General features: G+C 66.4%; 55 protein-coding genes and 1 tRNA gene (2 of these 56 running past the window's edge). 37 read left to right on the plus strand and 19 right to left on the minus strand.

Features of this window, described 5'->3' with window-relative positions; all coding sequences use genetic code 11:
• On the plus strand, positions 1-676 hold the 3' portion of the coding sequence (locus ACS5PN_RS02830; RefSeq protein ID WP_439462424.1) for a GGDEF domain-containing protein. The gene continues 332 nt to the left of window position 1, outside the view; 676 of the gene's 1,008 nt are visible here — the last part of the coding sequence; the start codon falls outside the window, past its left edge; it ends in the stop codon at positions 674-676.
• On the opposite strand, the gene ACS5PN_RS02835 is transcribed toward ACS5PN_RS02830, so the two are convergent.
• The 8 genes from ACS5PN_RS02835 to ACS5PN_RS02870 all read right to left on the minus strand — a co-directional run bounded on the left by ACS5PN_RS02835 (position 673) and on the right by ACS5PN_RS02870 (position 6,645).
• On the minus strand, positions 673-1,485 hold the full coding sequence (locus ACS5PN_RS02835) for a sulfite exporter TauE/SafE family protein (protein ID WP_439462425.1): 813 nt from the start codon (positions 1,483-1,485) through the stop codon (positions 673-675). The genes ACS5PN_RS02830 and ACS5PN_RS02835 overlap by 4 nt on opposite strands.
• Positions 1,482-1,940 (minus strand): EVE domain-containing protein, encoded by a 459-nt coding sequence (locus ACS5PN_RS02840; RefSeq protein ID WP_439462426.1) that lies wholly within the window; start codon positions 1,938-1,940, stop codon positions 1,482-1,484. Before ACS5PN_RS02840 ends, ACS5PN_RS02835 begins: the two co-directional genes overlap by 4 nt.
• A 229-nt stretch (positions 1,941-2,169) precedes the next feature.
• Entirely contained in the window at positions 2,170-2,469 is a 300-nt protein-coding gene (locus tag ACS5PN_RS02845) for a cell division protein ZapA (RefSeq protein WP_439462427.1), read from the minus strand.
• A complete protein-coding gene (locus ACS5PN_RS02850) occupies positions 2,466-2,681 on the minus strand; it encodes a DUF904 domain-containing protein (RefSeq protein ID WP_439462428.1) in 216 nt (71 codons plus the stop codon). Before ACS5PN_RS02850 ends, ACS5PN_RS02845 begins: the two co-directional genes overlap by 4 nt.
• A gap of 13 nt (positions 2,682-2,694) precedes the next feature.
• Positions 2,695-3,342 carry an endonuclease III gene (gene nth / locus ACS5PN_RS02855; RefSeq protein ID WP_439462429.1) on the minus strand — a complete coding sequence of 216 codons (648 nt, stop codon included), beginning with the start codon at positions 3,340-3,342 and terminating at the stop codon, positions 2,695-2,697.
• Between the two features lie 10 nt (positions 3,343-3,352).
• Positions 3,353-3,997 carry an electron transport complex subunit RsxB gene (gene rsxB / locus ACS5PN_RS02860; RefSeq protein WP_439462430.1) on the minus strand — a complete coding sequence of 215 codons (645 nt, stop codon included), beginning with the start codon at positions 3,995-3,997 and terminating at the stop codon, positions 3,353-3,355.
• Positions 3,994-5,322: a polyhydroxyalkanoate depolymerase gene (locus ACS5PN_RS02865; protein ID WP_439462431.1), complete on the minus strand. Its 1,329-nt coding sequence runs from the start codon at positions 5,320-5,322 to the stop codon at positions 3,994-3,996. The genes rsxB and ACS5PN_RS02865 overlap by 4 nt, the downstream gene beginning before the upstream one ends.
• Positions 5,323-5,457: 135 nt before the next feature.
• On the minus strand, positions 5,458-6,645 hold the full coding sequence (locus tag ACS5PN_RS02870) for an amino acid aminotransferase (RefSeq protein ID WP_439462432.1): 1,188 nt from the start codon (positions 6,643-6,645) through the stop codon (positions 5,458-5,460).
• A 128-nt stretch (positions 6,646-6,773) separates the two neighbouring features.
• Between ACS5PN_RS02870 and uvrB the strand changes: the two genes are divergently transcribed.
• The 9 genes from uvrB to tsaD all read left to right on the plus strand — a co-directional run bounded on the left by uvrB (position 6,774) and on the right by tsaD (position 15,435).
• Positions 6,774-8,903 (plus strand): excinuclease ABC subunit UvrB, encoded by a 2,130-nt coding sequence (gene uvrB / locus ACS5PN_RS02875; RefSeq protein ID WP_439462433.1) that lies wholly within the window; start codon positions 6,774-6,776, stop codon positions 8,901-8,903.
• 187 nt (positions 8,904-9,090) lie between these two features.
• The gene (gene iscR / locus ACS5PN_RS02880) at positions 9,091-9,624 is read left to right on the plus strand and encodes a Fe-S cluster assembly transcriptional regulator IscR (RefSeq protein ID WP_439462434.1); all 534 of its coding nucleotides are present in this window, start codon (positions 9,091-9,093) and stop codon (positions 9,622-9,624) included.
• Positions 9,625-9,648: 24 nt separating this feature from the next.
• Positions 9,649-10,869, plus strand: a complete 1,221-nt coding sequence (locus ACS5PN_RS02885; RefSeq protein ID WP_439462435.1) for an IscS subfamily cysteine desulfurase — start codon at positions 9,649-9,651, stop codon at positions 10,867-10,869.
• A 32-nt stretch (positions 10,870-10,901) separates the two neighbouring features.
• The gene (gene iscU / locus ACS5PN_RS02890) at positions 10,902-11,294 is read left to right on the plus strand and encodes a Fe-S cluster assembly scaffold IscU (RefSeq protein WP_439462436.1); all 393 of its coding nucleotides are present in this window, start codon (positions 10,902-10,904) and stop codon (positions 11,292-11,294) included.
• 3 nt (positions 11,295-11,297) lie between these two features.
• Positions 11,298-11,621, plus strand: coding sequence for an iron-sulfur cluster assembly protein IscA (gene iscA, locus ACS5PN_RS02895; protein ID WP_057299626.1), 324 nt, complete (start codon positions 11,298-11,300; stop codon positions 11,619-11,621).
• 60 nt (positions 11,622-11,681) lie between these two features.
• Positions 11,682-12,200, plus strand: coding sequence for a Fe-S protein assembly co-chaperone HscB (gene hscB, locus ACS5PN_RS02900; RefSeq protein ID WP_439462437.1), 519 nt, complete (start codon positions 11,682-11,684; stop codon positions 12,198-12,200).
• 2 nt (positions 12,201-12,202) lie between these two features.
• The gene (gene hscA / locus ACS5PN_RS02905; RefSeq protein WP_439462438.1) at positions 12,203-14,047 is read left to right on the plus strand and encodes a Fe-S protein assembly chaperone HscA; all 1,845 of its coding nucleotides are present in this window, start codon (positions 12,203-12,205) and stop codon (positions 14,045-14,047) included.
• A gap of 12 nt (positions 14,048-14,059) precedes the next feature.
• Positions 14,060-14,398, plus strand: coding sequence for an ISC system 2Fe-2S type ferredoxin (gene fdx, locus ACS5PN_RS02910; RefSeq protein WP_439462439.1), 339 nt, complete (start codon positions 14,060-14,062; stop codon positions 14,396-14,398).
• Between the two features lie 5 nt (positions 14,399-14,403).
• Positions 14,404-15,435 carry a tRNA (adenosine(37)-N6)-threonylcarbamoyltransferase complex transferase subunit TsaD gene (gene tsaD / locus ACS5PN_RS02915; protein ID WP_439462440.1) on the plus strand — a complete coding sequence of 344 codons (1,032 nt, stop codon included), beginning with the start codon at positions 14,404-14,406 and terminating at the stop codon, positions 15,433-15,435.
• 25 nt (positions 15,436-15,460) lie between these two features.
• On the opposite strand, the gene ACS5PN_RS02920 is transcribed toward tsaD, so the two are convergent.
• Entirely contained in the window at positions 15,461-15,850 is a 390-nt protein-coding gene (locus ACS5PN_RS02920) for an Hsp20/alpha crystallin family protein (RefSeq protein WP_439462441.1), read from the minus strand.
• A gap of 385 nt (positions 15,851-16,235) precedes the next feature.
• Here ACS5PN_RS02920 and rpsO point away from each other — a divergent pair, with 385 nt between their 5' ends.
• From rpsO to ACS5PN_RS03040, 24 genes are all read left to right on the plus strand, one after another.
• Positions 16,236-16,502 carry a 30S ribosomal protein S15 gene (gene rpsO, locus ACS5PN_RS02925; protein WP_057299620.1) on the plus strand — a complete coding sequence of 89 codons (267 nt, stop codon included), beginning with the start codon at positions 16,236-16,238 and terminating at the stop codon, positions 16,500-16,502.
• Positions 16,503-16,705: 203 nt separating this feature from the next.
• Positions 16,706-18,862: a polyribonucleotide nucleotidyltransferase gene (gene pnp / locus ACS5PN_RS02930; RefSeq protein WP_439462442.1), complete on the plus strand. Its 2,157-nt coding sequence runs from the start codon at positions 16,706-16,708 to the stop codon at positions 18,860-18,862.
• 11 nt (positions 18,863-18,873) lie between these two features.
• Positions 18,874-19,860, plus strand: a complete 987-nt coding sequence (locus tag ACS5PN_RS02935; RefSeq protein WP_439462443.1) for an NAD(P)H-quinone oxidoreductase — start codon at positions 18,874-18,876, stop codon at positions 19,858-19,860.
• Positions 19,861-19,869: 9 nt separating this feature from the next.
• Complete coding sequence (gene tpiA, locus ACS5PN_RS02940; protein WP_439462444.1) at positions 19,870-20,613, plus strand: triose-phosphate isomerase; 744 nt, start codon at positions 19,870-19,872, stop codon at positions 20,611-20,613.
• A 61-nt stretch (positions 20,614-20,674) separates the two neighbouring features.
• Complete coding sequence (secG, locus tag ACS5PN_RS02945; protein ID WP_439462445.1) at positions 20,675-21,055, plus strand: preprotein translocase subunit SecG; 381 nt, start codon at positions 20,675-20,677, stop codon at positions 21,053-21,055.
• Between the two features lie 113 nt (positions 21,056-21,168).
• Positions 21,169-21,253 (plus strand) — tRNA-Leu (locus ACS5PN_RS02950).
• 218 nt (positions 21,254-21,471) lie between these two features.
• Positions 21,472-21,831: an NADH-quinone oxidoreductase subunit A gene (locus ACS5PN_RS02955; protein WP_310270349.1), complete on the plus strand. Its 360-nt coding sequence runs from the start codon at positions 21,472-21,474 to the stop codon at positions 21,829-21,831.
• A 33-nt stretch (positions 21,832-21,864) separates the two neighbouring features.
• A complete protein-coding gene (locus tag ACS5PN_RS02960; RefSeq protein WP_046113908.1) occupies positions 21,865-22,341 on the plus strand; it encodes a NuoB/complex I 20 kDa subunit family protein in 477 nt (158 codons plus the stop codon).
• A gap of 10 nt (positions 22,342-22,351) precedes the next feature.
• On the plus strand, positions 22,352-22,948 hold the full coding sequence (locus ACS5PN_RS02965; protein WP_439462446.1) for an NADH-quinone oxidoreductase subunit C: 597 nt from the start codon (positions 22,352-22,354) through the stop codon (positions 22,946-22,948).
• Positions 22,949-22,951: 3 nt separating this feature from the next.
• Positions 22,952-24,208, plus strand: coding sequence for an NADH-quinone oxidoreductase subunit D (locus tag ACS5PN_RS02970; RefSeq protein WP_439462447.1), 1,257 nt, complete (start codon positions 22,952-22,954; stop codon positions 24,206-24,208).
• Positions 24,205-24,708 (plus strand): NADH-quinone oxidoreductase subunit NuoE family protein, encoded by a 504-nt coding sequence (locus tag ACS5PN_RS02975; protein ID WP_439462448.1) that lies wholly within the window; start codon positions 24,205-24,207, stop codon positions 24,706-24,708. Before ACS5PN_RS02970 ends, ACS5PN_RS02975 begins: the two co-directional genes overlap by 4 nt.
• Positions 24,709-24,716: 8 nt before the next feature.
• The gene (gene nuoF / locus ACS5PN_RS02980; protein WP_439462449.1) at positions 24,717-26,057 is read left to right on the plus strand and encodes an NADH-quinone oxidoreductase subunit NuoF; all 1,341 of its coding nucleotides are present in this window, start codon (positions 24,717-24,719) and stop codon (positions 26,055-26,057) included.
• Positions 26,058-26,077: 20 nt separating this feature from the next.
• Positions 26,078-28,396: an NADH-quinone oxidoreductase subunit NuoG gene (gene nuoG / locus ACS5PN_RS02985; RefSeq protein WP_439462450.1), complete on the plus strand. Its 2,319-nt coding sequence runs from the start codon at positions 26,078-26,080 to the stop codon at positions 28,394-28,396.
• Between the two features lie 14 nt (positions 28,397-28,410).
• Positions 28,411-29,508 (plus strand): NADH-quinone oxidoreductase subunit NuoH, encoded by a 1,098-nt coding sequence (nuoH, locus tag ACS5PN_RS02990; protein WP_439462451.1) that lies wholly within the window; start codon positions 28,411-28,413, stop codon positions 29,506-29,508.
• A 10-nt stretch (positions 29,509-29,518) separates the two neighbouring features.
• Positions 29,519-30,007, plus strand: coding sequence for an NADH-quinone oxidoreductase subunit NuoI (gene nuoI, locus ACS5PN_RS02995; RefSeq protein WP_119046407.1), 489 nt, complete (start codon positions 29,519-29,521; stop codon positions 30,005-30,007).
• Between the two features lie 147 nt (positions 30,008-30,154).
• A complete protein-coding gene (locus tag ACS5PN_RS03000; RefSeq protein WP_439462452.1) occupies positions 30,155-30,799 on the plus strand; it encodes an NADH-quinone oxidoreductase subunit J in 645 nt (214 codons plus the stop codon).
• Positions 30,796-31,128: an NADH-quinone oxidoreductase subunit NuoK gene (gene nuoK / locus ACS5PN_RS03005; protein WP_394488036.1), complete on the plus strand. Its 333-nt coding sequence runs from the start codon at positions 30,796-30,798 to the stop codon at positions 31,126-31,128. Before ACS5PN_RS03000 ends, nuoK begins: the two co-directional genes overlap by 4 nt.
• A gap of 10 nt (positions 31,129-31,138) precedes the next feature.
• Positions 31,139-33,193, plus strand: a complete 2,055-nt coding sequence (gene nuoL, locus ACS5PN_RS03010) for an NADH-quinone oxidoreductase subunit L (protein ID WP_439462453.1) — start codon at positions 31,139-31,141, stop codon at positions 33,191-33,193.
• Between the two features lie 21 nt (positions 33,194-33,214).
• Entirely contained in the window at positions 33,215-34,687 is a 1,473-nt protein-coding gene (locus ACS5PN_RS03015) for an NADH-quinone oxidoreductase subunit M (RefSeq protein ID WP_439462454.1), read from the plus strand.
• 21 nt (positions 34,688-34,708) lie between these two features.
• On the plus strand, positions 34,709-36,196 hold the full coding sequence (gene nuoN, locus ACS5PN_RS03020; RefSeq protein WP_439462455.1) for an NADH-quinone oxidoreductase subunit NuoN: 1,488 nt from the start codon (positions 34,709-34,711) through the stop codon (positions 36,194-36,196).
• Between the two features lie 9 nt (positions 36,197-36,205).
• A complete protein-coding gene (locus ACS5PN_RS03025; protein WP_439462456.1) occupies positions 36,206-36,508 on the plus strand; it encodes a DUF2818 family protein in 303 nt (100 codons plus the stop codon).
• Positions 36,495-37,076, plus strand: coding sequence for an NUDIX domain-containing protein (locus ACS5PN_RS03030; protein WP_439462457.1), 582 nt, complete (start codon positions 36,495-36,497; stop codon positions 37,074-37,076). The genes ACS5PN_RS03025 and ACS5PN_RS03030 overlap by 14 nt, the downstream gene beginning before the upstream one ends.
• A 109-nt stretch (positions 37,077-37,185) precedes the next feature.
• The gene (locus ACS5PN_RS03035) at positions 37,186-38,352 is read left to right on the plus strand and encodes an efflux RND transporter periplasmic adaptor subunit (RefSeq protein ID WP_439462458.1); all 1,167 of its coding nucleotides are present in this window, start codon (positions 37,186-37,188) and stop codon (positions 38,350-38,352) included.
• Positions 38,353-38,367: 15 nt separating this feature from the next.
• Complete coding sequence (locus ACS5PN_RS03040) at positions 38,368-41,583, plus strand: efflux RND transporter permease subunit (protein ID WP_439462459.1); 3,216 nt, start codon at positions 38,368-38,370, stop codon at positions 41,581-41,583.
• On the opposite strand, the gene ACS5PN_RS03045 is transcribed toward ACS5PN_RS03040, so the two are convergent.
• Positions 41,561-42,964, minus strand: coding sequence for an FAD-binding oxidoreductase (locus ACS5PN_RS03045; RefSeq protein WP_439462460.1), 1,404 nt, complete (start codon positions 42,962-42,964; stop codon positions 41,561-41,563). The genes ACS5PN_RS03040 and ACS5PN_RS03045 overlap by 23 nt on opposite strands.
• The gene (locus ACS5PN_RS03050; protein WP_439462461.1) at positions 42,961-43,341 is read right to left on the minus strand and encodes a DUF2069 domain-containing protein; all 381 of its coding nucleotides are present in this window, start codon (positions 43,339-43,341) and stop codon (positions 42,961-42,963) included. Before ACS5PN_RS03050 ends, ACS5PN_RS03045 begins: the two co-directional genes overlap by 4 nt.
• Positions 43,342-43,362: 21 nt before the next feature.
• Here ACS5PN_RS03050 and ACS5PN_RS03055 point away from each other — a divergent pair, with 21 nt between their 5' ends.
• The gene (locus tag ACS5PN_RS03055) at positions 43,363-44,661 is read left to right on the plus strand and encodes a YihY family inner membrane protein (RefSeq protein ID WP_439462462.1); all 1,299 of its coding nucleotides are present in this window, start codon (positions 43,363-43,365) and stop codon (positions 44,659-44,661) included.
• Here ACS5PN_RS03055 and ACS5PN_RS03060 read toward each other — a convergent pair.
• Together ACS5PN_RS03060 and ACS5PN_RS03065 are read right to left on the minus strand one after the other, a co-directional pair.
• The gene (locus ACS5PN_RS03060; protein ID WP_439462463.1) at positions 44,633-45,592 is read right to left on the minus strand and encodes a Bug family tripartite tricarboxylate transporter substrate binding protein; all 960 of its coding nucleotides are present in this window, start codon (positions 45,590-45,592) and stop codon (positions 44,633-44,635) included. The genes ACS5PN_RS03055 and ACS5PN_RS03060 overlap by 29 nt on opposite strands.
• Positions 45,593-45,620: 28 nt before the next feature.
• Complete coding sequence (locus tag ACS5PN_RS03065; protein WP_439462464.1) at positions 45,621-46,181, minus strand: helix-turn-helix domain-containing protein; 561 nt, start codon at positions 46,179-46,181, stop codon at positions 45,621-45,623.
• A gap of 99 nt (positions 46,182-46,280) precedes the next feature.
• Here ACS5PN_RS03065 and kbl point away from each other — a divergent pair, with 99 nt between their 5' ends.
• A complete protein-coding gene (gene kbl / locus ACS5PN_RS03070; protein WP_439462465.1) occupies positions 46,281-47,477 on the plus strand; it encodes a glycine C-acetyltransferase in 1,197 nt (398 codons plus the stop codon).
• The gene (locus tag ACS5PN_RS03075; RefSeq protein ID WP_439462466.1) at positions 47,474-48,427 is read left to right on the plus strand and encodes an NAD-dependent epimerase/dehydratase family protein; all 954 of its coding nucleotides are present in this window, start codon (positions 47,474-47,476) and stop codon (positions 48,425-48,427) included. The genes kbl and ACS5PN_RS03075 overlap by 4 nt, the downstream gene beginning before the upstream one ends.
• Here the strand turns inward: ACS5PN_RS03075 and ACS5PN_RS03080 are convergent.
• The 6 genes in view from ACS5PN_RS03080 to ACS5PN_RS03105 are tightly spaced (at most 42 nt apart) and all read right to left on the minus strand, a layout consistent with a single transcriptional unit that may run on beyond the window.
• Positions 48,417-49,433, minus strand: coding sequence for a DUF4438 domain-containing protein (locus ACS5PN_RS03080; RefSeq protein WP_439462467.1), 1,017 nt, complete (start codon positions 49,431-49,433; stop codon positions 48,417-48,419). The genes ACS5PN_RS03075 and ACS5PN_RS03080 overlap by 11 nt on opposite strands.
• An 18-nt stretch (positions 49,434-49,451) precedes the next feature.
• Complete coding sequence (locus tag ACS5PN_RS03085) at positions 49,452-50,216, minus strand: hypothetical protein (protein ID WP_439462468.1); 765 nt, start codon at positions 50,214-50,216, stop codon at positions 49,452-49,454.
• 2 nt (positions 50,217-50,218) lie between these two features.
• The gene (locus ACS5PN_RS03090; protein WP_439462469.1) at positions 50,219-50,722 is read right to left on the minus strand and encodes a hypothetical protein; all 504 of its coding nucleotides are present in this window, start codon (positions 50,720-50,722) and stop codon (positions 50,219-50,221) included.
• A 12-nt stretch (positions 50,723-50,734) separates the two neighbouring features.
• The gene (locus tag ACS5PN_RS03095) at positions 50,735-51,820 is read right to left on the minus strand and encodes a hypothetical protein (protein ID WP_439462470.1); all 1,086 of its coding nucleotides are present in this window, start codon (positions 51,818-51,820) and stop codon (positions 50,735-50,737) included.
• A 42-nt stretch (positions 51,821-51,862) separates the two neighbouring features.
• Complete coding sequence (locus tag ACS5PN_RS03100) at positions 51,863-52,531, minus strand: hypothetical protein (RefSeq protein WP_439462471.1); 669 nt, start codon at positions 52,529-52,531, stop codon at positions 51,863-51,865.
• Positions 52,532-52,561: 30 nt separating this feature from the next.
• Positions 52,562-54,502, minus strand: partial view of a hypothetical protein gene (locus ACS5PN_RS03105; RefSeq protein ID WP_439462472.1) — the 3' portion only. 24 nt of this gene lie beyond the right edge of the window; the window shows 1,941 of its 1,965 coding nt (coding positions 25-1,965); its start codon lies off the right edge, out of view — the gene reads right to left on this strand; the stop codon is at positions 52,562-52,564.

Raw genomic sequence — 54,502 nt, forward strand, 5'->3', positions numbered from 1 at the left:
CCGCCGTCGCGAGTTCAGCGTGACCCGCCTGGCCCTCAGCTCCGATTTCCTGCTGTCGGTCTGGCACGAGCGCACCGAGGAGCGCCACCGCGAGGCCCATCTGCAGCGCGCCCTGGCCCAGATCGAGCAGCAGCAATCCTCGATCGAGCAGATCCGCCGCGAGTTGCAGCAGGGCTCGGGCCGCGACGACGTCTCGGGCCTCTACATGCGCGCCCAGTTCGACGACCAGCTGCTGCGCGAGATCGACCTGTCCTCGCGCGAGCATCGCGAGTTCGCCCTGGTCATCATTGCGCTGGACGCTTCGTCTGCCATCGCCGGCCTGGGCGACGATGCCCAGCAGCGCCTGCTCGAAGGCATAGGCCGCATGCTGCGCGCCAACACGCGTGCGATGGACTCGGCCTGCCGCATCGGCCCGCAGCGCTTTGCCGTGCTGCTGTCCGGCGTCGGCTTGGCGACGGCCCATGCGCGCATGGAGCAGTTGCGCCGCCAATGCGCAGCCCAGATCGTCGTGCTGAACGGCCAGGATCTGGGCCTGTCCATCTCCATGGGCGTGTCCAGTTTCCCGCACACGGCCTCGCGTCAGGATGAGCTGATGGCGGCCAGCGAGGCCGCCGTTCACGAGGCCCAGCGCCGCGGCGGCAATCAGGTGGTGCTGGCGTCCATCGCCTTCGGCTAGAGCTCGCTCAGGCCTTTGTAGAGCATGTAGGCCGCGAGCGCGAACAGCAGCATCGCGAAGACCTTCTTCAGCTGCGCCACATCCATGGCATGGGCCGCACGCGCGCCCAGTGGCGCCATCGTCACGCTGGCCGTGGCGATCAGGGCCAGGGCGGGCAGATAGAGATAGCCGAAGCTGCCCGGCAGCGCGGGCTCGAGCCCCCAGCCGCCGACGAGATAACCCACGGTGTTGGCGACGGCGATGGGGAAGCCCAATGCCGCGCTGGTGGCCACCGCAAAGTGCACCGGCACATTGCACCAGACCATGAAGGGCACGCTGACAAAGCCGCCGCCAGCGCCCACCAGGCCGGACAGCGTGCCGATGCCCGCACCTGCACCGAACTGGCCGGCCGCGCCGGGCATCTGGCGGCTGGGCGCCGGCCGTCTGTTGCGCAGCATCTGCCAGCCCGAGAAGCTGACGAAGGCGCCAAAGACCAGGGCCAGCCAGGCCCCTTTCAGCAGGGCGAACAACCCAGCGCCCGAGAGCAGGCCGCCGGCAAGGATGCCCGGCGCCAGGCCCTTGACGAGGTCCCAGCGCACGGCGCCCCGCTGGTGGTGGGCGCGCACGCTGGACAGCGAAGTGAACATGATGGTCGCCATCGAGGTGGCAATGGCCATCTTGACCGCCAGGCCCGGCTCGACGCCACGCTGGTTCAGGATGAAGGTCAGGATGGGCACCATCAGCATGCCGCCGCCGATGCCGAGCAGGCCCGCCAGGAAGCCGGCTGCCAGGCCCAGGGCCAGCAGCTCGGCGACGAGGCCGGCCGTCATTTCGTGTGCAGCCGCTTCAGCACCGCCTGCCACTCGGCCGGCGTGACCGGCGTGATCGACAGCCGGCTGCCGCGCTCCAGCACGCGCATCGACGCGAGTTCGGGCGCATCGCGCATTTCCTTGAGGCTCAGCAGCCTCGTCGTCTCGCGCCAACGCACGTCGACATGCACCCAGCGCGGTGCTTCACGCTTGGACTTGGCGTCGTAGTAATGGCTTTCGGGATCGAACTGCGTGGCATCCGGATAGGCCCCGCTGCAGACCTCTGCTAGGCCGGCGATGCCGGGTTCTGGGCAGGACGAGTGATAGAAAAGCACCCCGTCGCCCAGCTGCATGTCGTCGCGCATGAAGTTGCGCGCCTGGTAGTTGCGCACGCCCGTCCAGGGCAGGGTGCCGGAGCGCTGCAGATCGAGGATGGAAGCCTCGTCGGGCTCGGACTTCATCAGCCAGTAGTTCATGGGCCGATGCTAAGGGAGGGGCGCGGAAAAGAGGTGTCCACCGCAATCCTGGGGGCCGAGATCCTGAACACCCAGGGGTAATCAGGTGGGCGAGGTCAACCGGACTTCGGGTTCATCTGACGCGAGACGATCACGCCCGTCCGGCATTTTCCAAGCCCTTGCTCATAGAGCATCGGATGAAGGAAATAAAGCCCCAGAGGAAAGCGATGGACGGAACGGATTCTACGACTCAGAGCAGTTGCCCATCGTGTCCAAGCGCCTCATCCAGTCTCTTGATGAGGGTATCCATGTCGGGACTTGCAAGCGATGTTGCCGACGGTGCGTCGCGTGGCACTTCGGCGAGCTGATAGGCCAGGTTCAGAGCAGCCAGCACGGCAATGCGCTCGCGTGCCTTGACCTTGCCGGCGTCGCGGATGGCGCTCATCTCGCGGTCCACCTGGGCGACGGCCGAGCTCAGCGCGGCCTCGCCGCCTTCGGGGCAGCCGAGCAGATAGCTCTGGCCCATGATGGTCACTTCCATCTGCTTCATGGCTGCTGTTCTTCTTTCGAGGCTTCGACGGGCAGGCGTTCGAGCAGCGCGTCAACGCGTGCGCGTGCGGCGTTCAGCCGCGAGCGCAGGCTGTCGCGCTCCTGCATGATGGCGGTCAGTTGAACCTGCAGCAGCAGATTCGTGCGAAGGATTTCGTCGTGGCGCAGCAGCAGGCGCTCCACGCGTTCGGTCAAGTCGTTCAGGCTGGCCATGGATGGGCTCGAATCAGGCGGCGGCCGCAGATTTTAGTTGGCGACCGTAGTCGCACTCGTTGATGACGGCACAAACATTGCAAAGCGGCTTGCGCGCCTGGCAGACATAGCGGCCGTGCAGGATCAGCCAGTGATGGGCATCGACGCTGTAGGCCGGCGGCACGCGCTTGAGCAGGCCGAGCTCGACGGCCAGTGGCGTCTTGCCCGGCGCCAGGCCGGTGCGGTTGCTGACGCGAAAGATATGCGTGTCGACGGCCATGGTCGGCTCGCCGAAGGCGACGTTGAGCACGACATTGGCCGTCTTGCGGCCGACACCGGGCAGGGCTTCCAGCGCCTCGCGCGTGCGTGGCACTTCACCGCCATGCAGGTCGATCAGCATCTGGCAGGTCTGCAGCAGGTGCTTGGCCTTGCTGCGGTACAGGCCGATGGTCTTGATGTGGCTCTCCAGCCCTTCGGTGCCCAGGGCCAGGATCTGGGCCGGCGTGTTGGCGACGGCGAACAGGCGCTTGGTGGCCTTGTTGACGCCGACGTCAGTGGCCTGGGCCGACAGCAGCACGGCCGTCAACAGCTCGAAGACGCTGGAGAACTCCAGTTCCGTCTGGGGGGCCGGATTGGCGGCTTTCAGCGTGGCGAAGAAGCGTTCGATCTGCGCGGCGTTCATGCCGGCATTGTCATGTGCGTTTGGCTCGCGCCCGCGCAAGGGCTGCCTCGATGGCGGCGCGTTTGCGATCAAGCTGGGCGGGATCCGTGATGCTTGACGCCGCCGGCAGGTCAGCCAGCTTGGCCTCGACCTTGGCCGCCAGTCGAGCGTCGTTCTCCTCGGCCTCGCGATGGCGGCGCAAGCGCTTGAAACCATAGCGTTCGCGGGCTTCGTCGGCCTGGGGCTGACTCCAGGCGGCCCAGCCGGTGGCCGTGGTGACCTCCGGCATGGAGATGCAGTCCACCGGGCAGGCCGGCACGCAGAGTTCGCAGCCGGTGCATTGAGCGGCAACGACGACATGCATGGCCTTGGGTGCCCCGACGATGCAGTCCGCCGGGCAGGCCTTGATGCACAGCGTGCAGCCGATGCACCAGGCCTCGTCGATGACAGCCACGCCGCGTGTGGCTTCGATGCCGTTGGCCGGGTTCAACGCCAGGGCAGGGCGGCCCGTGATGGTCGCGAGCCTGGCGACGCCCTCAGCGCCGCCAGGCGGGCATTGGTTGATGTCGGCCTCACCCGCGGCGACGGCGTCGGCATAGCTGCGGCAATCCGGATAGCCGCAGCGGGTGCATTGGGTCTGCGGCAGCGCGGCGTCAATGAGCTCCGCGAGGCTCACGCTTTGGTGCTGCGGGTCCGCTTGGCGGCAGGCTTGGCAGTGGCCTTGACCGGCGTGGCCTTGGCCGTCTTCTTCAGCGGCGCCGCTTCGTACTTGGCGATGAAGTCGCGCACTTCCGGGTAGACCTTCTCGCGCCAGCGGCGGCCCGAGAAGATGCCGTAGTGACCGGCGCCGATGGCGTCGTAGTGGTACTGGTGCTGCTTGGCCACGCCCGAGCACAGGTCGTGGGCGGCCTTGGTCTGGCCGGCGCCGGAGATGTCGTCCAGTTCGCCTTCCACCGTCAGCAGGGCCGTCGTCTTGATGTCCTGCGGGCGCACGAAGGCGCCATCCACCTGCCAGGTGCCATTGACCAGGGCGAAGTCCTGGAAGACGGTCTTGATGGTGTCCAGGTAGTACTCGGCCGGCATGTCCAGCACGGCGTTGTACTCGTCGTAGAACTTGCGATGCGCCTCGGCGCTGTCGTCATCACCGCGCACCAGATCCAGGAAATAGTCGTAGTGCGAGGACAGGTGGCGGTCCGGGTTCATCGCGACGAAGCCGGTGTGCTGCAGAAAGCCCGGGTAGACCTCCCGGCCGGCACCGGGGAAGTTGGTCGGCACGCGGTAGATGACGTTGTTCTCGAACCAGCTGAAGCTGCGGTTCATGGCCAGGTTGTTGACAGCCGTCGGGCTCTTGCGGGCGTCGATGGGGCCGCCCATCATGGTCATGCTGCGCGGCGTCGCCTCGCCGGCCGAGGCCATCAGCGAGATGGCGGCCAGCACGGGCACGGTGGGCTGGCAGACCGACATCACATGGCAGTCGGCGCCGCCGACGTGGCGGATGAACTCCTGCACGTAGTGGATGTAGTCGTCCAGGTGGAAGGGGCCGACTTCCAGCGGCACCATGCGTGCGTCGGTCCAGTCGGTGATGTAGACCTTGTGGTCCTTCAGCAACTGCTTGACGGTCTCACGCAGCAGCGTGGCGTGGTGGCCGGACAAAGGCGCGACGACGAGGACTGTTGGCTGGGCCTTCATCTTGGCCAGCACGGCCGGCTCATCGGTGTAGCGCTTGAAGCGCAGCAGGCGGCAGAAGGGCTTTTCCAGCGCCACCAGCTCCTGCACGGCGACGTCGGTGCCGTCAACCTCGACCGACTTGATGTCGAATTCCGGCTTCTCGTAGTCCTTGGCCAGGCGGTGCATCAGGTCCAGTCCGGCCGACAGGCGTTGCGCCATGGGCGTGTGCGCAAACGGCGACAGCGGGTGGCTGTAGAGCTTGGCCGATGCGGCCGCGAACTCTGAGAAGGGGCTGAGCAGGGCGCGCTGGGTTTCGAAGAACTGATACAGCATGGGCAAACCTTGGTCGAGCGAAAGGCTAAATGGCCTGGGAATGCCTGGATGGTGCCAGAAAACGGTTTCACGATTGTGCGCCGCAACATCGGATTGGCGGTCAAACCGCCAATCCTGCGCACTTCAATGGGGCATTCAGCCCTTCAGCACGGCGGCCATACCGGCGGCGACGCTGGGCAGATTGCCCTCATTCAGTGCGGCAACGCAGATGCGACCCGAATCGACGCCGTAGACGCCGAATTCATCGCGCAGGCGCTGCATCTGGGCGGCGGTGAGGCCCGAGTAGCTGAACATGCCCAGCTGCTCGGTGACGAAGGACAGGTCCTGGGTCACGCCGGCAGCCTTCAGCGCCGCCACCAGGGCGGAGCGCATGGCCTTGATGCGTACGCGCATGCCGGCCAGTTCTTCCTCCCACAGGCCGCGCAGCTTGTCGTCGGACAGCACGGCGGCCACGACCTGTGCACCATGGGTGGGCGGGTTGGAGTAGTTGGTGCGGATCATGATTTTCAGCTGCGACAGCACGCGCACGGCTTCCTCGTCGCTGCTGCAGACCACGCTCAGCGCGCCGCAGCGCTCGCCGTACAGCGAGAAGCTCTTGGAGAAGCTGGTCGACACGAAGAAGCCGACACCGGCGGCCATGAACTGGCGCACGGTCTCGCCGTCTTCCTTCAGGCCGAAGCCGAAGCCCTGGTAGGCCATGTCCAGGAAGGGCGTCAGGCCCTTGGCCTTGACGGCGGCAACGACCTGGGCCCATTGGGCGGCCGTGATGTCATAGCCGGTCGGGTTGTGGCAGCAGGCGTGCAGCACGACGACGGTGCCGGCGGGAGCGGCATTCAGCGCGGCCAGCATGCCGTCGAAGTTGATGCCCTTGCTGGCCGCGTCGTAGTAGGGGTAGGTCTCGACCGTGAAGCCGGCCTGGGTGAACAGGGCGCGGTGGTTCTCCCAGCTCGGGTCGGAGATCAGCACCTTGGCGCCCGGGTTGAGCTGCTTCAGGAAATCGGCGCCGACCTTCAGCGCGCCGGTGCCGCCGATGGCCTGCACGGTGGCGACGTTCTTCAGCTCGCTGCCGAAGACCAGCTTCTGTACGGCCTTGTCATAGGCGGCGATGCCGTCGATGGGCAGATAGCCGCGCGGCTTGGGGGCGGCGGCCATGGCGGCCTCGGCCTCGCGGACGCATTTCAGCAGCGGCAGCTTGCCGTTTTCGTCGTAGTAGACGCCGACGCCGAGGTTGACCTTGCCCGGGCGGGTGTCGGCATTGAACTGCTCGTTCAGGCCGAGGATGGGATCACGGGGGGCAAGGGCGACATCGGCGAACAAAGACATGACGGGTTTCCTGAAAGGACGTTGGCAGGAGGGAGGGCTTGAAGAATCAGGGTCTGCGCTAACCTGACTGCTTTTGCGGTGCAGCAATGCAGTGCAGCAATTTTGCCCCGTGATTCAGGGAATTCCCCATGCAAGAAGCATTGAACGCCATGCCCGGTTCTGAGAGTGACTCGGAGGAGCGCAAGGGCGAATTCGTCAGCTTCGAAGGCTCACCGTTCCAGCTGTTCCAGCCTTTTCCTCCGGCGGGGGATCAACCGACGGCCATCAACCAGCTCGTCGAGGGCATTAACGACGGCCTCAGCTACCAGACCCTGCTGGGCGTGACGGGCTCGGGCAAGACCTTCACGATGGCCAATGTCATCGCCCGCCTGGGCCGCCCGGCCATCGTCTTCGCACCCAACAAGACGCTGGCGGCCCAGCTGTACAGCGAGTTCAAGGATTTCTTCCCCAAGAACGCCGTCGAGTATTTCGTCAGTTACTACGACTATTACCAGCCCGAGGCCTATGTGCCGCAGCGCGACCTCTTCATCGAGAAGGACAGCGCCATCAACGAGCACATCGAGCAGATGCGCTTGTCCTGCACCAAGAGCCTGCTGGAGCGGCGCGACGTCATCATCGTGGCGTCCGTCTCGGCCATCTACGGCATCGGCTCTCCGGCGGACTACCACCAGATGGTCATGACGCTGCGCGTGGGCGACAAGATGGGCCAGCGCGACGTCATCGCCCATCTCATCCGCATGCAGTACACGCGCAACGAAATGGAGTTCCAGCGCGGCCATTTCCGCGTGCGCGGCGACACCATCGACGTCTTCCCGGCCGAACACTCGGAGCTGGCCATCCGCATCGAGCTTTTCGACGACGAGATCGAGGCCCTGTCGCTGTTCGACCCGCTGACCGGTCAGGTGCGCCAGAAGATCCCGCGCTTCACCGTCTACCCCAGCAGCCATTACGTGACGCCGCGCGAGCGCGTGCTGGCCGCCACCGACGCCATCAAGCAGGAGCTGCGCGAGCGCGTCGACTTCTTCGTCAAGGAAGGCAAGCTGGTCGAGGCCCAGCGCGTCGAGCAGCGCACGCGCTTCGACCTGGAAATGCTGCAGGAGGTGGGCCACTGCAAGGGCATCGAGAACTACACGCGCCACCTGTCCGGCGCCCAGCCGGGCGACCCGCCGCCGACGCTGGTGGACTACCTGCCCAAGGACGCCCTGATGTTCCTGGACGAGAGCCACGTACTGATCGGCCAGTTCGGCGGCATGTACAACGGCGACCGGGCGCGCAAGACGACCCTCGTCGAGTACGGTTTCCGCCTGCCGTCGGCCCTGGACAACCGGCCACTGAAGTTCGCCGAGTTCGAACGCAAGATGCGCCAGGCCGTGTTCGTGTCGGCCACGCCGGCCCAGTACGAGCAGGACAACGCCGGCCAGGTGGTCGAGCAGGTCGTGCGCCCGACCGGCCTGGTCGACCCCATCGTCGAGGTGAGGCCGGCCACGCACCAGGTGGACGACGTGCTGCAGGAAATCCGCCTGCGCGTGGAGGTCAACGAGCGCGTGCTGATCACGACGCTGACCAAGCGCATGGCCGAGCAGCTGACCGACTACCTCAGCGACAACGGCGTCAAGGTGCGCTATCTGCACTCGGACGTCGACACGGTCGAGCGCGTCGAGATCCTGCGCGACCTGCGCCTGGGGGCGTTTGACGTGCTGGTGGGCATCAACCTGCTGCGCGAAGGCCTGGACATCCCTGAGGTGTCGCTGGTGGCCATCCTGGACGCCGACAAGGAAGGCTTTCTGCGCGCGGAGCGCAGCCTGATCCAGACCATCGGCCGGGCGGCGCGCAACCTGAACGGCAAAGCCATCCTCTACGCGGACCGCATCACCGAGTCGATGCGCAAGGCGATTGGCGAGACCGAAAGGCGCCGCGCCAAGCAGATGGCCTTCAACGAGGCCAATGGCATCACGCCGCGCAGCGTGCAAAAGCGCATCAAGGACCTCATTGACGGCGTCTATTCCGAGGAGGCCGGTCGCGACGAAGAGAAATTGCTGGCCGCCGCCAAGGTCGAGGACTTGTCGGAGAAGGATCTGGCCAAACGTATTGCCCAGTTGGAAAAGCAGATGCTGGAACACGCCCGCAACCTGGAATTCGAACAGGCGGCCCGCATTCGCGATCAGTTGGGCCAATTGCGCGAACAGGCCTTCGGCGCCCGGGTGCACGACAACATCGTGCCCCTGGACAGTGCCCGCAAGGCCGGCTCGCCGCGCTGAGCTGCTGCGTTGCAGCAAAAAGGCCCCCAGAAATCTAGGGCTACACAGTAACCCTGGGACGTGGTCGATTAGTCGAGTAAAATCATCGGAAATGATTCGCTCGGCTATTGTCCCGGGCGTCCCGGGTTAACCCGAAATCATTTGTCCTGGACAAATTGTGTTCAGGCGCCTCGCAAAGGAGTTCTGTATGCGTCTCACCACCAAAGGCCGGTTTGCTGTCACCGCAATGTTGGATCTGGCGCTGCGCGAGAATACGGGCCCGGTCGCCCTGGCGGCGATCAGCCAACGGCAGCAGATTTCGCTCTCCTACCTGGAGCAGCTCTTCGGCAAGTTGCGCCGCCATGAATTGGTGGAAAGCACCCGTGGCCCCGGCGGCGGCTATTCGCTGGGCCGCAAGGCCGAGAACATCACCGTCGCCGACATCATCGTCGCCGTGGACGAGGCGCTGGACGCCACCGGCTGCGGTGGCAAGGAAAACTGCATGGGCGAGGACAGCGGTCGCTGCATCACCCATGAACTCTGGACCAATCTGAACGCCAAGATGATCGAGTACCTCGATTCCGTCTCCCTGCGCAAGCTTGCCGATGAGCAACTGGCCAAGGGCTTCGAGGTCGAGGCGGCGCCGGTCAAGCGCGCCATCTCAAGTCAGCCTGTGCTCAAGCCCATCCGCGTGACGGCGCCGAACTCGGTTTTCGCCCTGGGTGGCGCGTTCAGCAAGTAAGAAGAACTCAAAAGAAGTCGTTCCATGGACATGACCCCGCACTTCCCGATCTACCTCGACTACGGCGCGACGACGCCGTGCGACCCCCGCGTGGTGGACGCGATGATTCCCTGGTTGCGCGAGCATTTCGGCAACCCGGCATCGCGCAGCCACGCCTGGGGCTGGGAGGCGGAAGAGGCGGTCGAGAAGGCCCGCGAGCAGGTCGCGCTGCTGATCGGCGCCGACCCGCGCGAAATCGTCTGGACGTCCGGCGCGACCGAGTCCAACAACCTGGCGCTCAAGGGCGCCGCCCAGTTCTACAAGACCCGCGGCAAGCACCTGATCACGGTGAAGACCGAGCACAAGGCCGTGCTCGACACCATGCGTGAGCTGGAGCGCCAGGGCTTCGACGTGACCTATCTCGACGTGCTGGAAAACGGCCTCGTCGACCTGGAAGCCTTCAAGGCCGCCCTGCGCCCGGACACGATCCTGGCCTCGGTCATGTATGTCAACAACGAGATCGGCGTCATCCAGGACGTGGTCGCGTTGGGCAACATCTGCCGCGAGCGCGGCATCATCTTCCACGTCGACGCGGCCCAGGCCACCGGCAAGGTCGAGATCGACATGGCCCAGCTGCCCATCGACCTGATGAGCCTGGCCTCGCACAAGAGCTATGGCCCCAAGGGCATCGGCGCGCTCTATGTGCGCCGCAAGCCCCGCGTGCGGCTGGAGGCTCAGATGCACGGCGGCGGCCATGAGCGCGGCATGCGCTCGGGCACGCTGCCGGTGCACCAGATCGTCGGCATGGGCGAAGCCTTCCGCATCGCCCGTGAAGAGATGGGTGCCGAGAACGAACGCATCCGTGCGCTGCACAACAAGCTGATCCAGGGCCTCTCGGGCATCGAGCAGACCTTCATCAACGGCGACCTCGAGCGTCGCGTGCCGCATAACCTGAACATCTCGTTCAATTACGTCGAGGGCGAGTCCTTGATCATGGGTGTGAAGGGCCTGGCGGTGTCGTCGGGCTCGGCTTGCACGTCGGCCAGCCTGGAGCCCAGCTACGTGCTGCGCGCTCTCGGCCGCAGCGACGAACTGGCCCACAGCTCGCTGCGCATGACCATCGGCCGTTTCACGACCGAAGAGGAAATCGACTACGCGATCAGCGTGCTGACCGACCGCGTGGCCAAGCTGCGCGAACTGTCCCCGCTTTGGGACATGTACAAGGACGGCATCGACATCTCGACCATCCAGTGGGCTGCCCACTGATCGCCCGTTGACTGTCGATTCAGGAGAACACCATGGCATACAGCGAAAAGGTCGTTGACCACTACGAGAACCCCCGCAACGTCGGCAAGTTTGAAAACGGCGACGAAGACGTCGGCACCGGCATGGTCGGCGCCCCGGCCTGCGGCGACGTGATGAAGCTGCAGATCAAGGTCAATCCGCAGACCGGCCTCATCGAGGACGCCAAGTTCAAGACCTATGGCTGCGGTTCGGCCATCGCCTCCAGCTCGCTGGTGACCGAATGGGTCAAAGGCAAGAGCCTGGACGAGGCGCTGACGATCAAGAACACTCAGATCGCCGAAGAACTGGCCCTGCCGCCGGTCAAGATCCACTGCTCCATCCTGGCCGAAGACGCCATCAAGGCGGCGGTGGACGACTATCGCGCCAAGCACGCGCAGACCGCCTGAGCCATGTCCGTCACGCTCACCGAAGCTGCAGCCCGCCACGTCAAGCGCTACATCGCCAAGCGTGGCAAGGGCGTGGGTGTGCGCCTGGGCGTGAAGACGACCGGCTGCTCGGGCTTGGCCTACAAGCTTGAGTATGCCGACGACGTGGCGCCCGAGGACGTGGTCTTCGAAGGCCATGAGGTCAAGATCCTCATCGACCCCAAGAGCCTGCCTTACCTGGACGGCACCGAGTTGGACTTCGTCCGCGAAGGCCTCAACGAAGGCTTCAAGTTCCGCAATCCGCGCGAGAAAGACAAGTGCGGCTGCGGCGAGTCCTTCCGTGTCTGAGATTCGCTGACTCGACGACAGGCGCGGTGAGAACCGCGCCTTTTGCTTTTTCACCTCGCCATGCGCCTGACCGACAACGACTTCCAGCTCTTCGGCCTGCCTGAAACGCAGGCCCAGGACAGCGCCGCCATTGCCGCGCGCTGCAAGTCGCTGCAGGCTGAAGTCCACCCGGACCGGTTCGCGGCCGAAGGCGCCGCCGCCCAGCGAGTCGCCATGCAATGGGCCATGCGCGTCAACGAGGCCTACCAGCGCCTGAAGGACCCGCTCAAGCGCGCAGCCTATTTGTGCGAACTGCGCGGCGCGCCGGTGGGGGCCGAGACCAACACGCAGATGCCGGCCGCCTTCCTGATGCAGCAGATGGAGTGGCGCGAGGCGCTGGACGAAGCCAGCGGCGAGTCCGCCCTCGAAGCTCTCGACGCCGGTGCGGCGCAGGCTGAAGCCGCCGCGCTCGCGCAGGCTCAACAACTGCTCGACAACAACAACGACGCGCCGGCGGCAGCCGCGCAGGTGAGGGCGCTGATGTTCATCCAGCGTTTCCGCGCCGATATCGACCAGCGCCTCGCGGCGCTCGACGCCTGACCATGGCTCTCCTCCAGATCTCCGAACCCGGCGCTTCGCCCGACCCGCACCAGCGCCGCATCGCCGTCGGCATTGACCTCGGCACGACGCATTCCCTGGTCGCCTCCGTGCGCCATGGCGTGGCTGAATGCCTGCCCGACGAACAAGGCCGCGTCATCCTGCCGTCGGCCGTGCGCTATCTGCCCGAAGGCCGCCGCCAGATCGGCGCCGACGCGCTGGCCGCCCAGGCCGAAGACCCCGAGAACACCATCGTCTCGGTCAAGCGCTTCATGGGCCGCAGCCTCGCCGATGTCGCCAACCGCGAGCATCTGCCCTACCAGTTCGAAGACCGCCCCGGCATGCTGGCCATCGCGACGCGTGACGGCGTGAAGAGCCCCGTGGAGGTGTCGGCCGAGATCCTGGCCACGCTGCGTTTCCGTGCCGAAGACAGCTTTGTCGACGACCTCTTCGGTGCCGTCATCACCGTGCCAGCCTATTTCGACGATGCCCAGCGCCAGGCCACCAAGGACGCCGCCGAGCTGGCCGGCCTCAAGGTGCTGCGCCTCATCAACGAACCGACCGCCGCAGCCATCGCCTACGGCCTGGACAACGCCAGCGAAGGCCTCTACGCCGTCTATGACCTGGGCGGCGGCACCTTCGACATCTCGCTGCTGCGCCTCACGCGCGGCGTCTTCGAGGTCGTCGCGACCGGTGGCGATGCAGCCCTGGGTGGTGACGACTTCGACCGTGCGCTGGCTGACTGGGCGCTGGGCGGCCGGGCCGTCGAATCGGCCCACGACAAGCGCGCCGTCCTCGTCGCCGCGCGTGCGGCCAAGGAAGCCCTGTCGGATGCGGAGTCGACCGAACTGGTTGCCGCGCTGGATGGCGGCGAGCTGCGCGTGACCGTCACTCGCGCTCAATTCGAAGAACTGTCCCAGCCGCTGATCGCCAAGACGCTGTCTTCCGTGAAGCGCGTGCTGCGTGATGCCAAGGTCAAGGCGGCAGACGTCGCAGGCACGGTCATGGTCGGTGGCTCGACGCGCATGCCGGTCGTGCGCCGCGCGGTCAGCGAGCTGTTCGGCCGCGAGGTGCTGACCAATCTGAACCCCGACGAAGTCGTCGCTCTGGGGGCGGCCATCCAGGCCAACCAGCTTGCCGGCAATGCCGCCGATGGCGAAATCCTGCTGCTGGACGTGATCCCGCTGTCGCTGGGCCTGGAGACCATGGGCGGCCTGGTCGAGCGCGTCATCGAGCGCAACTCGACCATCCCCGTCGCCAAGGCCCAGGACTTCACCACCTTCAAGGACGGCCAGACGGCCATGGCCGTCCATGTCGTGCAGGGCGAACGCGAGCTGGTCAGTGAATGCCGGTCGCTGGCGCGCTTCGAGCTGCGCGGCATCCCGCCCATGGTGGCCGGCGCCGCGCGCATCCGTGTCAGCTTCCAGGTCGATGCCGATGGCCTGCTCAGCGTGTCGGCCGAGGAACTCACATCGGGCGTGCAGGCGGCCATCACCGTCAAGCCCAGCTACGGTCTGGGCGACGATGAGATCGCCAACATGCTGAAGGACGGTTTTGCCAGCGCCGAGGGCGACATGGCAGCGCGCAAGCTGCGCGAAGCCAAGGTCGAGGCCGAGCGCATGATCCTGGCGACGCGCAGTGCTTTGGCTGTGGATGGCGACCTGCTGCCCGAAGCCGAACGCGTGGCGCTGGAAGCCCGCCTGTCGGCTCTGGCCAAGATGGACGGTGATGCCGATGCCATCGACGCCGCCGTGAAGGCCCTGGCCGAAGCGACCGAAGGCTTTGCCGCCGAACGCATGAACCGCAGCATTGCCCGCGCCCTGACCGGCCGCAATGTCTCGGCGCTCTGAAAGAACACGACCATGCCCGTCATCAAGATCCTTCCGCACGCCGAGTACTGCCCGGACGGCGCCAGCATCACCGCCGAGCCCGGCACCTCGATCTGCGAAGCGCTGCTGGCCCACCACATCGACATCGAGCACGCCTGCGACCAGGTCTGCGCCTGCACGACCTGCCACGTCATCGTGCGCGAGGGCGGCCGCTCCCTCTCCGAGATGGAAGAGGACGAGGAAGACATGCTGGACCGCGCCTGGGGGCTGGAGCCCGACTCGCGCCTGTCCTGCCAGGCCTTGCTGCGCCAGCAGGACGTAACGGTCGAGATTCCCAAGTACTCGATCAACCACGCCAAGGAAGGCAAGTGAATTCCATGCAGCGCGTCCTCGGCTTCGAGTCGTCCTGCGACGAGACCGGGGTTGCGCTGGTCGAGGTGGACGGCGACAAGCCGCCTCGCCTCGTGGCTCAGGCTTTGCACAGCCAGATCAGCATGCACCAGGCCTATGGTGGCGTCGTGCCCGAGCTGGCTTCGCGCGACCATGTGCGCCGCGTGCTGCCGCTGACGCGGGAAGTGCTGTCGCAGGCCGGTCTGGCCCTGCATGACGTGGACCTGGTGGCGTATACGCAGGGCCCCGGCCTCGCAGGTGCGCTGCTCGTGGGCGCGGGCGTTGCCGTGTCGCTGGCGGCGGCGCTGGACGTGCCGGCCCTGCCGGTCCACCACCTCGAAGGGCATCTGCTGTCGCCCTTTCTGTCAGCCGATCCGCCGGAGTTCCCCTTCGTCGCGTTGCTGGTCAGCGGCGGCCACACGCAGCTGATGCGTGTGGATGATGTGGGCTCCTACGAGATCCTCGGCGAGACCATCGACGACGCGGCCGGCGAGGCTTTCGACAAGAGCGCCAAGCTGCTGGGCCTGCCTTATCCCGGTGGCCCGCATCTGGCGCGCATGGCCGAGTTCGGCAACCCCGACGCCTATGCGTTGCCGCGCCCGCTGCTGCACAGCGGCAAGCCGGATTTCAGCTTCGCCGGCCTGAAGACCGCGGTGCTGACGCAGGTGAAGAAGATTGGCGACTCACCTTGCGATCAAACCAAGGCCGACCTCGCCGCATCGACGCAGGCGGCCATCGTCGAGGTGCTGGTGAAGAAGTCGCTGCTGGCGCTGAAGGAGACGGGGCTGAAGCGCATCGTCGTGGCCGGCGGCGTGGGCGCGAACGCCAAGCTGCGTGAGCAACTGAACGCCGCCTGCGCCAAGCGGGGCGTGCGCGTGCACTACCCCGAGCTGTCGCTGTGCACCGACAACGGCGCCATGATCGCGATGGCCGCCGCGCTGCGGGTGCAGCGCGGCATGGCCCAGCCCAGACAGGACGGCGGCTTCGAGGTCCGCCCGCGCTGGGAGCTTGGAAGCTGACGCGCAAGCGTCAGCGCTCCGCGGCTCAGTTGACCGTCAGTTGGCCGCCGTTTTCGGCGACGCGCTTGACCAGGTTCAGCGTCAGCACGCCATTCTCGAAACGGGCCTGCGACTGGGTCTGGTCGATCTCGACCGGCAGCGAGAAGCTGCGGGCATAGCTGGCGGCGCGGCGCTCGCGGTAGAGCAGGCGGGAGCCGTCGGTCGGCGCAGCGGCTTCAGCAGTGGCGGTTTCGATGTGCACGCGGCGGCCTTCGATGCGGACCTTGACGGCTTCCTTGGTCACGCCGGGCATGTCGACAGTGACGCTGTAGGCCTTGTCGTCTTCGCTGACGTCAAGAGCCGGGGTGCGGGCGACGTCGGCGTCGAACTGGCGCAGGGCACGGGCGACTTGGCGGGGATGGGTCAGATAGAACATGGGGAATCAACTCCGTTGGTTTGCGCTGCTGAACCAGTCGGGAGCAGCACCCGATGACCCGGAGATGTGGCGGTGCGAGGGTGCTTCAAGGGCTGTTTTTGAGTTGGCGCAGAGATGTCACGCATTTGCAGGGCAGGGCGGTTTTGGCTCTTGAAACCCTCCTTGGGCGCCCCACGTCCGCCCGCTTGGCCTGCCGCGGTTTGGGGCTCCCGCCGCTTTGGGCTAGAATCCGCGAGTTCTGCGTACTGGACATCCGGTACACAGGGCACCAGCACGGCTCGGGGTGGTTTCCCCCGTGTCCGCAAGTCAACCCCGGAAACCGTCTGCGGCAGCACCAGCAGTTGTGCCTTGCCCGGCCGGACTTCCGAAACCTTTTGGAAAACAAATGTCCATCGCCGAAAAGAAGGCCGAGATCGTCAAGGCCAACGCACGCAGCGCCAATGACACCGGCAGCCCCGAAGTCCAGGTTGCCCTGCTGACCGCCCGCATCAACGACCTGACCCCCCACTTCAAGACCCACGCCAAGGATCACCACGGCCGCCGCGGTCTGCTGAAGATGGTCAACACGCGCAAGAGCTTGCTGGCCTACCTGAAGCGCGTCGATTCCAGCCGCTACGTCGCGCTGATCGCCAAGCTGGGTCTGCGCAAGTAATTCCCCGAATCCGACACGGAGCCTGTCTGGTCCTCAAGCCCAGTACAGGCTCTTTGTCCATCTGCCGGAACCGAGCTGACGTGGTGTCGGATCATTCCAAGACGGTTTGCTGAACCGCCCTGGAATGGCATCTGGACCAAACCCAGCCTCTGTCCCGGTTCCTCCGAGCGCCCGAAGGCGCTCACCACAACCAGGAGATGAGCATGTCCATTTTCAACAAGGTCACGAAGTCCTTCCAATGGGGCCGCCACAACGTCGTGCTGGAAACGGGTGAGATCGCCCGCCAGTCCACCGGCGCCGTCCTCGTCAACATCGAAGGCACCGTCGTGCTGGCCACCGTGGTCGCCAAGACCGAAGCCAAGGCCGGCCAGGACTTCTTCCCGCTGACCGTCGACTACCTCGAGAAGACCTATGCCGCCGGCAAGATCCCCGGCAGCTTCTTCAAGCGTGAAGGCCGCCCGAGCGAGCACGAGACGCTGACCAGCCGCTTGATCGACCGCCCGATCCGCCCGCTGTTCCCCGAAGGCTTCTTCAATGAAGTTCAGGTCGTCATCCACGTGGTGAGCCTGAACCCCGAAGTGCAGGCCGACATCGCCGCCATGATCGGCACGTCCGCCGCCCTGGCCATCTCCGGCATCCCCTTCAACGGCCCGATCGGCGCCGCCCGCGTGGGCTACATCAACGGCGAATACCTGCTGAACCCCAGCAAGTCCGAGCTGGTCAACAGCCAGATGGACCTGGTCGTCGCCGGCACGCAAAGCGCCGTGCTGATGGTCGAATCCGAGGCCTCCGGCCTGTCGGAGGAGGTCATGCTGGCCGCCGTGGTCTACGGCCACGAGCAGGGCAATGTCGCCATCGCCGCGATCAATGAGCTGGTCAAGCAAGCCGGCAAGCCGGCCTGGAACTGGACCGCTCCCGCCAAGGACGAAGCCTTCATCGCCAAGGTCAACGCCCTGGCCGAAGGCCCCCTGCGCGAGGCCTACCAGATCCGCTCCAAGCAGGCCCGCACGCAAGCCTGCCGCGCCGCTTCGTCCAATGTGTTCGCTGCGCTGTCGGCTGAAGGCGTGTCCTTCGACAAGGTCGAAGTCGAAGGCCTGCTGTTCGAGATCGAAGCCCGCATCGTGCGCAGCCAGATCCTGGCCGGCGAGCCGCGCATCGACGGCCGCGACACCCGCACCGTGCGCCCCATCGAGATCAGCAACGGCATCCTGCCGCGCACCCACGGCTCTGCCCTGTTCACGCGTGGCGAGACCCAGGCCCTGGTCGTCGCGACCCTGGGCACGGACCGTGACGCCCAACGCATCGACGCGCTGGACGGCGAGTTCGAAGACCGCTTCATGATGCACTACAACATGCCCCCCTTCGCCACCGGCGAGACCGGTCGTGTGGGCTCGCCCAAGCGCCGCGAGATTGGTCATGGGCGGCTTGCGAAGCGCGCGCTGATCGCTGCGCTGCCGAGCAAGGAAGACTTCCCCTACTCGCTGCGCGTGGTCTCGGAAATCACCGAGTCCAACGGCTCCTCGTCGATGGCATCCGTCTGTGGCGGCTGCCTGGCGCTGATGGACGCCGGCGTGCCGATGAAGGCCCACGTGGCCGGCATCGCCATGGGCCTGATCAAGGACGCCAACCGCTTCGCCGTGCTGACCGACATCCTGGGTGACGAAGATCATCTGGGCGACATGGACTTCAAGGTGGCCGGCACGACGACCGGCATCACCGCCCTGCAGATGGACATCAAGATCCAGGGCATCACCAAGGAAATCATGCAGGTCGCCCTGGCTCAGGCCAAGGAAGCCCGCCTGCACATCCTGGGCAAGATGGTCGAAGCCATGGGCAGCGCCAACACCGAGGTGTCGCAGTTCGCCCCGCGCCTGTACACGATGAAGATCAACCCGGAGAAGATCCGTGACGTCATCGGCAAGGGCGGCGCCACCATCCGCGCGCTGACCGAAGAGACCGGCACGACCATCGACATCGGCGAAGACGGCACCATCACCATCGCCTCGACGGACGCCGAGAAAGCCGAAATGGCCAAGAAGCGCATCGCCGAGATCACGGCCGAAGTCGAAGTCGGCAAGGTCTACGAAGGCCCGATCACCAAGATCCTGGACTTCGGTGCCCTCGTCAACCTGCTGCCCGGCAAGGACGGCCTGCTGCACATCAGCCAGATCGCCCACCAGCGCGTCGAGAAGGTGACGGACTTCCTGCAGGAAGGCCAGGTCGTCAAGGTCAAGGTGCTCGAGACCGACGAGAAGGGCCGCATCAAGCTGTCCATGAAGGCGCTGATCGACCGCGAAGCTGCCCCGGTCCAGGCTCCGGCCGCTCCGGCTGCCGACGATACGCCGCCCGCAGCCGAGTAAATCGACGGGCGATGAAAGCCATCGCGATCACCCGCCCCGGCGGGCCCGAGGTGCTGGAGCTGGCCGACAGGCCGGACCCGGTCGCGGGCCCGGGTGAGTGCCTGATCCGCGTTGCAGCTTCGGGCATCAACCGCCCGGACGTGCTGCAGCGCAAGGGCGCCTATCCGCCGCCGCCGGGCGCGAGCGATCTGCCGGGGCTGGAAGTCGCAGGCGAGATCGTCGCCGGCGATGCTGCGGAACTGGCCGCGCATGGTTTCAAGCTGGGCGACCCCGTCTGTGCCCTGGTCAACGGCGGTGGCTATGCCGAGCTGTGCACGGTGCCTGTGGGCCAATGCCTGCCGGTGCCCCAGGGTTGGACGCTGACGCAGGCGGCCACCTTGCCGGAAACCTGCTTCACCGTCTGGGCCAATGTGTTCGACCGCGTCGGCCTGAAGAGCGGCGAGACGCTGTTGATTCACGGCGGCTCCAGCGGCATCGGCGTGACGGCCATCCAGATGGCCAAGGCCCTGGGTGCCCGCGTGCTGGTGACGGTGGGCTCGGCCGACAAGGCTGAGGCCTGTGTTGCGCTGGGCGCCGACGTGGCGATCAACTACCGCGACCAGGACTTCGTCGCCGAAGCCAAGGCCGCCACCGGTGGCCGCGGTGTCGATGTGATCCTGGACATGGTGGGGGGCGACTACATCGGCCGCGGCGTGCAAGCGCTCGCCGAAGATGGTCGCCTGGCGCTGATCGCGGTACAGGGCGGTGTGAAGTCCGAGATCGATGCCGGCCTCGTGCTGCGCAAGCGTTTGACGATCACCGGCTCGACGCTGCGCCCGCGTTCCGCAGCCTTCAAGGCCCAGCTGGCGCGTTCGTTGCGCGACAAAGTCTGGCCGTTGATCGAAGCGGGTCGTATCAAGCCCGTCATTTACCGCGAGTTGCCCGCTGCCCAGGCGACCGAGGCACATGCGCTGATGGAATCCAACCAGCACATCGGCAAGATCGTGCTGACCTGGTGAGGAGCTGACATGAGAAGAAAACTCGTCGTGGGCAACTGGAAGATGCATGGCAGCCGCGCTGCCAATGCCCAGCTGCTTGCCGGCCTGAAGGAAGCCGGTCCCTGGAACGCGGACGTCGCCGTCTGCGTGCCCTTCCTCTACATCGCCGAGACGGCGCTCGCGCTGACCGGGGCGAGCATCGCCTACGGCTCGCAAGACTGCTCCTCGCACGAGCAGGGTGCCTACACCGGCGAGGTCTCGAGTGCCATGCTGGCCGATGTCGGCTGCCGTTATGCCATCGTCGGCCACTCGGAGCGCCGCGCCTATCACGCCGAGAGCGACCAGTTGGTTGCCGACAAGGCCAAGGCAGCGCTTGCCCATGGCGTGACGCCCATCGTCTGCGTGGGCGAAACGCGCGCCGAGCGCGAGGCCGGTCAGACCGAAGCCGTCGTCAGGCGCCAATTGGCCGCCGTCATCCATACCCTGGGCCATTGCACGGGCGAGATGGTCGTGGCCTATGAGCCCGTCTGGGCCATCGGTACGGGCCTGACTGCCACGCCTGCCGAGGCGCAGGCCGTGCATGCCGTGCTGCGCGCGCAGTTGCATGCCGCAACGGACAAGTCGGATGCCATGCGCATCCTTTACGGTGGCAGCGTCAAGGCCGACAACGCGGCCGAGCTTTTTGGTCAGCCCGATATCGACGGCGGCCTGATTGGCGGCGCATCTTTGAAGGTGGCTGACTTCGCGGCTATCTGCCGCGCGGCCGCCCACTGAGTTTTCCCGGCGCCTGGCCAATGGGGCAGGGCGCCACAAGAGTTTTGATGGAGTGTTTGGAATGCAGGTCTTTGCGAATCTGGTGTTGATCGTTCAGTTGCTGTCGGCTCTGGCGATCATTGGTCTGGTGCTGGTGCAGCACGGCAAGGGTGCCGACATGGGCGCCTCCTTTGGCAGCGGTGCCTCGGGCAGCCTGTTCGGCGCCACCGGCAGCGCCAACTTCCTGTCGCGCAGCACGGCCGTCGCGGCCACGCTGTTCTTCGGCTGCACCCTGGGCCTGGCCTTCCTGTCCAACAGCCGCCCGGCTGCAGCGACCACCGACAGCGTGCTGGACCGCGCCGCCGTCGTGGCTCCGGCCGCATCGGCTGCCGTCGTCGTGCCGGGCGCCGTCGTCGCGCCCGCTGCCACGGCCTCGGCCGCAGCGTCTGCTGCAGCCAACTGAAGTCCGACTAAAAACCTCGCCTCTTCACCGGGTCACCCCTAATTCCCGGTATAGAATGCGAGGCTGTCTGGCATGCAAACCCTCACTAGCTGCCGGGCATATTTGAAGTACCAGCCGTCGTGGTGAAATTGGTAGACACGCTATCTTGAGGGGGTAGTGGCGAAAGCTGTGCGAGTTCGAGTCTCGCCGACGGCACCAGATAATCGGCAAGGCTTCCGCCCCAGGCGGAGGTCAGCCAAAGCGGCCTGTCGCCAGGCCTCCTTGACGCAAGTCGGGAGGCTGATGCAAGGTTCAAGGCGGGCGCGATCCGCGAGCGTTTCATTCGATTCGCTGGTGGCGCGCCTGTTTGCTTTTGTGGTCTGCTCGTGCAGGGGCCGCGTGGACGAAGACGTTCTAGTCGACCCGAGAAGGCGCAAATGAATCTCGAACAATACCTGCCCGTCATCCTCTTCATCTTGGTCGGCGCAGTTGTCGGGATCGCACCCCAGGTGCTCGGCGCCCTGCTGGGTCCCAATCGGCCGGATCAGGCCAAGAACTCCCCCTACGAATGCGGCTTCGAGGCCTTTGAAGACGCGCGCATGAAATTCGATGTGCGCTACTACCTCGTCGCCATCCTGTTCATTCTTTTCGACCTCGAAATCGCCTTCCTCTTTCCCTGGGCCGTGGCGCTCAAGGAAATCGGTGCGACGGGCTTCTGGGCGATGATGATCTTCCTCGGCATTCTGGTCGTGGGCTTTGCCTACGAATGGAAAAAAGGCGCCCTGGACTGGGAATAAGCGCTACGCCAAACACGCTGCTGGGAATTCGAAATGGGTATTGAAGGCGTCCTGAAAGAGGGCTTTGTCACCACCTCGGTCGACAAGCTCATCAACTGGTCCAAGACGGGTTCGCTGTGGCCGATGACCTTCGGTCTGGCCTGCTGCGCCGTCGAGATGATGCATGCGGGGGCCGCCCGCTACGACATCGACCGCTTTGGCATGCTGTTCCGTCCGAGCCCGCGCCAGTCCGATCTGATGATCGTGGCCGGCACGCTGTGCAACAAGATGGCGCCGGCCCTGCGCAAGGTCTACGACCAGATGGCCGAGCCGCGCTGGGTGCTCTCCATGGGCAGCTGCGCCAACGGCGGCGGCTACTACCACTACAGCTACTCCGTCGTGCGCGGCTGCGACCGCATCGTGCCGGTGGACGTCTATGTGCCCGGCTGCCCGCCGACGGCCGAGGCCCTGCTGTACGGCATCCTGCAATTGCAGGCCAAGATCCGCCGCGAAAACACCATTGCCCGCTGAGCGCCAAGGTATGAGCCTGAATCTCGAAACCCTGGCCCAGCAGATTGGTGCCGTCCTCGGCGAGCGCGTCGTCCATCTGAAGAACGCGCTCGGCGAACTGACGCTGACCGTGCGCGCGGCCGATTACTTCGACGTCGCCACCACGCTGCGCGACCACCCCGAGCTGAAGCTCGAGCAGCTGGTCGACCTCTGCGGTGTCGACTACAGCAGCTTTGGCGACGGTGCCTGGGGAGGCCAGCGCTATGCCGTCGTCAGCCATCTGCTGTCCGTCAGCAAGAACTGGCGCCTGCGCCTCAAGGTGTTCGCCACCGACGACGACTTCCCCTGCGTGGCCTCGGTCACCCCGGTGTGGAGTTCGGCCAACTGGTTCGAGCGCGAGGCCTTCGACATGTACGGCGTCATCTTCGACGGCCACGAGGACCTGCGCCGCATCCTGACCGACTACGGCTTCATCGGCCACCCGATGCGCAAGGACTTCCCGGTGTCGGGTCATGTCGAGATGCGCTACGACGCCGAGCAGAAGCGGGTCATCTACCAGCCGGTGACCATCGAGCCGCGTGAGATCACGCCGCGCATCATTCGCGAAGACAAGTACGGCGGGCTCTGAACCATGGCCGAAATCAAGAACTACACCCTCAACTTCGGCCCCCAGCATCCGGCCGCCCACGGCGTGCTGCGCCTGGTGCTGGAGCTGGACGGCGAAGTCATCCAGCGCGCTGACCCCCATATCGGCCTGCTGCACCGCGCCACCGAGAAGCTGGCCGAGAGCAAGACCTTCATCCAGTCGCTGCCCTATATGGACCGCCTCGACTACGTGTCGATGATGTCCAACGAGCACGCCTACTGCCTGGCCATCGAGAAGATGCTGGGTCTGGAAGTGCCCATCCGCGCCCAGTACATCCGCGTGATGTTCGGCGAGCTGACCCGCATCCTGAACCACCTGCTGTGGCTGGGCTGCCATGGCCTGGACTGCGGTGCGATGAACATCCTCATCTACTGCTTCCGCGAGCGTGAGGACATCTTCGACATGTACGAGGCGGTGTCGGGCGCGCGCATGCACGCGGCCTACTTCCGTCCGGGCGGCGTCTACCGCGACCTGCCGGACAGCATGCCGCAGTACCAGGTCAGCAAGATCCGCAATGCCAAGGCCATCGCCCAGCTCAACGAGAACCGTTCGGGCTCGCTGCTGGACTTCATCGAGGACTTCTGCAAGCGCCTGCCGGCCAACATCGACGACTACGAGACGCTGCTGACCGACAACCGCATCTGGAAGCAGCGCACGGTCGGCATCGGCGTTGTGTCGCCCGAGCGCGCGCTCAACCTCGGCTTCACGGGCGCGATGCTGCGCGGCTCGGGCATCGCCTGGGACCTGCGCAAGACCCAGCCCTACGACGTCTACGACAAGATGGACTTCGACGTGCCCATCGGCACGAACGGCGACACCTACGACCGCTACGTCGTGCGTGTCGAGGAAATGCGCCAGTCCAACCGCATCGTCCAGCAATGCGTGGCCTGGCTGAAGGCCAACCCGGGTCTGCCGGTCATCACCGACAACCACAAGGTGGCACCGCCGGCCCGCGTGGACATGAAGTCCAACATGGAGGAGCTGATCCACCACTTCAAGCTCTTCACCGAAGGCTTCCATGTGCCGGAAGGCGAGGCCTATGCGGCCGTCGAGCACCCCAAGGGCGAGTTCGGCATCTACATGGTCAGCGACGGTGCCAACAAGCCCTACCGCCTGAAGATCCGCGCGCCGGGCTTTGCCCACTTGGCGGCGCTGGACGAGATGGGTCGCGGCCACATGATCGCCGACGCCGTCGCCATCATCGGCACGATGGACATTGTTTTCGGTGAGATCGACCGATGAGCAGCTACCAACTCTCTGACGCCACCCGCGTTCGTTTCGACCGCGAGGTTGCCAAGTACCCCTACGAGCTGCGCCAGTCCGCCGTCATGGCCTGTCTGGCCATCGTGCAGCAGGAAGAAGGCTTCGTGTCCCGCGCCGCGGAAGACGCGATCGCTGCTCATCTCGGCATGGCGCCCATCGCCGTGTACGAGGTGACGACCTTCTACAACATGTACAACCAGAAGCCGGTTGGCAAGTTCAAGCTGGGCGTCTGCGCCAACCTGCCTTGCCAGCTGCGCGACGGCCAGAACGCGCTGGACCATCTGTGCAGCAAGCTCGGCATCGAGCAGGGTGGCACGACGGCCGACGGCCTGTTCACCGTGCAGAAGACCGAGTGCCTGGGCGCCTGCGCCGACTCGCCGGTGATGCTGGTCAACGACCGCCAGATGTGCAGCTTCATGACGAACGACCGCCTCGACGAGCTGGTCGACGTGCTGCGCGCTGAAGCGGCCAAGGCTTGAGGAAGACGATGCTGGACCTCACCAAATTCCAAAGCACCGGCGCCGAGACCTGCTTCCACGGCCGCCACATCACGCCGCAGATCTACGCGGACCTGAACGGCAAGAACTGGTCGATCAAGGACTACGAAGCCCGTGGCGGCTACGCAGCGCTGAAGAAGATCCTGGCCGCTGACGGCGGTGAAGGCCTGACCCCTGACCAGGTCATCGCCGAAGTCAAGACCTCGGCCCTGCGCGGCCGCGGCGGCGCCGGCTTCCCCACGGGCCTGAAGTGGAGCTTCATGCCCCGCCAGTTCCCGGGCCAGAAGTACCTCGTCTGCAACAGTGACGAAGGCGAGCCGGGTACCTGCAAGGACCGCGACCTGCTGATGTTCAACCCGCATCAGGTCATCGAGGGCATGGCCATCGCCGCCTACGCGATGGGCATCACGGTCGGCTACAACTACATCCACGGCGAGATCTTCGAGGTCTACGAGCGCTTCGAAGCGGCCCTGGAAGAAGCCCGCGCCGCCGGCTACCTCGGCGACAAGATCATGGGCTCGGGCTTCAGCTTCCAACTGCACGGCCACCACGGCTTCGGCGCCTACATCTGCGGCGAAGAGACCGCGCTGCTGGAATCGCTGGAAGGCAAGAAGGGCCAGCCGCGCTTCAAGCCGCCGTTCCCGGCCAGCTTCGGCCTGTACGGCAAGCCCACCACCATCAACAACACCGAGACCTTCGCGGCGGTGCCCTGGATCATCCGCAACGGCGGTCAGGCCTACCTCGAGATCGGCAAGCCCAACAACGGCGGCACCAAGCTGTTCTCGGTGTCGGGCGACGTCGAGAAGCCCGGCAACTACGAGATTCCGCTGGGCACGCCGTTCTCGGTGCTGCTCGAGATGGCGGGTGGCGTGCGCAAGGGTCGCAAGCTCAAGGCCGTCATTCCTGGCGGCTCGTCTGCGCCGGTGCTGACGGCCGAAGTGATGATGCAGTGCACGATGGACTATGACTCCATCGCCAAGGCCGGCTCCATGCTGGGCTCGGGCGCCGTCATCGTCATGGACGATTCGCGCTGCGCCGTGCAGAGCCTGCTGCGCCTGTCCTACTTCTATGCCCACGAGTCCTGCGGCCAGTGCACGCCCTGCCGCGAAGGCACGGGCTGGATGCACCGCGTGCTGGAACGCATCTACCACGGCGAGGGCAGGGCAGAGGACATCGACCTGCTGAACTCGGTGGCCGACAACATCCAGGGCCGCACCATCTGCGCGCTGGGCGACGCTGCCGCGATGCCGGTGCGCGCCATGATCAAGAACTTCAAGCATGAGTTCTTGCACCTGATTGAACACAAGAAGCCCCTGGTGGCTCCGACCTGAGCGCCTAGGGAACACCCATCATGGTTGAAATCGAACTCGACGGTCAGAAGGTCTCGGTCCAGGAAGGCAGCATGGTCATGCATGCCGCCGAGAAGGCCGGTACCTACATCCCGCACTTCTGCTATCACAAGAAGCTGAGCATCGCGGCCAACTGCCGCATGTGCCTGGTGGACGTGGAGAAGGCGCCCAAGCCCATGCCTGCGTGCGCTACACCCGTCACGCAGGGCATGATCGTCCGCACCAAGAGCGACAAGGCGATCAAGGCCCAGCAGGGCGTCATGGAATTCCTGCTGATCAACCACCCGCTGGACTGCCCCATCTGCGACCAGGGCGGCGAGTGCCAGCTGCAGGACCTGGCCGTGGGCTATGGCGCCGGCAAGAGCCGCTACTCCGAAGAGAAGCGCGTCGTCTTCCACAAGAACGTCGGTCCGCTGATCTCCATGGAGGAGATGAGCCGCTGCATCCACTGCACCCGCTGCGTGCGCTTCGGCCAGGAGATCGCCGGCCAGATGGAACTGGGCATGGCCCACCGCGGTGAGCACAGCGAGATCCAGACCTTCGTCGGCCGCACGGTGGACTCCGAGCTGTCGGGCAACATGATCGACATCTGCCCGGTCGGCGCGCTGACCAGCAAGCCCTTCCGCTACAGCGCCCGCACCTGGGAACTGTCGCGCCGCAAGAGCGTCAGCCCCCACGACTCGACCGGTGCCAACCTGATCGTCCAGGTCAAGAACCACCAGGTCCTGCGCGTCGTTCCGCTGGAGAACGAAGACGTCAATGAATGCTGGATCGCCGACCGCGACCGCTTCAGCTACGAGGCCCTGAACAGCGACCAGCGCCTGACCGCGCCCATGATCAAGCAGGGCGGCGCCTGGAAGCAGGTCGACTGGACGACGGCGCTGGAATACATCGCCAACGGCCTGAAGACCATCAAGGGCGACCATGGTGCCAAGGCGATCGGCGCGCTGGGCTCGGCCCACAGCACGGTGGAAGAGCTGCACCTGCTCACGCAGATCGTGCGCGGCCTGGGCAGCGACAACATCGACCACCGCCTGCGCCACAGCGACTTCGGCAATACCGCTGCCGCCGGCCAGGCCCGTTGGCTGGGCACCAGCATCGCGAGCCTCTCCGAGCTGGACCGCGCCCTTGTCGTCGGCTCCAACCTGCGCAAGGACCACCCGCTGTTCGCCGCCCGCCTGCGTCACGCCGCGCGCCGCGGTGCCGCCGTGCATCGCGTCGGCCTGAGCAGTGATGACTGGCTGATGCCGCTCGCCGGTTCATCTGCCGTCGCCCCGTCGGGCTGGGTGCAAGCCCTGGCCGATGTCGCCGCCGCCATTGGCGCCGGTGCGCCGCTGGCTGGCAACGCCACGGACGAAGCCAAGGCGATTGCCGCCAGCCTGCAGTCCGGCCAGAAGAAGGCCATCCTGCTCGGCAATGCCGCCGCCGAACACCCGCAGGCCACCAGCCTGCTGGCGCTGGCGCAGTGGATAGCCCAGCAGACCGGCGCGACGGTCGGCTACCTGACCGCCGCCGCCAACACCGTTGGTGCCCAGCTCGTGAAGGCCCAACCCCAGATCGACGGCCTGAACGCCGGCCAGATGCTGAACGGCACTTCGCTGAAGGCCGTGGTGCTGCTGAACACCGATCCGGTGCTCGACTCCGCCAATGCCGCGGCAGCCGCCAAGGCGCTGGACGCGGCCGAGATGGTCGTCGTGCTGAGCCCCTTCAAGAGCGGTCTCGAATACGCCGACGTGCTGCTGCCCATCGCCCCGTTCACCGAGACCTCGGGCAGCTTCGTCAACGCCGAGGGTCGCCTGCAAAGCTTCGTCGGCGTCGTGCGCCCGCTGGCCGAGACGCGTCCGGCCTGGAAGGTGCTGCGCGTGCTCGGCAATCTGCTCGGCCTGGCCGGCTTCGACCAGGAGAGCTCGGAGCAGGTGCGTGAACAGGCCCTGGGTGGCGACATCGCTGCCCGCCTGAATAACGCCACAAATTCGACCACCTCCGCCGCAGCGCAAGCCGCGACGAAGGGCGAGGGGGTTGAGCGCTTCGCCAACCTGCCCATCTACGCGACCGACCCGCTGGTGCGCAACTCGACCTCGCTGCAGCTGACCACCGACGGCCGCGAAGCCGCGACGGTCGGCCTGCCCGGCAGCCTGTGGGCGCAACTCGGCCTGGCCGAAGGCGACCAGGTGCGCGTCGTGCAGGACGGCGGTGCCGCCCAACTGCCCGCCCGCCTGGAAGCTGGCCTGCCCGAGGGCGTGGCCCGCGTGCCGTCCGGCCTCGCACAAACCGCCACTCTGGGTGCCGCCTTTGGCACGCTGAGCATCAGCAAGGTCTGAGGGAGCTGAACCGAATGATCGACTCTCTCTACCAAAACGGCGCCGCGCTGCTGGGGGTCTTGTGGCCTCTGGTCTGGAGCCTGCTGAAGATCGTCGCGGTGATCCTGCCGCTGCTGGGCTGCGTGGCCTATCTGACGCTGTGGGAGCGAAAGGCCATCGGCTGGTCGCAGATCCGCCCGGGTCCGAACCGCGTCGGCCCCTACGGCCTGCTGACCCCCATCGCCGATGCGGTCAAGCTGATCTTCAAGGAGATCATCAAGCCCGCCGCCGCCAGCAAGGGCCTGTTCTTCCTCGGCCCCGTCATGACCATCATGCCGGCCCTGGCCGCCTGGGCCGTCGTGCCCTTCGGTCCTGACGCGGCGGTCGCCAACGTCAACGCCGGTCTGCTGTTCCTGATGGCCATCACCTCGCTCGAGGTCTATGGCGTCATCATCGCCGGCTGGGCCTCCAACTCGAAGTACGCCTTCCTGGGCGCGCTGCGCGCCTCGGCCCAGATGGTCAGCTACGAAATCGCCATGGGCTTCGCCCTGGTCGTCGTGCTGATGGTGACGGGCAGCCTGAACATGACCACCGTCGTGCAGGTGCAGGAAAAGGGCATCTGGGCCAACATGGGGTTGAACATCTTCTCCTGGAACTGGGTCCTGCTGTTCCCCATCTTCATCGTCTACTTCATCTCGGGCCTGGCCGAAACCAACCGCCACCCGTTTGACGTCGTCGAAGGTGAATCGGAAATCGTGGCCGGCCACATGATCGAGTACTCGGGCATGTCGTTCGCGATGTTCTTCCTGGCCGAGTACGCCAACATGATCCTGGTGTCGGCCCTGGCCGTCATCATGTTCCTGGGCGGCTGGAGCGCACCGATCTCCTGGAGCCTGTTCGGCATGGAAGTGCCGAGCTTCTTCCAGCACACGATGGCGTTCTGGAACTGGTTCTGGCTGTTCGCCAAGACCTTCTTCGTCGTCACCATGTTCCTGTGGGTGCGTGCCACGTTCCCTCGCTTCCGCTATGACCAGATCATGCGTCTGGGCTGGAAGATCTTCATTCCCATCACGCTGATCTGGCTGGTCGTTGTCGGTGCTGTCATGCAGACGCCGTTCAACCCCTGGAAGTGAGGCGGCGACCATGACTGCAATCACGAATTTCGCCAAGACCTTCTTCCTCTGGGAATTGCTCAAGGGGATGAAGCTGACCGGCCGCCACTTCCTGTCGCGCAACATCACCATCCAGTTCCCGGAAGAGAAGACGCCGCTGTCGCCGCGCTTCCGCGGCCTGCATGCGCTGCGCCGCTACGAGAACGGTGAAGAGCGCTGCATCGCCTGCAAGCTCTGCGAGGCCGTCTGCCCCGCGATGGCCATCACCATCGAGAGCGACGTGCGCGCTGACGGCAGCCGCCGCACGACGCGCTACGACATCGACCTGACCAAGTGCATCTTCTGCGGCTTCTGCGAAGAAAGCTGCCCGGTGGACTCCATCGTCGAAACCAGCATCTTCGAATACCACGGCGAAAAGCGCGGCGACCTCTACTTCACCAAGGACATGCTGCTGGCCGTCGGTGACAAGTACGAGCCGCAAATTGCTGCGCAAAAGGAGGCCGACGCCAAATATCGTTGACCCCTCGTCCGGGAGTACCCGGCCGGTCCCCCGAGGGGACGCAGATGAACGCCGGCAAACGCCGCCGTCCACATCTGCCCGGATCGTCCTTGGGACGGCCCGGCGGACGCCCCGGATCCAAAGTCAGCAGTGTTTGACCGAGCAAATATGGACATCACGACCATCCTCTTCTACGTCTTCTCCGGCATCCTGCTGGTGAGTTCGTTCCGTGTCATCACGGCGCGCAGCACCGTGCATGCGGCGCTCTTCCTCATCCTGTCCTTCTTCACGGCCTCCTGCATCTGGATGCTGCTGAAGGCCGAGTTCCTGGCGATTGCGCTGGTCCTCGTCTACATCGGCGCCGTCATGGTGCTGTTCCTGTTCGTGGTCATGATGCTCGACCTGAACACGGATAGCCTGCGTGAGGGCTTCTGGAAGCATTTGCCCGTGGCCGCCGTCATCGGCGCGCTGATCGCCTTCGAGATGGGCATCGTGCTGATGGGCGGCTTTCAGACTGCTGATGCGCCGATGGCCACCGCTGCGCAGATCAGCCAAGGCAACACCAAGTTGCTGGGCATCGAGATCTACACCAGCTATCTCTACCCGCTGCAGATTGCCGCCGTGCTGCTGCTCGTCGCCATCGTCGCGGCCATCGCGCTGACGCTGCGCCGCCGCAAGGACTCGCGCGCCATGGACGCCTCCGAGCAGGTCAAGGTCACCAAGGCCCAGCGCCTGAAGATCGTCAAGATGGCACCGACCGTCGCTGCGCAGCCGGCCGCACCCGCTGCACCCACCGAAGGAGGCCAGGCATGATCGGCGCCGCTGGACTGACCCTGGGCCATTTCCTGACGCTGGGCGCAATGCTGTTCGCGCTGTCGGTGATCGGCATCTTCCTGAACCGCAAGAACCTGATCGTGCTGCTGATGGCCATCGAGCTGATGCTGCTGGCGGTCAACCTGAACTTCGTCGCCTTCTCGCACTATCTGCCGGTTGAGGCCGACAAGATGGCCGGCCAAGTCTTCGTGTTCTTCATCCTGACCGTCGCGGCGGCCGAATCGGCCATCGGCCTGGCCATCCTGGTCGTGCTGTTCCGCAACCGGGCCAGCATCAACGTCGAAGAGCTCGACGCGCTCAAGGGCTAAGGGCACCCAGATGTCTGCACAACTCTCCCAGAACCTGCTGCTGACGGTGCCGCTGGCGCCGCTGGTGGGCGCCATCGTCGCCGGCTTCTTCGGCAAGACGGTGGGCCGCCGCGGCTCGCACATGGTCACCATCCTCGGCGTCCTCGTCGCCTTCATCATCTCGGCCATGACGCTGTACAGCGTCGCCGTCGATGGCGCGCGCTTCAACGCCACCCTCTATGAGTGGATGAACCTCGGCACGCTGAAGATGGAAGTCGGCTTCCTCATCGACGGCCTGACGGCCATGATGATGGTGGTCGTGACCTTCGTGTCGCTGATGGTGCACATCTACACCATCGGCTACATGGAAGAGGACGACGGCTACCAGCGCTTCTTCTCCTACATCTCTCTGTTCACCTTCAGCATGCTGATGCTCGTCATGAGCAACAACATGCTCCAGCTCTTCTTCGGCTGGGAGGCGGTGGGCCTGGTGTCGTACCTGCTGATCGGCTTCTGGTACAAGAAGCCGACGGCCATCTTCGCCAACATGAAGGCCTTCCTGGTGAACCGGGTCGGTGACTTCGGCTTCATTCTCGGTATCGGCCTGCTGGTGGCCTTCGGTGGTTCGCTGAACTACGCCGAGATCTTCGCCAAGTCCGAGCTGCTGTCGCAGATGGCCTTCCCGCTTTCACTGGGAGGAGGCGACTGGTCGCTGATGACCGTCACCTGCATCTGTCTCTTCATCGGCGCCATGGGCAAGTCGGCGCAGTTCCCGCTGCACGTCTGGCTGCCCGACTCCATGGAAGGCCCGACGCCCATCTCCGCGCTGATCCACGCCGCGACGATGGTGACGGCCGGCATCTTCATGGTGGCGCGCATGTCGCCGCTGTTCGAGCTGTCGGATACGGCGCTGAACTTCGTCATGGTCATCGGTGCCATCACGGCCCTGTTCATGGGCTTCCTGGGCATCATCCAGAACGACATCAAGCGCGTCGTCGCCTATTCCACGCTGTCGCAGCTGGGCTATATGACGGTCGCCCTGGGCGCCTCGGCCTATTCGGTCGCCGTCTTCCACCTGATGACGCATGCCTTCTTCAAGGCCCTGCTGTTCCTCGGTGCCGGCTCCGTCATCATCGGCATGCACCACGACCAGGACATCCGCAACATGGGCGGCCTGCGCAAGTACATGCCCATCACCTGGATCACGTCCCTGCTGGGCTCGCTGGCCCTGATCGGCACGCCGCTGTTCTCGGGCTTCTACTCCAAGGACTCCATCATCGAGGCCGTGCACGCCAGCCATCTGCCGGGTGCCCACTTCGCCTACTTCGCCGTCATCGTCGGCGTGTTCGTGACGGCCTTCTATTCCTTCCGCATGTACTTCCTGGTCTTCCACGGCAAGGAACATTTCCACCACAAGCCCTTCCCGGGTGAGCACGACCACCACGACGATGACCATGGCCACGGCCATGACCACACGCCGCACGAGTCGCCCTGGGTTGTCACCGCGCCGCTGGTGCTGCTGGCCATCCCGTCGGTCGTCATCGGCTTCATGACCATCCAGCCGATGCTGTTTGGCGACTTCTTCAAGGACGCCATCTTCGTCAACCTGCACGCCCACCCGGCGATGGAGGAACTGGCCGAGGAGTTCCACGGCGCCGCGGCCATGGCCCTGCACGGCCTGACCTCGCTGCCGTTCTGGCTGGCCCTGTCGGGTGTCGTGACCGCCTATGTGTTCTACATGGTGGCGCCCAGCATCCCTGCCACGCTGGGCAAGGTGCTGCGTCCCGTGATCATCGTCCTGGAGAACAAGTACTTCATGGACTGGATCAACGAGAACATCCTGGCCCGTGCCGCGCGTCTCATCGGCCTGGGCCTGTGGAAGGGCGGCGATGCCGGCCTCATCGACGGCCTCGTCATCAATGGCTCGGCCAAGGCCATCGGTGGTATCGCGGGCCTGGTGCGCCGCTTCCAGACCGGTTATCTGTACTGGTACGCCCTGGTCATGATCCTGGGCGTCACCGGGCTGATGACCTGGCAGCTGTGGCCCTATATCAAGCCCCAGTTCAATGCCCTGTTCGGGTTCTGAGCGACGAGGCGGAGAACAAGAATGTTGCTGAGTCTTGCGATTTTTCTGCCCATTGCCTGCGGCGCCTTGCTGCTGGCGCTCGGGCGTGACGAACAGGCGAATGCCGTTCGTTGGATGGCGCTGGTGGCGGCGGTGGCGAGCTTCGCCGTCACGCTGCCGCTGATCACCGGCTTTGACACGTCGACGGCTGCCATGCAGTTCGTCGAGAACCAGTCCTGGATCGAGCGTTTCAACATCAGCTACCACCTCGGCGTGGACGGCATCTCGATGTGGTTCGTGCCGCTGACGGCCTTCATCACCATCATCGTCGTCATCTCGGCCTGGGAAGTCGTCGAGACCCGCGTCAACCAGTACATGGGCGCCTTCCTGATCCTGTCGGGTCTGATGGTGGGCGTGTTCAGCGCGCTGGACGGCATGCTGTTCTACGTGTTCTTCGAGGCCACGCTGATCCCGATGTACATCATCATCGGCGTCTGGGGCGGCCCGAACCGTGTCTATGCGGCCTTCAAGTTCTTCCTGTACACGCTGGCCGGCTCGCTGCTGATGCTGATCGCGCTGCTCTACCTGTACACCAAGACGGGCAGCTTCGACATCCAGGCCTGGCACCAGCTGCCGCTGACCGGCGGCGCCCAGACCTGGCTGTTCTTCGCCTTCCTGGCCGCCTTCTCGGTCAAGGTGCCGATGTGGCCGGTGCACACCTGGCTGCCCGACGCCCACGTCGAGGCGCCCACCGGTGGCTCCGTCGTGCTGGCGGCCATCATGCTGAAGCTGGGTTGCTACGGCTTCCTGCGTTTCTCGCTGCCGATCGCGCCGGACGCGGCACGCGAATGGTCCTGGCTCATCATCGCCATGTCACTGATCGCCGTCGTCTACATCGGCCTGGTGGCCCTGGTGCAGAAGGACATGAAGAAGCTGGTGGCCTACTCGTCCATTGCCCACATGGGTTTCGTGACCCTGGGTTTCTTCATCTTCAACGAGCTGGGTGTGTCCGGCGGCATCGTGCAGATGATCTCGCACGGCTTCGTGTCGGGTGCCATGTTCCTGTGCATCGGCGTGCTCTACGACCGCGTGCACTCGCGTGAGATCGCCTCCTACGGTGGTGTCGTCAACACCATGCCCAAGTTCGCCGCCTTCGCCGTCTTCTTCGGCATGGCCAACTGCGGCCTGCCCGCGACGGCCGGCTTCGTCGGCGAGTGGATGGTCATTCTGGGCACCGTCAAGGCCAACTTCTGGCTCGGCGGCATCGCGGCGACGGCCCTGGTGTTCGGCGCGGCCTACACGCTGTGGATGGTCAAGCGCGTCTACTTCGGCGACATCGCCAACGACGACGTCCGTGCGCTGACCGACATCAACAAGCGCGAATTCATCATGCTCGCGCTGCTGGCTGTCGCGACGCTGTACATGGGTCTCTATCCCAAGCCCTTCACTGACGTGATGCACCACTCGGTCACCGAGCTGCTCAAGCACGTGGCGCTCACCAAGATCCCCGCCTGATCCCGAGCCAAAGGCAGAACAATGAACAACGTTAACTGGCTCGCCGCGATTTACCCCGAAGTCCTGCTGCTGGCGATGGGCTGTCTGATCGCGCTCGTGGACCTCTGGGTCACCGACGAGCAGCGTCGCCCGACCTACTGGCTGACGCAGCTGACGCTGGCCGTCGTGGCCGGCATGCACTTCTACTACTTCAACCGCGGCGACACGAGCTACGCCATGCAAGGCATGGTCGTCGCCGATCCGATGGGCCATCTGCTGGCCGGTTTCGCCTGCGTGGCTACGCTGATCGCGCTGGTCTATGCGCGCCCCTATGCCGCCTTCCGCGAGATGTTGAAGGGTGAGCTCTTCATCCTGAGCCTGTTCGCGCTGCTCGGCATCAGCGTCATGATGTCGGCCAACAACTTCCTGGTCGTCTATCTCGGCCTGGAACTGATGAGCCTGTCGCTGTATGCGCTGGTGGCCCTGCGCCGCGACCACGCGGTGTCGACCGAGGCGGCGATGAAGTATTTCGTCCTCGGTGCGCTGGCCAGCGGCTTCCTGCTCTACGGCCTGTCGATGATCTACGGTGCCACTGGCTCGCTGACCATCCCCGAGGTCTTCAACGTGACGCACCGGGGCATCCCGCCGAACATGAGCGTGCTGGTCTTCGGCGTCGTCTTCGTTGTCGCCGGCCTGGCCTTCAAGCTGGGTGCCGCGCCGTTCCATATGTGGGTGCCTGACGTCTACCAGGGCGCCCCGACGGCCGTGACGCTGCTGATCGGTGGTGCGCCCAAGCTGGCTGCATTCGCCATCACCGTGCGTCTGCTGGTCGAAGGCATGAGCCGCATGGCCGTGGACTGGCAGCAGATGCTGGTCGTGCTGTCCGTCATGTCCCTGCTGATCGGCAACCTGGCCGCCATCGCACAGAGCAATCTGAAGCGCATGCTGGCCTACTCGACCATCGCCAACATGGGTTTCATGCTGCTGGGCATGACGGCAGGCGTCGTCAACAACAGCACCGCCTGGGGCACCAACGCCTACAGCTCGGCCATGTTCTACGTCATCACCTATGTGCTGACGACGCTGGGCACATTCGGCATGGTCATCCTGCTGTCGCGCCAGGGCCACGAGGCCGAAGAGATCAAGGACCTGGCCGGCCTGGGCAAGCGCAGCCCCTGGTTCGCTCTGGTCATGACGATGTTCATGTTCTCGCTGGCCGGCGTGCCGCCGACGGTGGGCTTCTACGCCAAGCTGGCCGTGCTGCAGGCCCTGGTGGCCACGCAGCTGCCCTTCTATCTCTGGCTGGCTGGCTTTGCCGTCGTCGTCTCCCTGGTCGGCGCGTTCTACTACCTGCGCGTCGTCAAGGTCATGTTCTTCGACGCTCCGACCGACACGGCCCCGCTGGCCGCCCCGGCCGATGTGCGCTTCGTCATGACCCTGAACGGCGCTGCCGTGCTGGTCTTCGGCCTGCTGCCGGGTGGCCTGCTGGAACTCTGCAAGGTTGCCATCCGCCAGGCTCTGGCGACCTGACCACGCCCGATGGACCAGTCCGCTGCCGTCTGGCTGGTCCTCGTTGCGGCCGTCGTCGCCGCCAACCTGCCTTACTTCAACGAGAGGCTGCTGCTCGTCGGTCCGCGCCGCGCGCCCAAGCCGGCGGGATGGCGGCTGTTGGAGCTGGCGCTGATGGCCAGCATGACCTTCGCTCTTGGCACCATGCTGGAGGCCCGCATCGGCCAGCGCCATGAGCAGGGCTGGGAGTTCTACGCCGCGGCCGCCTGCCTCTTCATCACGCTGGGCTTCCCAGGCTTCGTCTGGAGGTATCTGCGCCGTGGCCGGGACTGAAGACGATCACCTCGTCGAGCGCCTGCTCGAAGGCAGCCAGGTCTACAGCGGCCATTTCCTCGACGTGCGCCGCGACCGCGTCGCGCTGCCCGACGGCCGCACCGCCCAGCGCGAATACATCCGCCACCCCGGTGCCGTCATGATCGTGCCGCTGCTGGACGACGGCCGGCTCGTGATGGAACGCCAGTACCGCTACCCCATGGGCCGCGTGATGCTGGAGTTCCCGGCCGGCAAGCTCGATGCCGGCGAGGATCCGCTGAGCTGCGGCCAGCGCGAGCTGCTGGAGGAGACCGGCTACAGCGCCGCCGAATGGGCCTATGCCGGCGTGCTGCACAACGCCATCGCCTATTCGGACGAAGGCATCCACATCTACTTCGCACGCGGCCTCACCAGGGGCGCGCAGCAGCTGGACGAAGGCGAGTTTCTTGAACTCGTCACGCACACGGTCGACGAACTCGACCGCCTCGCCGCCCAAGGCGAGATGACCGACGCCAAGACCCTGATCGGGCTGCTGTGGCTGCAGCGCTGGCAGCAGGGCGCCTGGCCGCTCCAGTGGCAGCCGGCCTGATTACGTTCGATAACATTTCGTACATGACCTCTGGCGAGTTGTTGCCAGACCGTTAAGCTCAGGCGTTTGAGCCGCCCGAAAACCTTTCCATCGCAGAAAGCTTCTGTCCATGACGCGTGCAACGCTGACCCTGACCGCATTGACCCTGGCCCTGACGCTGGCCCTGACCGCCTGCAACAAGGGTGGCAAGCCGGATGACAAGTCGGCCGCGGACAAGCCCTCAGCCCCGCTGTTGCTCGCGCCCGAGGATGTGCGCCAAGTCACCCAGAGCGGCCTGATCGGTTCCCCCGTCATCTCGGGCGCCATCCAGCCGGCCCGCCGCGCCGACCTGCGCGCCGAAGTGGCCGCCGTGGTGCTGCAGATCGCCAAGGACAACGGCGAACGCGTGCGTGCGGGTGATCTCATCATCCGCATCGACCCGACCTCCATCCGCGACGCGGCCACATCGGCCGACGAAGGCCTGCGTGCCGCCCAGCAAAGCTTCGAGCAGACCGAACGCGTGCTGGCCCGCCAGCGCACGCTGAACCAGCAGGGCATGATCTCCACGCAGGCCCTGGAAGACGCCGAAGTGCGCCGCAACGCGGCCCAGAGCGAACTGGCCGCTGCCAAGGCTCGCATGGTCACGGCTCGCCAGCAGGTCTCGCGCACCGAGGTCCGCGCGCCGTTCGACGGTGTCGTCAGCGAGCGCAAGGTCTCGGTCGGCGACACGGTGCAGGTCGGTCGCGAGCTGATCAAGGTCATCGACCCCGCCTCCATGCGCTTCGAAGGCCAGGTTTCGGCCGACCGCCTGGGTGAGCTCAAGCTGGGCCAGCGCGTCGCCTTCCGCATCAACGGCTTCGGCGACGACGAGTTCCACGGCAAGCTGGCGCGCATCGACGCCTCCGCCAACGCGACGACGCGCCAGGTCGAGCTGATCGCCAATTTCGAGGATGCCTCCAAGGCGCCGCAGGTAGCCGGTCTCTACGCGGAAGGCCGCGTCGAGAGCACCGACCGCCGCGCCCTGGTGCTGGCCGAGGGTTCGGTGCTGCGCGAGGGTGACACCGCCTTCGTCTGGAAGCTCGCCGGCGACAAGCTCAAGAAGACCACCGTGACGCTGGGCGAGCGCGACGAGCGCCGCGGCGAGATCGTCATCGCCACCGGCCTGGCCCTGGGCGACGAAGTGCTGCGCAATCCCAGCAGCAACCTGAAGGACGGCGCGCCGCTGCAGCGCGTCAAGCCCGGCGCCGGCGCCGCATCGGCTGTCGCGGCAGCACCTGCCCCGGCGGCCAGCAAGTAAGCAGGAGGTCGCGAGATGTTCCTCTCCAACTTCAGTATCAGCCGGCCGGTCGCCACCGTCGTGATGGTCATCGGCCTCATGCTGATGGGCCTCATCGCGCTGTCCAAGCTGCGCGTCAACCAGTTCCCGGACGTCGAGCCGCCGGTGCTGGTCATCAACATCCCTTACCCCGGCGCCTCGCCCGAGACGGTTGAGCGCGAGGTCGTCAACCGCATCGAGAAGGCCTTGCAAAGCATCTCGGGCGTGGACCGCTCCAACTCCACCTCGCGCGAGGGCAGTGCCACCATCGTGCTGGTCTTCGACTTCTCGAAGAACATGATCGAGGCCGCCGACGAGGTGCGCAACTCCATCAACTCGGTGCGCTACAAGCTGCCGACCGAGATCCGCGAACCCATCATCACGCGCGCCGACCCCGGCGCCCAGCCCATCCTGCAGTTGTCGCTGTCCAGCAGTTCGCTGACGCACGCGCAGATCAGCCGCTTGGCCGAGGACAAGCTGGCCGAGCGCTTCCGCGGCATCGCCGGCGTGTCGGTCGTGACCGTCAACGGCTCGCTGCAGCGCGAGCTGTCCATCCTGCTGCGCGCCGAAAAGCTGCGCGAGTTCGGCGTCTCCGTCACCGAAGTGCTCGGTGCGGTGCGCGCCCAGAACACGACCGCACCGGTCGGCAAGGTGCGCGGTGCGCTGGAAGACCAGAGCATCCGCCTGCTCGGCCGCCTGGCCTCGCCCAGCGAGTTCGAGCAGATGATCATCAAGCGCACGGGCAGCAACGTCATCCGCCTGGGCCAGATCGCCGAGGTCAAGGACGGCTTCGCCGAGATGAGCGGCTACTCGCTGCGCAACGGCCGTCCCAACGTTGGCATCTCCATCACGCGCTCGCGTGACGCGTCCACCGTCAGCGTCGCCAACGACGCGCGCAAGCTGGTCGACGAGATCAAGAAGGAGCTGCCCGCCGGCACGACGCTGGAGGTCACCCAGGATGGCGGCAAGGACGCCGAGAACAGCCTGCACAACGTCACCGACGCGCTGGTGTTCGGCGCCGGCCTGACCATCTTCGTCGTCTACGCCTTCCTGAACAGCTGGCGCTCGACGCTGATCACGGCGCTGTCCCTGCCCACTTCGGTGCTGGCGGCCTTCATCGCGGTTTGGGTGATGGGCTTCTCGCTGAACTTCATGAGCCTGCTGGGCCTGTCCCTGGCTATCGGCGTGCTCATCGACGACGCCATCGTGGTGCGGGAGAACATCGTGCGGCACATGGAGCGCGGCAGCGACCGCGTCACCGCGGCACGCGAGGGCACGGCCGAGATCGGCTTGGCCGTCGCGGCGACCACGTTTGCCATCATCGCCGTCTTCGTGCCCGTCGCCTTCATGGGCAACGGCCCTGGCCAGTGGTTCAAGCCCTTCGCGCTGACCGTCGTCGCCTCCGTCGCCGTGTCGCTGATCATCAGCTTCACGCTGGATCCGATGCTGTCGGCCTACTGGGGCGACCCCCCGGGCTACCACGAGCAGCCCAAAAAGGGCTTCGGCAAGCTGCTGCAGCACTTCAACCACTGGTTCGACGGCGTCGCCAACGGCTATGGCCATGTCATCGCCTGGGCCCTGCATCACCGTCGCTGGATGGCGGCCTTCGCCGTGGTCAGCTTCGTCGGTGCCATCGCGCTGCAGGCCACGGTGGGCGGTTCCAGCTTCCTGCCCCAGGCCGACGCCGGCTTCCTGGCCGTCGACGTGCGCAGCCCCGCCTCCAGCAGCCTGGACTACTCCAAGCTCAAGCTCGATGCCGCCGCGGCACTCGCCTCGACGATGAAGGAAACCAAGGCCACCATGGCCTACCCGAACGCCAGCGGCGGCCGCATCTACATCGACATCGGCAAGAGCACGGAGCGCCAGCGCTCCGCGGCCCTGATCGCCAAGGAGCTGCGCGAGAAAGTCGCCCGTCTCGTCGGCGCCGAATACGTCGTGCTGGACGACCTGAACAACGGCGCGCAGAAGCCGGTGCAGATCCGCTTCTATGGCACCGACACGCGCAAGCTGCAGGAGATCACGCAGGAGTTCCAGAAGACCATGCAGGGCATCAAGGGCGCCGTCGACGTCGGTTACTCCGAGCAGGACCCGCAGAACGAGCTGCAGATCGAGCTCGACCGCGGCCTGGCCAACCAGCTCGGCATCTCGGTGAATGACGCTGCACAGTCCCTGCGCGTGGCCTTTGCCGGCGTCGAGGCCGGCGACTGGGTCGACCCGACCGGCGAGACGCGCGACGTGGCCATCCGCCTTCACCCGAGCGATCGCGTGGACGCGGCCAACATCGAGCGCCTGCCCATCGCCGTCTCGGGCACCAACCGCATGGTGCCGCTGGACCAGATCGCCACCGTCACCATGGGCAAGGGCCCGGGCCAGATCCAGCACGGCGACGGCAAGCGCACCATCACCGTCAGCGCCAACGCACAGGGTCGTTCGCCCGGCGAGATCACGACCGAGGCCGTCAAGCTGGCCAAGGCCATCAACTTCCCGCCCGGCTTCGGCATCGAGCTGGCCGGCTCGGCGCGCGACCAGCAGGTCGTCTTCACGGCCATGATCACGGCGCTGCTGAGCGGCATCGCGCTGATGTACTTTGTGCTCGTGATCCAGTTCAACAGCTTCACGGCGCCGCTGGGCGTCATGCTGTCGCTGCCGCTGAGCCTGATCGGCGTCGTGCTGGCCCTCATCCTGACCGGCGGCACGCTGAACCTGATGAGCCTCATCGGCGTCATCATGCTGATGGGCCTGGTGGCCAAGAACGCCATCCTGCTGTTGGACGCCACGCGCCAGGAGGAGAAGGCGGGCGTGGATCGCGAGGAGGCGCTGATGCATGCGGGGCGCAAGCGCTTCCGCCCCATCCTGATGACGACCCTCGCGCTGATCGCCGGCATGATGCCGGTCGCCATCGGCGTGGGCGAGGGCGGTGAGTTCTACCGACCGATGGCGGTGGCCATCATCGGCGGCACCATCACGTCGACGCTGCTGACCCTGCTGATCGTGCCGACCTTCTACGACAGCATCGAGATCGCCCGCGACCATGCGCTGGCCAAGTTCCACCGCCGCACGCCGCGCTTCACGATGGTCGGCGCCTTTGTGCTGACGCTGATCGAAGCCCTGCTGGCCCTGGTGCTGCTGCGCTTCTTGTTCCGCCTCGTCGTCAAGCTCGGCCGTCTCGTGACCGGCCGCCGCGTGACGGTCACACCAGCCGCCCAGGGTTGAGCAGATCGAGCGGGTCCAGGGCCCGCTTGATCGCCCGCATCAGCGCGAGGGCCGTCGGGTCCTTGCGCTGTGCCAGCTCCTCGCGCTTGAGCCGGCCGATGCCATGCTCGGCCGAGATCGAGCCGCCGCGCTGCTGCACGGCGTCGTAGACGAGTTCGTTGATGGCCACCTCATGCGCGGCCAGGAACTCCGCCGGCGCCACGCCAACCGGGGCCTGCACGTTGTAGTGCAGATTGCCGTCGCCCAGGTGGCCAAAGTCGATGACATCAATGCCCGGCAGATACGCAGCCAGGGCCGCATCCATTTCGGCCACAAAGCCCGGGATGGCCGACACCGGCAGCGAGATGTCGTGCTTGATGTTGAGCCCCGCCTGGGCCTGGGCCAGCGGGATGGACTCGCGCAAATGCCAGAAGGCCCTGGCCTGCTGCAGGTTCTGGGCGATGGCAGCGTTCTGCACGCAGCCACGCTCGACGGCGGCCTCCAGCAGGCCTTCGAAGACGGCGCGCGCATGCTCCGCGCTCTCGGCGTCGGATAGCTCCAGCAGCACAGTCCATTCCGCCGGCCCCAGCGGTTGCGCCAATTGCGGCAATTCGCGCGCGACGAGGGCCAGCGAGGCCCTGTTCATCACCTCGAAGCCGGTCAGCGCATCGCCGGCGCGTTCTCGCGCCAGGCCGAGCAGGGCGACCGCGCCGTCCAGTGAATCGCAGGCTGCCAACGCAGTCAGACGCTCCTTGGGTTGCGGATAGAGCTTCATCGTCGCGGTCGTGATGATGCCCAGCGTCCCCTCGCTGCCGATGAAGAGGTCGCGCAGGTCATAGCCGGTGTTGTCCTTGCGCAGGCCCGACAGACCTTGCCAGACCTCGCCGGTGGCGGTCACGACCTCCAGCCCCAGGCAGAGCTCGCGCGCATTGCCATAACGCAGCACCTGGGTGCCGCCGGCATTGGTCGCCAGGTTGCCACCCAGGGTGCAGGAGCCCTCGGCGGCGAGGCTGAGGGGGAAGAGCATTCCGGCTTGGGCGGCTGCGGCCTGCACCTCGGCCAGCACGCAGCCGGCCTCGGCCGTCAGGCTGGCATTGGCGATATCGATGCCGCGCACCCGCTTCATGCGCGACAGGCTCAGCACCAGTTGGCCGCCGCTGTCGTCGGGCGTCGAGCCGCCGACGAGACCCGTGTTGCCGCCCTGGGGCACGACGGCCACGCGGTGCTCGTGGCACAGGTGCATCACCGCCGCGACCTCTTCAGTCGACGCCGGCCGCGCCACGGCCAGGGCCTTGCCGACATAGCGCTTGCGCCAGTCGTTTTCGTAGGCCGACAGGTCGCCGCCCGTCAGCAGGCCGGCCTCGCCGAGCCGCTCGCGCAGCGCGTCGAGGAAGGCGTTCATGCCGCCTTGGCCGCCGCCAGCCTTTGGCGGATCTGGGCCGTGCAGGCCGTGAAGACGACGGTGCTCAACACCACCTCACCCAGCGCTAGCCATTGGCCGAGGCCGCCCTCGCTGGTCGAGCGCACCAGGCCTTCCAGCACATAGAGCCAGACGAACAGCGCCACCCAGCGGTAGGTGTACATGCGATAGCGCCACAGGCCCAGCGGCGCCGGCAGCAGTGGCAGCACCTTCAGAGCCAGGGTGCCGCGGCCGGTCGGCGCCAGCCACAGCTCCCAGGCCAGGCAGAGCAGGATGAGGGCGGTGACGGAGGCCACGGCGAGGTTGCGCGACAGCTTCTCGGCGGCTGTCGGTTCGGTGCGTTCGAGGGCAGGGGACATAGCTGCGGCATCATAGAAGCCATGTCAGAGACACCCGTTCCGCCCGCCGCGCCCGCCAACACGGACAACCCCGATGCGCCGCTGGCCCGCAACCCCATCGCGTTCGCCAGCGACTTCATCACCGAGCTGCTGGCCTGGCCCTGGTTGCAGACCCTGCACACCTTCCGCCAGCGTTTCCGCGAAGAGAAGCTCGGCCTCACCGCCGGCAGCCTGACCTTCACGACGCTGATCTCGCTGGTGCCGCTGCTGACGGTCATGCTGGCCATCTTCACGGCCTTCCCGATGTTCTCCAGCTTCCAGGCCGCGCTGGAGCAGTACTTCCTGAAGAGCCTGATCCCACCCAATATCGCCAAGCCGGTGCTGGCGTCGCTGACGCAATTCGCGGCCAAGGCCAACAAGCTGGGCGTCGTCGGCCTGGTCGCCCTGGGTGTCACGGCCCTGGCCCTGATGCTGACCATCGACCGCACGCTGAACGCCATCTGGCGCGTCAAGCGGCCCCGGCCCATGGCCCAGCGCGTCCTCGTCTACTGGGCGGCGCTGACCCTGGGCCCGCTGCTGCTGGGCGGCAGCCTGACCCTGACCAGCTATGCCATCAGCGTGGGCCAGGGTTATCTCACGGCCATGCCCGCCGCCATGTCCACGACCTTGGGCAGCGCCGACGTGGTGCTGTTCGGCCTGGCCATGGCCGGGCTCTTCCACTATGTGCCCAACACCCATGTGCGCTGGCGCCATGCGCTGATCGGCGGCGCCTTCGTGTCCATAGGCTTCTCGCTGGCGAAGTCGCTGCTGGCCTGGTACGTCAAGCAGGTGCCGACCTATTCGACGCTGTACGGCGCCTTCGCCACCGTGCCCATCTTCCTGATCTGGATCTACCTTGGCTGGGTCATCGTGCTGCTGGGGGCCATCCTGGCGGCCAACACGCCCAGCCTGACGGGCCGCCTGCATCTGCGCCCCGACACGCCGGGCCAGCCCATGGCGCTGGCGCTGGAAGTGCTGCGCGAGCTCTGGCGCGTGCGCGAGGCCGGCCAGCAGGGCTTGTCCTATCTGAGCCTGGCCGTTGCGCTGCGCGTGGACCCGCTGCAGCTCAGCCCCGTCATCGACAAGCTGCTGGCCATGGACTGGATAGGCCGCCTGGAAGAGGAGGGCGCCCAGCGCCTGGTGCTGCTGTGTTCACCCGAGAAGGCGTTGGCCGAGCCGCTGGTGGCCGCCTTCCTGGCCGAGCGCCAGGGGCTGCTCGGCAATCTGTGGGCGCAGGGTGACTGGTCCAAGCTGACCTTGGACCGCCTGCTCGTCACTGCGGCTGGAAGCCCCCGGACTTGATGATCTTGGCCCAGGCCGCCGAGTAGGCGCGTTCGCGGGTCGCGAGCTGGGCGGAGCTCATCATGCCGACCGACAGGCCCAGCTCCGTCAGCCGCGCCTTCACGCCGGGTTGGCTGATCACGCCGGCCAGCGCATTCGAGAAGCGCTCGACCGTGGCTGGCGGCGTGCCGGCCGGCGCGAACAGGCCGTAGTAGGGCAGGTCCTCGAAGCCGGCAATGCCGAGTTCGGCAAAGGTCGTGACCTCGGGCAGCACGCCCTGGCGCTGCTGGCCCATGACGGCGACGATCTTCAGCTTCTTCTGCTGGTGGTTGGTGATGAGGTCGGGCACCGAGCCGACGCCGGCGCTGATCTGGTTGCCCAGCATGTCGGCAATCATGGGCGCGCTGCCGCGATAGGGCACCGCCAGCAGGTTCAGCCCATTCTTCTCGCCCAGTAGCTTGACCAGGAACTCGGGCACCGACGCCGGTGCCGGCACGCCAACATTGCCCTGGCCGCCGTTCTGCTTCTTCACCCAAGCCAGGTAGTCGGGCAGGCTGGCGGCCGGCGTTCCGCCCGAAATCGCAAAGGCATTGGCGAAGGTGGCAAAGCCCGCCACCGGCACGAAGTCCTTGGCCGGGTCGAAGCCCGGATTCTTCAGCACCAGGGGCAGGATGGAGATGGTGTGGTCGTGGCTGACGAAGAAGGTCGTGCCATCGGGCGGCGCCGTCTTCAGCGCCTGGGCCGCGATCTGGCCGCCGGCGCCGGGCCGGTTGTCGACGATGACCGTCGTGCCCAGCGATGCTTGCAGGGCCTCGCCCAGCAGGCGAGCGATGGCATCGGTGCCGCCACCGGCGGGGAAACCGACCAGCAGCCGGATGGGCTTGTCATCGGCGCGGCTGGCGAAGGGCAGGGCCGCGAGCGCGGCCAGGGTCGAGCGACGGGAAATCTGCATGCATGCCTCCTGGAGCGGAGGCTGCAGTCTACGGATGAAGGACCACCAGCAGCGCGGTCGCCGCCGACTTGCTCGCATTGCGGATGGCATGCGGCCCATCGACCGCATAACGCGCCGTCTCGCCGACCTTGAGCTTGCTGGTCAGCCCGGCGGCCGTCACCTCGAGGCTGCCCGTCAGCACGCTCAGGTGCTCGCGCGAACCGGGCTCGTGGGCTTGCGAATCCAGCACGCCGCCCGGCTGGATGCTGAGTTCGTACCACTCGAACTGGCCCGCCAGCTCGATGGGGCCCAGGATGCGCAGCTTGCACAGGCCGTCGGGGCTGGTCAGGCCCGGCGTCGCGTGGGCGGGCACGGTCTCGATGGCGGGTGCTGCGACGCGCTCGGTGCCCAGCAGCTCGCCCATGTCCACGCCCAGGGCATTGGCCAGCCGCCACACCACGGCCACCGTGGGATTGGCCTGGTTGCGCTCGATCTGCGACAACATCGACTTGCTCACGCCGGCCCGCTTGGAGAGATCATCCAGCGACAGGCCCCGGCTGCTGCGCAAGGCCTGCAGAGCAGCGCCGACGCGGGGCGGTTCGGTGTCCATGTTCATGCTTGACGGCGATAGACGTTTTTCAGATACTGCACGAAAGTTCGATATATCGAACACGTTCAATTTACCGAATTGTGCATCAGGAGCAGCGCCATGAGCCAGGCCTTCTATCAACATCTGCAGACTGAACTCGACGGCATCCGTGCCGCCGGCCTCTTCAAGGCCGAGCGCATCATCACGACGCCCCAGGGCGCCGTCGTCAAGACGACCGACGGCCGCGAGGTCATCAACCTCTGCGCGAACAACTACCTGGGCCTGTCCTCCCACCCCCAGGTCATCGAGGCCGCGCACGAAGCCCTGCGCACGCATGGTTTCGGCCTGTCGTCGGTGCGCTTCATCTGCGGCACCCAGGACCTGCACAAAGAGCTGGAAGGCCGCATCGCCCGCTTCGTCGGCTGCGAGGACGCCATCCTCTACGCGGCGGCCTTCGACGCCAACGGCGGTTTGTTCGAGCCCCTGCTGGGCGAGCAGGACGCCATCATCAGCGACGCGCTCAACCATGCCTCCATCATCGACGGCATCCGCCTGTGCAAGGCCCAGCGCTACCGCTACGAGCACAACAACCTCGAGGACCTCGAGCGTTGCCTGAAGGAAGCCAAGGAGAAGGGTGCCCGCTTCACGCTGGTTTTCACCGACGGCGTGTTCTCCATGGACGGCACCATCGCCCAGCTCGACAAGATCCGCGCGCTCTGCGATCAGTACGACGCCCTGCTGGGCATCGATGAATGCCATGCCAGCGGTTTCCTCGGCAAGACGGGCCGCGGCACGGCCGAGCATCGTGGCGTGTTCGGCAAGATCGACATCGTCACCGGCACCTTCGGCAAGGCCCTGGGCGGCGCCTCGGGCGGCTTCACGGCCGCGCGCAAGGAAGTCGTCGAGCTGCTGCGCCAGCGCTCGCGCCCCTATCTGTTCAGCAACACGCTGGCGCCCAGCATCGCCGGCGCGTCGCTGGCGGTGTTGGACCTGCTGGAAGGCTCCACGGCCCTGCGCGACAAGCTGGAAGCCAACACCGCCTATTTCCGCGAGGCCATCCAGGCGGCCGGCTTCGAGATCAAGCCCGGCACCCACCCCATCGTGCCCATCATGGTCTACGACGCGGTGAAGGCGCAGGAGCTGTCCAAGCGCATCCTGGAGCTGGGTATCTACGCTGTCGGCTTTTTCTTCCCCGTCGTGCCCAAGGGCCAGGCCCGCATCCGCGTGCAGATCTCGGCCGTGCACGAGCGCGAGCATCTCGAAAAGGCGGTTGCAGCCTTCACCCAGGCCGGCAAGGAACTGGGGATCCTGAAATGAGCAGCACCCCGCGCATCCTCATCATCGGCGCCAACGGCCAGATCGGCACCGAGCTGGCCACGGAGCTGGCCCGGCTGCACGGTGAAGACGCCGTCATCACCAGCGACCTGACGCCGCAAGGGCGCGTGCGCACCCTCAAGCACGAGGCCCTGGACGTGACCGATGCGGGCGCGCTGGCAACAATAGTCAAGCGCCACCACATCACCCAGATCTACCACCTCGCCGCAGCCCTGTCGGCCAATGGCGAGAAGCACCCGATGTGGGCCTGGGACCTGAACATGAAGGGCCTGCTCAATGTGCTGGAGCTGGCCCGACACGAGAAGCTGGAAAAGATCTTCTGGCCCAGCTCCATCGCCGCCTTCGGTCCCAACACGCCGGCCGTCGACACGCCGCAGACCACGGTCATGGACCCGACCACGGTCTACGGCATCTCCAAGCTTGCCGGCGAGCGCTGGTGCGCCTGGTATCACGCCAAGCACGGCGTGGACGTGCGCAGCCTGCGCTACCCCGGCCTCATCAGCTGGAAGACGCCGCCCGGCGGCGGCACGACCGACTACGCCGTGGAGATCTTCCACTCGGCGCTGAAGGAAGGCCGCTACACCTGCTTCCTGGAGAAAGACCAGGCCCTGCCGATGATGTACATGCCCGATGCGCTGCGCGCCACCATCGAGCTGATGAACGCGCCGGCAGACAAGATCAAGCAGCGCGGCAGCTACAACCTCGCGGGCGTCAGCTTCACGCCGGAAGGCATCGCCGCCTCCATCCGCCGACGCATCCCGGACTTCTCGATGGACTGCGTGCCTGACTTCCGGCAGTCCATCGCCGCCAGCTGGCCGCAGCGCATCGACGACACCGACGCCCAGGCCGACTGGGGCTGGAAGCTGCAGTACGACCTCGACGCGATGGTCGACGACATGCTGGCGAATCTGGGCCCACAGCTCAAGTCCTGAACGCGAGTTTGGGCGGCACCTCGCGCAGCTTGCAGCGCATACGCCGGTCCCGCTCGGCCAGCGTCAGCCGCTCGCGTGCCGGCACCGGCTGACGCACACCCAATGCGGCAGCGAGATTGGCGTCAGGTTCGCGCCGCGGTCGCAGCAGCTCGGCCGGCCCCGTGATCAGCGGCGTGACGCCCGGCCCATGGCCGCTGACCGTGCTGTCGCCATGCACGATGACGCCGATGGTCACGCGGCCCTCGCGCCAGCTCGGACCACGGCGGGTGTCGGCATCGGTGATGGCGACGAAATCGCCGAAGCGCAGGCTGCCCAGTCGGTAGCGCTCGCGGGCCGCGCGATCGGCCAGCTGGATGTCGTAGTCGCCACGCCAGGCCGTGTTCTTGCCCAGTCCCGAGCCCATCAGCCGCGCCGGGATCAGATGCGTGACCGGCACGGATAGCTGCCCATCGCGCTCGGTGATGCCCCAGCGCCCGAGCAGCAGTGGCGCGCAGTTCATCAGCTCGGCGCGGGGATGCCTGGGCAGGCGCAAGCCCTGGCCGATGGAGGTGATGGCGATGCGGTCGCCAATCGCCAGGCGGCGCAGCACCTCGGGCGGGAAGTCCACCATCACGTGGTTGACGCCGCCATGCTTGCCCGTCACCCAGCCCTGCTGGCCGCGCGCCGCGCCGCTCAGCACGCGGGCGCGGTTGCCGACGCAGGCATAGGTGATCAGCGCGTTGTTGGGCCCGTCGCGCGGGCCGATGACTTCGCGGCCGTTGTTGTGCAGGGAGACGCCGGGCTCGATGTGGTCGCCCGCCAGGCCCACGCAGAGGTCGCCGATGCGCCGGTTCAGCACGATGCCGCCGGTGCCGGGCAGCACGCGCGGCACGCCGTCGTAGCCGATGCGATAGGGCATGGCGCGCGCGACCGGATGGGCGATCTGGCCCTGCACGGTCACGGCGACCAGCTCGTCGCGGTTGAAGCTCGGGCCGCCTTGCGGCGTGCTGGGGGGCTCGGCATACATGGGCAGGCTCCGTGAGGATCAAAGCCGATACCACCAGGCCCGGCTGCGCTGCCAGGGGTCCTGGGTGTCGTCGTTCGATGCATCGGCGTCGGGCGGCAGCGTCAGTGCGTGAACGGCGCAGACATGCTGGACCGACTGCAGCAGGGCCGCGAGACCTGCCGCGGCGATGGCCTGGCGCACGAAGGCGCGCTCGGCCGCCAGCAGGCTGGTCGCATCGCTCTCGGCCAGCAGCCGTGGGGGCGGGTCCAGCCCGCTGAGCGCCTCGACGGGGCCGGGCGCGGCTTCGGCATCCGGCGCGCGGCACAGGATCAAGGCGCCGTCCAGGGCTGCCGACAGCGCCAGCGCATCATGCGCGCCAGCTACGGGGTCGAAGCCATGGCACCAGCCGCGCGCTGCTGGCTTGGTCTGGTGGGACTGCAGGGCCTCGGCATGCCACTCGAAGCGCTCCACCAGCGAGTCGTCGCTGCCAGCGCTGCCGCGCAGCTGTGACTCGGCCAGGTTGTCGCCCACCCAGCGCAGCGTCCAGGAGCCGGCATCGGTGCCGTCGCGCAGCGCGGTCCAGTCGTTCAGGGCCAGGGGATGCAGGCCCTGCTGGTTCTCGCTGCCCAGCATTTCGCTGGCATCCAGCACCTGCCAGAACGAGCGCGGCAGCCAGGTCTCGAAGACGCGCGTCAGGCCCAGGGCCAGCTTGAGTCCGCAGGCCTGGCCCAGCACCAGGGCCGGGTCCAGCACGCAGCGCAACTTGACGCCGTCGACGGTGACGCGCAGGTCGCTGGCACTCATGTTCAGCCTCCCTCGTCGAATGCGTCGAAGACATCGCTGGGGCGCAGGCGCACCGGCGCGGCCTGGCTGCCGCTGCGGTCCAAGGTCGGCGCTGTGGCGCCGGCGGCGTAGACCAGCTTGCGCAGCAGCGCACCGCTGGTCGGGTCGATCTGCAGGAAGACATTGCGCACATTCGGATTGCGGGCCGCGATGTGGCGTTGCATCTGGCCGGGCTGGGTGTCCACCTCGATGTGGGTGGGGCGGTTGCCGCGGCGCGGGTTGTTGAAGTTCGCATCCGGGCGCAAGCGGCGCGCGGGTTGGCCGGCGCCGCGCGGCTTGTCCACGCGCACCGGCGTGCCGGGGAACCAGCGCCTGAGGTCATTGGTCAGGCTGCCGATGACATGCCAGTGCGACAGATTGGGCGACAGGCCGCGCTGCGGGCGCGGCAACTGCGTCAGCGCGTCGATGCCCGCATCCACTTCGGCCAGCGCGTCGTCGATGACGGCGGCGTCCCAGCTGGCGTCCATGCGCTTCTCCGATCAAGCGGCTTGGCGCACGCCCAGCACGCTCTGAAGCGCTGGGGTCACACCCGGGAAGCCACGACCTTCCGGGGTCATGCGATACGCCGCCACCCAGGCCTCGGCGTGGGCGCCCATGGGCCGCACGACGCTCTGGAACAGGATGGGGTCGATGGCCGTCTTGAAGTCGTTGTCGGCGATGAACTGCAGGATGCGCCGGCCGCTCTCGGCCATCTTTGCGCGCTGGCTGGGCTCGGCCACGCCGCCGAGGTAGCGGTTGGAGACGATCTCCACCACGTCCCACTTGGTGTTGGCGTCAAACGCCTTCTTGATATCGGGCGCGTCCAGCAGCTGCAGCACCGTCTTCAGGTGGTGGCCCGTCTCCATGGCCAGCGAGAAGATGTTGCCGTAGGTCGAGCGGTCCAGCGCATAGCGCAGGTCCAGGCCGATGCGCTGCACGGTGGCCACGCTGCCGAAGGGGCGCTGCTCGATGAGCTGGCCGCCGCGGATGACCTCGCCGATCAGCAGGTCGCGGAAGTACTGGCCCAGGGCCACCATGAAGCCCACCATCTGGCGGTGGAAGTTGCGGTTGGTGACCGCCCCCGCCGGTGCCTGGGCCGTGCCGTAGTTGAAGGCGCGGCGGTAGGCCACCATGCGGTCGGCGCGCTTGTAGCGCAGCGGCGTCCATTTCTCCAGCAGGTAGAGGCCGCGGGCGCCGGGGCCGCGCTGGATGCGCATCTTGCCGAGGCGGAACAGGCGCAGCAGCGTGTCGACGACCTCGAAGATCTTCATGCGCTCGTGCTGGTAGATGTAGTACAGCTCGGCCGCGGCATGCAGCTGGCTGGGCACGACGGCGTCGTCGAAGTCCGGCGTGATGAAGGGGTAGGAGATCTTGTCGAAGTCCGGCGCCCCGTGGTCGCCAAAGCCGACCAGGTCGAGGAAGCCGTCGCGGCCCTCGCCGTTGGCGGCGCCCTTGAGCAGCTCGCTGAAGCGCTGCTCGAAAGGCTGCTCGAACTTCTGCCGTTCAGCGGCAGGCATGGCCGCCAGCTGGTCACGCAGGAAGGTCTCCCACAGCCGCTGGATGGTCTCGGTGGTCTGGAAGCTCATGGTGTGGCTCCGGCGTGGCGTTGCACTCGAGGTGGATGGGAATCAGCCCAGATGGGCGGTGATCACGGGGATCAGGGCATGCACTTCGGTGAAGCGCCGGTGGCGGATGTCGAAGTCCTTGGTGGCGAAAGGCGTGAAGGCCTCCAGATAGCGTTTCAGCAGGTCGGGCGACGTGCCCAGCAGCTGGCGCGCTTCGGGTTCGGCGGCTGCCAGCAGCTTCTGCAGCGCGACGTTCTCGCCGAACTCGGCCTTGTTCTGCTTGTCCGGCTGGCCCGGGTTGGCGTCCACGGCCAGGGTCAGCACCTGGGCCAGCCAGCGCACGAGGGCGGCGTTCTTCGACGTCACGATGGCCGCGCCCGTGGTGGGCGCGGGCGCCGGTGCCGGCTGGAAGCCGTCGAGCTTGTCCAGCACCTTCTGCACCTGCTGGCCGACGCTGAGCGTGATGGCGTCGCTGGCGGCCTTGATGTCCGCGGCATGGGCGATCTTGAGTTGCGTCACCGCGCCGCCGACCTGCGTGGACATGGTGGTGTTCAGCGTCGTGATGCGGCTGTCGAGGGGCTGCAGTGCGGTGGCGACCACCTGGGGCAGGGCTTCGACGCCCTTGCGCGTGGCGGTGACGTCCAGGGCCGTGCTGCCCAGGTCCAGCCGCACCGGCGTGCCGAGGCTGCGATAGAGCTCGGGCGTGTAGACATTGATCTCTTCGAACGGCATGGTCGTTCTCCTTGGTTGGGGATGCCGGGCTCAGCGCCGCTGTTGCAGCGCCAGCACGCGATTGGGGCGGCCCAGGCCGCTGCGTTCGACGCGGTCGACGATGCTGTCCAGCGAGGTCTCCAGCGTCGGCGGCAGGTTGATGCCGCGGCGGTCGAGGCAGTCGTGGCCGACGACGGCGCGGACGGCGCTCTGCACCACGCTGCGCAGTTCACCCAGCGACTTGTCGATCTGCGAGCAGTTGGCCACCATGGAATGCACCAGGTCCTTCCAGCGCTCCTCCATGTCCAGCTGGAGGCAGAGCTCTTGTTCCATGACACCGATGTAGGCGTCCAGGTCGAGGTCGGCAAAGCCGGGGATGCCCAGCCGCTGAAAGTCGGCGTTCACGGCCGAGATGGCGCGGTAGGGCGTGCACAGGTCGGTGACGCTAGCCTTGGCGGGGATGGGGTCGTTCAGGAACTTGGTGAGATCCTGCGGCTCGGCCACATGGGCGTCGCCGAGGGCCGTCCGGACTTCCTCGCCCAGGCTGCGCGCCCGCAGATAGGCCTTGTTGAAGGCGGTATCGGTGCTGAGGCTCAGCGTCGGCCTGAGGCTTTGCGCGATGCTCTTCAGCTGATCAAGGAGTTCGGTGTCCAGCGCGTCGACGCCGGCCACCTTGCAGGCGAACTGGCCGGTCAGCACCTGGTCGATCAGGAAGGCATAGGCCGCGGCCCGCCTCTCGGTGGTGCCGAAGTTGTCAAAGCCCAGGCCATAGAGGTCGATGGCGCGGTCCAGGTCATAGAGCAGCTTGTCCAGCAGCACCAGGCAGGCCTTGTTGCCCGTGCAGCAGCTGCCGGCCAGGCAGTCGATGGCGTCGGCCACCAGGCCGCGGCGCGTCGCCAGGTCGACGATGCGGCGGTCGGCGTCGTCCAGACCGGTGCTGCCGTACAGGCCGTAGAACAGCAGCGGCGGCCGCGCGATCTTCATCAGGCGGAAGCCGCCCGCCGAATCGAAGGCCGAGGCAAAGAGCTGCAGGGCTTCTAGGAAGGCATAGAGGGCGGGCGATTCGGGGCTGATGCCGCGCCGGCCCACGGTCACCAGGCGGCGGAAGCGCTCCAGCGCCAGCAGCGAGGTGGAACCCACCGAGCGCAGGCCGTCGGCGGTGTTGTCGCCGCTGCGCTGCACCAGCTCGTCCATGGTGCGGGCCAGTTCGGTCTCCACCAGCAGCGAGCGCAGGTCGTTCTGGCCCTGGGCTTCCAGCAGGTCGTTGAGCTGGCGGTAGGCGTCCAGGCCGCGGGGCCAGTCGTCGGGGCCATAGGCTGTCTGGGTGCTGCCGACCAGGTTGCGCAGCGCGTAGACGGCGGCGTCGCGCCGCGTCTGCAGATCGGCATAGGCGACCTGGGGCACATAGCGGCCGCCGCCGAAGCCGACATTGGCCAGGGCCTCGCCCATGATGACGAGCAGCAGATTGGCCGCCTCGTCCAGGCTTTGCGCCAGCTTGCGGAAGTCGGTCAGCATGGCCGGCGTGTGGGCACCGACGAGGCGGGCCAGGCGGGCGTAATCGTTGAGCTGGCGGCGCATCGCGAAGCCCTTGTCGCGGTTGCGGGGGTCCAGGCCGAAGCGGGCCGCGTTGTAGCCCTCGGACAAGGCCGCGCGTATGGCCTGGCCCCAGCCGCGCAGCTCGGGGGCCACATCCTTGAGCAGGGCGCTGTGGGTGAGGTGGTGCAGGTCGGTGTGGATGTCGTCCTGCGCCTGCTGCCACTCGGCGCCGCCGGCGGCGGTCAGCATCTGCACGACGGGCGGCGCCGAGTCGTGGGTCTGCAGGAAGGGCAGGCCGCGCGACTCCTGGCCGATGGCCTGGGCGCGGGGGTCGCTGCTGTAGCGGGTCAGCAGGGCCTGGGCGACCTGGTTGGGGTCGCTCGGGTCGCCGACCTTCAGCTCGCGGCGGATCAGGTTGTCCAGCACCAGGCGGTCTTGCCCGCTTTGCGGGGTGAT

The organism is Roseateles sp. NT4 (assembly GCF_051857475.1).
Taxonomy (GTDB): domain Bacteria; phylum Pseudomonadota; class Gammaproteobacteria; order Burkholderiales; family Burkholderiaceae_C; genus Pelomonas.

What these genes read in the sequence shown, in the direction of transcription:
- nuoF (WP_439462449.1), top strand. Translation starts at nt 24,717, where the DNA reads ATGCTGGACCTCACCAAATTCCAAAGCACCGGCGCCGAGACCTGCTTC.
- ACS5PN_RS02960 (WP_046113908.1), top strand. Translation starts at nt 21,865, where the DNA reads ATGGGTATTGAAGGCGTCCTGAAAGAGGGCTTTGTCACCACCTCGGTC.
- iscR (WP_439462434.1), top strand. Translation starts at nt 9,091, where the DNA reads ATGCGTCTCACCACCAAAGGCCGGTTTGCTGTCACCGCAATGTTGGAT.
- ACS5PN_RS02935 (WP_439462443.1), top strand. Translation starts at nt 18,874, where the DNA reads ATGAAAGCCATCGCGATCACCCGCCCCGGCGGGCCCGAGGTGCTGGAG.
- nuoL (WP_439462453.1), top strand. Translation starts at nt 31,139, where the DNA reads ATGTCTGCACAACTCTCCCAGAACCTGCTGCTGACGGTGCCGCTGGCG.
- ACS5PN_RS03045 (WP_439462460.1), bottom strand. Translation starts at nt 42,964, where the DNA reads ATGAACGCCTTCCTCGACGCGCTGCGCGAGCGGCTCGGCGAGGCCGGC.
- tpiA (WP_439462444.1), top strand. Translation starts at nt 19,870, where the DNA reads ATGAGAAGAAAACTCGTCGTGGGCAACTGGAAGATGCATGGCAGCCGC.
- ACS5PN_RS02975 (WP_439462448.1), top strand. Translation starts at nt 24,205, where the DNA reads ATGAGCAGCTACCAACTCTCTGACGCCACCCGCGTTCGTTTCGACCGC.
- rpsO (WP_057299620.1), top strand. Translation starts at nt 16,236, where the DNA reads ATGTCCATCGCCGAAAAGAAGGCCGAGATCGTCAAGGCCAACGCACGC.
- hscB (WP_439462437.1), top strand. Translation starts at nt 11,682, where the DNA reads ATGCGCCTGACCGACAACGACTTCCAGCTCTTCGGCCTGCCTGAAACG.
- nuoG (WP_439462450.1), top strand. Translation starts at nt 26,078, where the DNA reads ATGGTTGAAATCGAACTCGACGGTCAGAAGGTCTCGGTCCAGGAAGGC.
- secG (WP_439462445.1), top strand. Translation starts at nt 20,675, where the DNA reads ATGCAGGTCTTTGCGAATCTGGTGTTGATCGTTCAGTTGCTGTCGGCT.
- ACS5PN_RS03000 (WP_439462452.1), top strand. Translation starts at nt 30,155, where the DNA reads ATGGACATCACGACCATCCTCTTCTACGTCTTCTCCGGCATCCTGCTG.
- tsaD (WP_439462440.1), top strand. Translation starts at nt 14,404, where the DNA reads ATGCAGCGCGTCCTCGGCTTCGAGTCGTCCTGCGACGAGACCGGGGTT.
- ACS5PN_RS03085 (WP_439462468.1), bottom strand. Translation starts at nt 50,216, where the DNA reads ATGAGTGCCAGCGACCTGCGCGTCACCGTCGACGGCGTCAAGTTGCGC.
- ACS5PN_RS02870 (WP_439462432.1), bottom strand. Translation starts at nt 6,645, where the DNA reads ATGTCTTTGTTCGCCGATGTCGCCCTTGCCCCCCGTGATCCCATCCTC.
- ACS5PN_RS03075 (WP_439462466.1), top strand. Translation starts at nt 47,474, where the DNA reads ATGAGCAGCACCCCGCGCATCCTCATCATCGGCGCCAACGGCCAGATC.
- ACS5PN_RS03080 (WP_439462467.1), bottom strand. Translation starts at nt 49,433, where the DNA reads ATGTATGCCGAGCCCCCCAGCACGCCGCAAGGCGGCCCGAGCTTCAAC.
- hscA (WP_439462438.1), top strand. Translation starts at nt 12,203, where the DNA reads ATGGCTCTCCTCCAGATCTCCGAACCCGGCGCTTCGCCCGACCCGCAC.
- ACS5PN_RS03055 (WP_439462462.1), top strand. Translation starts at nt 43,363, where the DNA reads ATGTCAGAGACACCCGTTCCGCCCGCCGCGCCCGCCAACACGGACAAC.
- ACS5PN_RS03090 (WP_439462469.1), bottom strand. Translation starts at nt 50,722, where the DNA reads ATGGACGCCAGCTGGGACGCCGCCGTCATCGACGACGCGCTGGCCGAA.
- ACS5PN_RS03060 (WP_439462463.1), bottom strand. Translation starts at nt 45,592, where the DNA reads ATGCAGATTTCCCGTCGCTCGACCCTGGCCGCGCTCGCGGCCCTGCCC.
- iscU (WP_439462436.1), top strand. Translation starts at nt 10,902, where the DNA reads ATGGCATACAGCGAAAAGGTCGTTGACCACTACGAGAACCCCCGCAAC.
- ACS5PN_RS02865 (WP_439462431.1), bottom strand. Translation starts at nt 5,322, where the DNA reads ATGCTGTATCAGTTCTTCGAAACCCAGCGCGCCCTGCTCAGCCCCTTC.
- ACS5PN_RS02955 (WP_310270349.1), top strand. Translation starts at nt 21,472, where the DNA reads ATGAATCTCGAACAATACCTGCCCGTCATCCTCTTCATCTTGGTCGGC.
- ACS5PN_RS03065 (WP_439462464.1), bottom strand. Translation starts at nt 46,181, where the DNA reads ATGGACACCGAACCGCCCCGCGTCGGCGCTGCTCTGCAGGCCTTGCGC.
- ACS5PN_RS02850 (WP_439462428.1), bottom strand. Translation starts at nt 2,681, where the DNA reads ATGGCCAGCCTGAACGACTTGACCGAACGCGTGGAGCGCCTGCTGCTG.
- nuoN (WP_439462455.1), top strand. Translation starts at nt 34,709, where the DNA reads ATGAACAACGTTAACTGGCTCGCCGCGATTTACCCCGAAGTCCTGCTG.
- ACS5PN_RS02970 (WP_439462447.1), top strand. Translation starts at nt 22,952, where the DNA reads ATGGCCGAAATCAAGAACTACACCCTCAACTTCGGCCCCCAGCATCCG.
- ACS5PN_RS02845 (WP_439462427.1), bottom strand. Translation starts at nt 2,469, where the DNA reads ATGAAGCAGATGGAAGTGACCATCATGGGCCAGAGCTATCTGCTCGGC.
- ACS5PN_RS02965 (WP_439462446.1), top strand. Translation starts at nt 22,352, where the DNA reads ATGAGCCTGAATCTCGAAACCCTGGCCCAGCAGATTGGTGCCGTCCTC.
- nuoI (WP_119046407.1), top strand. Translation starts at nt 29,519, where the DNA reads ATGACTGCAATCACGAATTTCGCCAAGACCTTCTTCCTCTGGGAATTG.
- ACS5PN_RS02885 (WP_439462435.1), top strand. Translation starts at nt 9,649, where the DNA reads ATGGACATGACCCCGCACTTCCCGATCTACCTCGACTACGGCGCGACG.
- nth (WP_439462429.1), bottom strand. Translation starts at nt 3,342, where the DNA reads ATGAACGCCGCGCAGATCGAACGCTTCTTCGCCACGCTGAAAGCCGCC.
- ACS5PN_RS03095 (WP_439462470.1), bottom strand. Translation starts at nt 51,820, where the DNA reads ATGAGCTTCCAGACCACCGAGACCATCCAGCGGCTGTGGGAGACCTTC.
- iscA (WP_057299626.1), top strand. Translation starts at nt 11,298, where the DNA reads ATGTCCGTCACGCTCACCGAAGCTGCAGCCCGCCACGTCAAGCGCTAC.
- ACS5PN_RS02840 (WP_439462426.1), bottom strand. Translation starts at nt 1,940, where the DNA reads ATGAACTACTGGCTGATGAAGTCCGAGCCCGACGAGGCTTCCATCCTC.
- ACS5PN_RS02835 (WP_439462425.1), bottom strand. Translation starts at nt 1,485, where the DNA reads ATGACGGCCGGCCTCGTCGCCGAGCTGCTGGCCCTGGGCCTGGCAGCC.
- ACS5PN_RS03015 (WP_439462454.1), top strand. Translation starts at nt 33,215, where the DNA reads ATGTTGCTGAGTCTTGCGATTTTTCTGCCCATTGCCTGCGGCGCCTTG.
- ACS5PN_RS03025 (WP_439462456.1), top strand. Translation starts at nt 36,206, where the DNA reads ATGGACCAGTCCGCTGCCGTCTGGCTGGTCCTCGTTGCGGCCGTCGTC.
- ACS5PN_RS03050 (WP_439462461.1), bottom strand. Translation starts at nt 43,341, where the DNA reads ATGTCCCCTGCCCTCGAACGCACCGAACCGACAGCCGCCGAGAAGCTG.
- fdx (WP_439462439.1), top strand. Translation starts at nt 14,060, where the DNA reads ATGCCCGTCATCAAGATCCTTCCGCACGCCGAGTACTGCCCGGACGGC.
- nuoK (WP_394488036.1), top strand. Translation starts at nt 30,796, where the DNA reads ATGATCGGCGCCGCTGGACTGACCCTGGGCCATTTCCTGACGCTGGGC.
- ACS5PN_RS03035 (WP_439462458.1), top strand. Translation starts at nt 37,186, where the DNA reads ATGACGCGTGCAACGCTGACCCTGACCGCATTGACCCTGGCCCTGACG.
- ACS5PN_RS03040 (WP_439462459.1), top strand. Translation starts at nt 38,368, where the DNA reads ATGTTCCTCTCCAACTTCAGTATCAGCCGGCCGGTCGCCACCGTCGTG.
- ACS5PN_RS02920 (WP_439462441.1), bottom strand. Translation starts at nt 15,850, where the DNA reads ATGTTCTATCTGACCCATCCCCGCCAAGTCGCCCGTGCCCTGCGCCAG.
- ACS5PN_RS03100 (WP_439462471.1), bottom strand. Translation starts at nt 52,531, where the DNA reads ATGCCGTTCGAAGAGATCAATGTCTACACGCCCGAGCTCTATCGCAGC.
- kbl (WP_439462465.1), top strand. Translation starts at nt 46,281, where the DNA reads ATGAGCCAGGCCTTCTATCAACATCTGCAGACTGAACTCGACGGCATC.
- nuoH (WP_439462451.1), top strand. Translation starts at nt 28,411, where the DNA reads ATGATCGACTCTCTCTACCAAAACGGCGCCGCGCTGCTGGGGGTCTTG.
- pnp (WP_439462442.1), top strand. Translation starts at nt 16,706, where the DNA reads ATGTCCATTTTCAACAAGGTCACGAAGTCCTTCCAATGGGGCCGCCAC.
- uvrB (WP_439462433.1), top strand. Translation starts at nt 6,774, where the DNA reads ATGCAAGAAGCATTGAACGCCATGCCCGGTTCTGAGAGTGACTCGGAG.